This window comes from Solilutibacter pythonis, from assembly GCF_003697345.1.
GTDB classification, from domain to species: domain Bacteria; phylum Pseudomonadota; class Gammaproteobacteria; order Xanthomonadales; family Xanthomonadaceae; genus Solilutibacter; species Solilutibacter pythonis.
In genome coordinates this window covers 110932-168194 of the sequence record NZ_RFLY01000003.1, presented here as the reverse complement: position 1 = coordinate 168194, position 57263 = coordinate 110932, and the positions used below count along the sequence as shown (strand labels likewise).

At 67.0% G+C, this 57263-nt stretch carries 48 protein-coding genes and 2 riboswitches (2 of these 50 only partly in view); of the genes, 35 read left to right on the top strand and 13 right to left on the bottom strand.

The features are described from left to right. Positions 1-413, top strand: the 3' portion of a protein-coding gene (gene ftsZ, locus EBB59_RS03275; protein WP_122100757.1) for a cell division protein FtsZ. The gene continues 847 nt to the left of window position 1, outside the view; only the last 413 of its 1260 coding nucleotides appear in the window; its start codon lies off the left edge, out of view; its stop codon occupies positions 411-413. A gap of 370 nt (positions 414-783) precedes the next feature. Continuing rightward, on the top strand, positions 784-1701 hold the full coding sequence (gene lpxC / locus EBB59_RS03270) for a UDP-3-O-acyl-N-acetylglucosamine deacetylase (protein WP_122100716.1): 918 nt from the start codon (positions 784-786) through the stop codon (positions 1699-1701). Between the two features lie 199 nt (positions 1702-1900). Here lpxC and EBB59_RS03265 read toward each other — a convergent pair whose 3' ends face one another. Beyond that, positions 1901-2320 (bottom strand): DciA family protein, encoded by a 420-nt coding sequence (locus EBB59_RS03265; RefSeq protein ID WP_122100715.1) that lies wholly within the window; start codon positions 2318-2320, stop codon positions 1901-1903. Between EBB59_RS03265 and EBB59_RS03260 the strand changes: the two genes are divergently transcribed. From EBB59_RS03260 to EBB59_RS03250, 3 genes are all read left to right on the top strand, one after another. Then, positions 2319-3209 (top strand): M23 family metallopeptidase, encoded by an 891-nt coding sequence (locus EBB59_RS03260; RefSeq protein WP_122100714.1) that lies wholly within the window; start codon positions 2319-2321, stop codon positions 3207-3209. The genes EBB59_RS03265 and EBB59_RS03260 overlap by 2 nt on opposite strands. A gap of 140 nt (positions 3210-3349) precedes the next feature. After that, entirely contained in the window at positions 3350-6091 is a 2742-nt protein-coding gene (gene secA, locus EBB59_RS03255; RefSeq protein ID WP_122100756.1) for a preprotein translocase subunit SecA, read from the top strand. Positions 6092-6163: 72 nt separating this feature from the next. Next, positions 6164-7144, top strand: coding sequence for a Nudix family hydrolase (locus EBB59_RS03250; protein ID WP_281273208.1), 981 nt, complete (start codon positions 6164-6166; stop codon positions 7142-7144). A gap of 279 nt (positions 7145-7423) precedes the next feature. On the opposite strand, the gene EBB59_RS03245 is transcribed toward EBB59_RS03250, so the two are convergent. Genes EBB59_RS03245 through rluD form a run of 3 tightly spaced genes read right to left on the bottom strand, consistent with a single transcriptional unit; the run spans position 7424 to position 9695 of the window. Then, positions 7424-7960, bottom strand: a complete 537-nt coding sequence (locus EBB59_RS03245; protein WP_122100712.1) for a DUF4166 domain-containing protein — start codon at positions 7958-7960, stop codon at positions 7424-7426. Next, complete coding sequence (gene pgeF / locus EBB59_RS03240) at positions 7957-8715, bottom strand: peptidoglycan editing factor PgeF (protein WP_122100711.1); 759 nt, start codon at positions 8713-8715, stop codon at positions 7957-7959. Before pgeF ends, EBB59_RS03245 begins: the two co-directional genes overlap by 4 nt. Next, a complete protein-coding gene (gene rluD / locus EBB59_RS03235; protein WP_122100710.1) occupies positions 8712-9695 on the bottom strand; it encodes a 23S rRNA pseudouridine(1911/1915/1917) synthase RluD in 984 nt (327 codons plus the stop codon). The genes pgeF and rluD overlap by 4 nt, the downstream gene beginning before the upstream one ends. A gap of 113 nt (positions 9696-9808) precedes the next feature. Here rluD and EBB59_RS03230 point away from each other — a divergent pair, with 113 nt between their 5' ends. Next, positions 9809-10684, top strand: coding sequence for an outer membrane protein assembly factor BamD (locus tag EBB59_RS03230; protein ID WP_122100709.1), 876 nt, complete (start codon positions 9809-9811; stop codon positions 10682-10684). 87 nt (positions 10685-10771) lie between these two features. Here the strand turns inward: EBB59_RS03230 and EBB59_RS03225 are convergent, their stop codons facing one another. The 5 genes from EBB59_RS03225 to sucC form a co-directional block, all read right to left on the bottom strand. Next, entirely contained in the window at positions 10772-12436 is a 1665-nt protein-coding gene (locus tag EBB59_RS03225; RefSeq protein WP_122100708.1) for an NAD+ synthase, read from the bottom strand. Between the two features lies 1 nt (position 12437). Beyond that, complete coding sequence (locus EBB59_RS03220; RefSeq protein WP_122100707.1) at positions 12438-12755, bottom strand: CcdB family protein; 318 nt, start codon at positions 12753-12755, stop codon at positions 12438-12440. Then, positions 12755-13003: a type II toxin-antitoxin system CcdA family antitoxin gene (locus EBB59_RS03215; RefSeq protein ID WP_122100706.1), complete on the bottom strand. Its 249-nt coding sequence runs from the start codon at positions 13001-13003 to the stop codon at positions 12755-12757. The genes EBB59_RS03220 and EBB59_RS03215 overlap by 1 nt, the downstream gene beginning before the upstream one ends. 135 nt (positions 13004-13138) lie before the next feature. Then, a complete protein-coding gene (sucD, locus tag EBB59_RS03210) occupies positions 13139-14014 on the bottom strand; it encodes a succinate--CoA ligase subunit alpha (RefSeq protein ID WP_122100705.1) in 876 nt (291 codons plus the stop codon). 23 nt (positions 14015-14037) lie between these two features. Continuing rightward, positions 14038-15207: an ADP-forming succinate--CoA ligase subunit beta gene (gene sucC, locus EBB59_RS03205; RefSeq protein WP_122100704.1), complete on the bottom strand. Its 1170-nt coding sequence runs from the start codon at positions 15205-15207 to the stop codon at positions 14038-14040. Between the two features lie 134 nt (positions 15208-15341). On the opposite strand from sucC, the gene EBB59_RS03200 reads away from it, so the two are divergent. The 7 genes from EBB59_RS03200 to coaE all read left to right on the top strand — a co-directional run bounded on the left by EBB59_RS03200 (position 15342) and on the right by coaE (position 23660). Beyond that, positions 15342-16928, top strand: a complete 1587-nt coding sequence (locus EBB59_RS03200; protein ID WP_122100703.1) for a sensor histidine kinase — start codon at positions 15342-15344, stop codon at positions 16926-16928. An 11-nt stretch (positions 16929-16939) separates the two neighbouring features. Next, positions 16940-18376 (top strand): sigma-54-dependent transcriptional regulator, encoded by a 1437-nt coding sequence (locus EBB59_RS03195; RefSeq protein ID WP_122100702.1) that lies wholly within the window; start codon positions 16940-16942, stop codon positions 18374-18376. 254 nt (positions 18377-18630) lie between these two features. Beyond that, positions 18631-19056: a pilin gene (locus EBB59_RS03190; RefSeq protein WP_122100701.1), complete on the top strand. Its 426-nt coding sequence runs from the start codon at positions 18631-18633 to the stop codon at positions 19054-19056. A 90-nt stretch (positions 19057-19146) separates the two neighbouring features. After that, positions 19147-20874 (top strand): type IV-A pilus assembly ATPase PilB, encoded by a 1728-nt coding sequence (pilB, locus tag EBB59_RS03185; protein WP_122100700.1) that lies wholly within the window; start codon positions 19147-19149, stop codon positions 20872-20874. A gap of 3 nt (positions 20875-20877) precedes the next feature. Next, the gene (locus EBB59_RS03180) at positions 20878-22158 is read left to right on the top strand and encodes a type II secretion system F family protein (RefSeq protein ID WP_122100699.1); all 1281 of its coding nucleotides are present in this window, start codon (positions 20878-20880) and stop codon (positions 22156-22158) included. A 3-nt stretch (positions 22159-22161) separates the two neighbouring features. Beyond that, a complete protein-coding gene (locus EBB59_RS03175; RefSeq protein WP_122100698.1) occupies positions 22162-23034 on the top strand; it encodes a prepilin peptidase in 873 nt (290 codons plus the stop codon). A 17-nt stretch (positions 23035-23051) separates the two neighbouring features. Then, positions 23052-23660 carry a dephospho-CoA kinase gene (coaE, locus tag EBB59_RS03170; RefSeq protein WP_122100697.1) on the top strand — a complete coding sequence of 203 codons (609 nt, stop codon included), beginning with the start codon at positions 23052-23054 and terminating at the stop codon, positions 23658-23660. A 21-nt stretch (positions 23661-23681) separates the two neighbouring features. Here the strand turns inward: coaE and EBB59_RS03165 are convergent, their stop codons facing one another. After that, positions 23682-24011, bottom strand: coding sequence for a DMT family transporter (locus EBB59_RS03165; RefSeq protein WP_122100696.1), 330 nt, complete (start codon positions 24009-24011; stop codon positions 23682-23684). Between the two features lie 168 nt (positions 24012-24179). On the opposite strand from EBB59_RS03165, the gene clpB reads away from it, so the two are divergent. The 4 genes from clpB (at position 24180) to EBB59_RS03145 (ending at position 32539) form a co-directional block, all read left to right on the top strand. Beyond that, positions 24180-26762 carry an ATP-dependent chaperone ClpB gene (gene clpB / locus EBB59_RS03160; RefSeq protein ID WP_122100695.1) on the top strand — a complete coding sequence of 861 codons (2583 nt, stop codon included), beginning with the start codon at positions 24180-24182 and terminating at the stop codon, positions 26760-26762. A gap of 79 nt (positions 26763-26841) precedes the next feature. Next, positions 26842-27567, top strand: coding sequence for a polysaccharide deacetylase family protein (locus EBB59_RS03155; RefSeq protein ID WP_122100694.1), 726 nt, complete (start codon positions 26842-26844; stop codon positions 27565-27567). Then, entirely contained in the window at positions 27564-28637 is a 1074-nt protein-coding gene (locus EBB59_RS03150; protein ID WP_122100693.1) for a glycosyltransferase family 4 protein, read from the top strand. Before EBB59_RS03155 ends, EBB59_RS03150 begins: the two co-directional genes overlap by 4 nt. A gap of 752 nt (positions 28638-29389) precedes the next feature. Next, positions 29390-32539 (top strand): TonB-dependent receptor, encoded by a 3150-nt coding sequence (locus EBB59_RS03145; RefSeq protein ID WP_122100692.1) that lies wholly within the window; start codon positions 29390-29392, stop codon positions 32537-32539. Positions 32540-32683: 144 nt separating this feature from the next. Here the strand turns inward: EBB59_RS03145 and EBB59_RS03140 are convergent, their stop codons facing one another. After that, entirely contained in the window at positions 32684-35068 is a 2385-nt protein-coding gene (locus EBB59_RS03140) for a TonB-dependent receptor plug domain-containing protein (protein ID WP_122100691.1), read from the bottom strand. 106 nt (positions 35069-35174) lie between these two features. Further along, a riboswitch (cobalamin riboswitch) is annotated at positions 35175-35391 on the top strand. 116 nt (positions 35392-35507) lie between these two features. Between EBB59_RS03140 and btuB the strand changes: the two genes are divergently transcribed. The 14 genes from btuB (at position 35508) to EBB59_RS03070 (ending at position 49647) form a co-directional block, all read left to right on the top strand. Beyond that, complete coding sequence (gene btuB, locus EBB59_RS03135) at positions 35508-37367, top strand: TonB-dependent vitamin B12 receptor (protein ID WP_122100690.1); 1860 nt, start codon at positions 35508-35510, stop codon at positions 37365-37367. A 28-nt stretch (positions 37368-37395) separates the two neighbouring features. After that, complete coding sequence (locus tag EBB59_RS03130) at positions 37396-37983, top strand: hypothetical protein (protein ID WP_122100689.1); 588 nt, start codon at positions 37396-37398, stop codon at positions 37981-37983. Between the two features lie 6 nt (positions 37984-37989). After that, positions 37990-38607 carry a cob(I)yrinic acid a,c-diamide adenosyltransferase gene (cobO, locus tag EBB59_RS03125; protein WP_122100688.1) on the top strand — a complete coding sequence of 206 codons (618 nt, stop codon included), beginning with the start codon at positions 37990-37992 and terminating at the stop codon, positions 38605-38607. 5 nt (positions 38608-38612) lie between these two features. Further along, positions 38613-39578, top strand: a complete 966-nt coding sequence (gene cbiB, locus EBB59_RS03120) for an adenosylcobinamide-phosphate synthase CbiB (RefSeq protein ID WP_122100687.1) — start codon at positions 38613-38615, stop codon at positions 39576-39578. Beyond that, on the top strand, positions 39571-40554 hold the full coding sequence (gene cobD / locus EBB59_RS03115; RefSeq protein WP_122100686.1) for a threonine-phosphate decarboxylase CobD: 984 nt from the start codon (positions 39571-39573) through the stop codon (positions 40552-40554). Before cbiB ends, cobD begins: the two co-directional genes overlap by 8 nt. Further along, positions 40551-42020, top strand: a complete 1470-nt coding sequence (locus EBB59_RS03110; protein WP_122100685.1) for a cobyric acid synthase — start codon at positions 40551-40553, stop codon at positions 42018-42020. The genes cobD and EBB59_RS03110 overlap by 4 nt, the downstream gene beginning before the upstream one ends. Further along, a complete protein-coding gene (cobU, locus tag EBB59_RS03105; protein ID WP_122100684.1) occupies positions 42017-42544 on the top strand; it encodes a bifunctional adenosylcobinamide kinase/adenosylcobinamide-phosphate guanylyltransferase in 528 nt (175 codons plus the stop codon). Before EBB59_RS03110 ends, cobU begins: the two co-directional genes overlap by 4 nt. After that, positions 42534-43580: a nicotinate-nucleotide--dimethylbenzimidazole phosphoribosyltransferase gene (gene cobT / locus EBB59_RS03100; RefSeq protein WP_122100683.1), complete on the top strand. Its 1047-nt coding sequence runs from the start codon at positions 42534-42536 to the stop codon at positions 43578-43580. The genes cobU and cobT overlap by 11 nt, the downstream gene beginning before the upstream one ends. A 5-nt stretch (positions 43581-43585) precedes the next feature. Next, positions 43586-44158, top strand: a complete 573-nt coding sequence (locus tag EBB59_RS03095) for a histidine phosphatase family protein (RefSeq protein WP_425451788.1) — start codon at positions 43586-43588, stop codon at positions 44156-44158. Then, on the top strand, positions 44155-44889 hold the full coding sequence (locus EBB59_RS03090) for an adenosylcobinamide-GDP ribazoletransferase (protein ID WP_122100755.1): 735 nt from the start codon (positions 44155-44157) through the stop codon (positions 44887-44889). The genes EBB59_RS03095 and EBB59_RS03090 overlap by 4 nt, the downstream gene beginning before the upstream one ends. Before the next feature lie 17 nt (positions 44890-44906). After that, a complete protein-coding gene (locus tag EBB59_RS03085; RefSeq protein ID WP_122100681.1) occupies positions 44907-45344 on the top strand; it encodes a hypothetical protein in 438 nt (145 codons plus the stop codon). Between the two features lie 226 nt (positions 45345-45570). Continuing rightward, positions 45571-47436, top strand: coding sequence for an ABC-F family ATP-binding cassette domain-containing protein (locus EBB59_RS03080; RefSeq protein WP_122100680.1), 1866 nt, complete (start codon positions 45571-45573; stop codon positions 47434-47436). Between the two features lie 108 nt (positions 47437-47544). Continuing rightward, entirely contained in the window at positions 47545-48189 is a 645-nt protein-coding gene (locus tag EBB59_RS03075) for a hypothetical protein (protein WP_122100679.1), read from the top strand. A 174-nt stretch (positions 48190-48363) separates the two neighbouring features. After that, positions 48364-49647 carry an O-acetylhomoserine aminocarboxypropyltransferase/cysteine synthase family protein gene (locus tag EBB59_RS03070; protein WP_122100678.1) on the top strand — a complete coding sequence of 428 codons (1284 nt, stop codon included), beginning with the start codon at positions 48364-48366 and terminating at the stop codon, positions 49645-49647. 72 nt (positions 49648-49719) lie between these two features. Here the strand turns inward: EBB59_RS03070 and EBB59_RS03065 are convergent, their stop codons facing one another. Together EBB59_RS03065 and EBB59_RS03060 are read right to left on the bottom strand one after the other, a co-directional pair. Further along, positions 49720-50736 (bottom strand): ribonucleotide-diphosphate reductase subunit beta, encoded by a 1017-nt coding sequence (locus EBB59_RS03065; RefSeq protein ID WP_122100677.1) that lies wholly within the window; start codon positions 50734-50736, stop codon positions 49720-49722. Next, positions 50733-53126 carry a ribonucleoside-diphosphate reductase subunit alpha gene (locus tag EBB59_RS03060; RefSeq protein ID WP_122100676.1) on the bottom strand — a complete coding sequence of 798 codons (2394 nt, stop codon included), beginning with the start codon at positions 53124-53126 and terminating at the stop codon, positions 50733-50735. The genes EBB59_RS03065 and EBB59_RS03060 overlap by 4 nt, the downstream gene beginning before the upstream one ends. Positions 53127-53352: 226 nt before the next feature. Beyond that, positions 53353-53568: riboswitch (cobalamin riboswitch) on the bottom strand. Positions 53569-53698: 130 nt separating this feature from the next. Here EBB59_RS03060 and EBB59_RS03055 point away from each other — a divergent pair. The 4 genes from EBB59_RS03055 to EBB59_RS03040 all read left to right on the top strand — a co-directional run. Beyond that, entirely contained in the window at positions 53699-53986 is a 288-nt protein-coding gene (locus tag EBB59_RS03055; RefSeq protein WP_122100675.1) for an FmdB family zinc ribbon protein, read from the top strand. 74 nt (positions 53987-54060) lie between these two features. Further along, positions 54061-55845 (top strand): aspartate--tRNA ligase, encoded by a 1785-nt coding sequence (aspS, locus tag EBB59_RS03050; RefSeq protein WP_122100754.1) that lies wholly within the window; start codon positions 54061-54063, stop codon positions 55843-55845. A 112-nt stretch (positions 55846-55957) separates the two neighbouring features. Beyond that, complete coding sequence (proB, locus tag EBB59_RS03045; protein WP_122100753.1) at positions 55958-57088, top strand: glutamate 5-kinase; 1131 nt, start codon at positions 55958-55960, stop codon at positions 57086-57088. After that, a protein-coding gene (locus tag EBB59_RS03040) for a glutamate-5-semialdehyde dehydrogenase (RefSeq protein WP_122100674.1) crosses the window boundary here: on the top strand, positions 57088-57263 show its start. The gene runs 1093 nt beyond the window's last position; only the first 176 of its 1269 coding nucleotides appear in the window; its start codon is at positions 57088-57090; its stop codon lies beyond the right edge, outside the window. Before proB ends, EBB59_RS03040 begins: the two co-directional genes overlap by 1 nt.

Below are 57263 nucleotides of genomic sequence, written 5' to 3'. Positions count from 1 at the left end.
GCGTGGTCGGCGAGTTCGCCTCCGAGGACGCCACCGTGGTGATCGGCACCGCGCTCGACCCGGAGATGCAGGACGAGGTCAAAGTCACCGTGGTCGCCACCGGCCTCAACCGCAATACCGCCCGCCAGCCGGTCGCGCGCAATGATTTCGGCTACAAGCCGGTGCGCAAGCCGCGTCCGCAGATGGAAATCGTGCAGACGCCGGTCGTCGCCAAGCGCGATGGCACCACCGGTCTGCCGATCGACAATGTGCCGAGCGTGACCTTCAACCCGGCCCAGGGCCTGGCCTCGGGGCTGCGCCGCGGAACGGCGGCGGCACCTTCGGCCAGCGAAAGCGCCTCGCCGAAGGCGGCGGATTTCGGTGGCGCGGATTACCTGGACATCCCGGCATTCCTGCGCCGCCAGGCGGATTGATGCCGTTCGCGGCGTCGCTCCCCGGCCCCGGATAGTCCCGCGTGGCTGACCGGGGCCGGGTGGCCGCCGTGGTGGTCGCCGCCTCGTAAATGGCGGTGCCCGCCGCGCCGCTCGGGCAACCGACAACCGTTGACTCTCCCGTCCGGCGTGCCGGGCGGAAGCCGTTCCGCCGTGGCGTCCGGCGCGGGCGCGGCTTGCGTAACCGATGCACCGGACGCGCATCCAGGCGTTCGCCTGTCCCCTTGCGCCGGCGCGATACCGGGCCGGCGCCTTTTCCCGGCGGCCATCCGCGCCGGATGCTTATGGCGATGTTCAGCCGGCCGCGTGATAACCTGCGCAATCGCCTAAACCCCTGTTCAGCACCGCCAGAATGAGCCGACAGCGCACCCTCAAGAACCTGATCCGCGCGACCGGCGTTGGCCTGCACAGTGGCGAGAAGGTCTTCCTGACCATCCGCCCGGCCCCGGTCGATGCCGGCATCGTGTTCCGGCGGGTCGATCTCGATCCAGTGGCGGAAATCCCAGCCCGCGGCGATTTGGTCAGCGAGACCACGCTTTGCACCGGGCTGTCGTGCGGCCCCGCCAACGTGCAGACGGTCGAACACCTGCTCTCGGCGCTGGCCGGGCTCGGCATCGACAACGCCTGGATCGAGCTTTCCGCCGCCGAGGTGCCGATCATGGACGGCTCGGCCGGGCCTTTCGTGTTCCTGCTGCAATCGGCGGGGATCGTCGAGCAGGACGCGCCCAAGCGTTTCATCCGCATCAAGCGCGAGATCGAAGTGCGCGAGGGCGACAAGATCGCCCGGTTCCGTCCGCACGACGGTTTCCGCCTCGATTTCACCGTCGAATTCAACCACCCGGCGATTCCCGGCTCGCAGTCCTCCGCCACGGTCGATTTCAGTACCGAGAACTACATCCGCGAAGTCAGCCGCGCCCGCACCTTCGGCTTCATGCGCGATCTCGAATACATGCGCGAGCGCAACCTCGGCCTGGGCGGCTCGATGGACAACGCCATCGTGCTGGACGAGTTCCGGGTGCTGAACGAGGATGGCCTGCGCTACGCCGACGAATTCGTCCGTCACAAGATTCTCGATGCCATCGGCGATCTCTACCTGGCCGGGCATGCGGTGATCGGCGCCTACGAGGGCCACAAGTCCGGCCATGCGCTCAACAACAAACTGGTGCGCGCGCTGCTGGCCGAGCAGGATGCCTGGGAGCTGGTGAGCTTCGAGGACGAAGCCGCGCTGCCGGCGCCGATGTACGCGCCGGTCACACCCGTGGTGGCCTGAGCGGCAACGAAAAGCACTTGCGAACGCTGGGTTCTCCCGGCGTTTTTCGTGGCGGCGGACGGCGGCAGCCATGCGCCGGGGGGCGGCGGGCCCGCCCGCCCTGTTCCGTTTCGTGAAGCGGCTCGTTAACAAATTCGATGGATTGGGCGATTACCCTGCCAGCCCCGGTGGGCGTGCAGGGCTTGTGAAGACTGCCCGCTCATTCCTTCCGCAGCAGCGCCAGGACCTCTCCGACAGCCGTACGCGAGGCCGTGGTGGGACGCTTTTCGAGCGCGGGGACCGGCGGGCTGGCGTTATGCGCGACACGCACCTGGAGGTGCTTGGCTTCCAGCCCGATGGAACGGGCCGCCAGCAGGAGTTCGTCGGCGGCCAGCCGTGCGCGGCTGGCCCACAGCGGCGACTCCGCCAGCAAGGACATGCGACCGCCCGCCACGTTGCCCAGGCGCACATGGCCACGGAGATTGATCGGAACGAGCGAGCGCCACTGGCGGTCGAGCGCGTCCAGCCACATCGCGCGGCGCAAGGGATCGCCCGCGGCTTCGCCCAACACGGCGTCCAATGCCGGCTTCGGCTGGCCTTTTCGCGCTTGCGCGGGACGCCCGGATTCAGGATCAGACATGCGTTCAAAACTCCAACGGCTCGCACAGCATACGCGCGCGCGGGCCGAAACGGCGGCCAGGCGGCTCCGCGGCCTCATCCACCATCGTCCGCTGTTGGCGGGGGCGGTCTGCCTGGCGCTGGGCGTGTCCGGCGGCGTTGGGGCGATGCGGGTGCTGGCTGGCCCGGCCGGCAACCAGGCCACGGCGTTGAGCCGTGATGCCGCCCAGCGTGAACTCAACGCGATGGCCGCGCGCCTGGCCGAATTGCAGGCCGAGACCACCCGCCTCAATGCCCTGGGCCAACGCCTGGCGCGCGAGGCGGAGCTGCCCGAAAGCGAATTCGATTTCGGGCAGCCGGTCGGCATCGGCGGCGGCGGGACGGTGCACGACATCGCCCCGGCCACGCTGCTTGGCGGCATCGGTCAGCTCGATGCCGGGCTGCGCGCGTCGGGCAACCAGCTGACGGCACTGGAATCGCTGCTGTTCAACCGCCGCCGTGATCGCGCCGGGCTGCCCTCGGGCCAGCCCATCGCCGGTAGTTACGTCACCTCGGGCTTCGGCCTGCGCGCCGATCCGTTCGGCGGCGGCGGCCAGTTCCACAAGGGTATCGATTACAAGGGCAACCACGGCGACCCGGTGCTGGCGGTGGCCGAAGGCGTGGTGACTTTCGCCGGCGAGCGCAACGGCTACGGACATACCATCGAGGTGGATCACGGCAACGGCTACGTGACCCGTTACGCGCACAATTCGCGCCTCAGCCGCCAGGTTGGCGATCTGGTGCGGATGGGGGACGAAGTGGCCAAGGCCGGCTCCAGCGGACGATCGACCGGCGTGCACGTACATCTGGAAGTATGGCGGGACGGTCGTTATGTCGACCCCTCGCGCTTCCTTGGCCGGACGCATGACTGAGCGCATGCCCGGGCGCCCTTGATACGCGCCCGGGTCGCCTCCACTACAATGCAGTGTTGCCGAAGGGTGCCTGTGCGCCCTTCTTCTTTTTCCGCATCCGCGCCGCGTGCGCGATGCCAAAAACCAAACGGCCCGCCCGCATGTTCAACAGCCTGCTTACCCGCGTTTTCGGCAGTCGCAACGACCGCCTCCTGACCCAGCTCAACAAGATCGTCGTCAAGATCAACGCGCTGGAACCGCAGATGCAGGCGCTCTCCGATGCCGAGTTGCAGGCCAAGACCCCCGAGTTCCGGGAACGCGTCGCCCAGGGCGAATCGCTCGACAAACTCCTGCCGGAAGCCTTCGCGGTCTGCCGCGAGGCCAGCGTGCGCGTGCTGGGCATGCGCCATTACGATGTCCAGCTGATCGGCGGCATGGTGCTGCACATGGGCAAGATCGCCGAGATGCGCACCGGCGAGGGCAAGACCCTGGTCGGCACCCTGCCGGTTTATCTCAACGCGCTGGAAGGCAAGGGCGTGCACGTGGTCACGGTGAACGACTACCTGGCCCGCCGCGACGCCGCGCAGATGGGCAAGCTCTACCACTGGCTGGGGCTGTCGGTGGGCGTGGTCTGGCCCGGCATGCCGCATTCCGACAAGCACGAAGCCTATGGCGCCGACATCACTTACGGCACCAACAACGAATTCGGCTTCGACTACCTGCGCGACAACATGGCGCTGTCGAAGGACGACCGTTTCCAGCGCGGCCTGAACTACGCCATCGTCGACGAAGTGGACTCGATCCTGATCGACGAGGCGCGCACGCCGTTGATCATCTCCGGCCCCACCGACGACACCCCCGACCTCTACCTCAAGGTCGACCAGATCGTCCCGCGTCTGACCCGTCAGGCCGACGAGAAAGGCGAGGGCGATTTCTGGGTGGACGAGAAGGGCAAGCAAGTGCACCTCTCCGAAGCCGGCATGGAGCAGGTCGAGGCGCTGCTGCGCGAGATCGGTGTGCTGGAAGGCGACGAGGAGGGGCTTTATGCCGCCCAGAACATCCACATCGTCCACCACCTCAACGCGGCGATGCGCGCGCATGCGCTGTACCAGCGCGACGTCGATTACATCGTGCGCGATGGCGAGGTGGTGATCGTCGACGAGTTCACCGGCCGCACCCTGCCGGGCCGGCGCTGGTCGGACGGCCTGCACCAGGCGGTGGAGGCGAAGGAACGCGTGCCCGTGCAGCGCGAGAACCAGACGCTGGCCTCGGTGACGTTCCAGAACCTGTTCCGCATGTACAAGAAGCTGGCCGGCATGACCGGCACGGCCGATACCGAAGCCTACGAATTCCAGAGCATCTACGGGCTGGAAGTGGTGGTGATCCCCACCCATCGCCCGATGATCCGCAAGGACCACCCTGACTTGGTGTTCCTCAACCGCGCCGGCAAGTTCCGCGCCGTCGCCCGCGAGATCAAGGAAGCTCACGAGCGCGGCCAGCCGGCGTTGGTCGGCACCACTTCCATCGAGGTTTCGGAACTGCTGTCCGAATACCTGCGCAAGGATGGCATCCCGCACGAAGTGCTGAACGCCAAGCAGCACGAGCGCGAAGCGGTGATCGTGGCCCAGGCCGGCCGGCCGCGGGCGGTCACCATCGCCACCAACATGGCTGGCCGCGGTACCGACATCGTGCTCGGCGGTTCGCTGGAGGCGGAAATCGCCCAGCTCGAAGCCGAATCCGGCGCGCCGGTGGACGAGGCCACCCGCGCCCGTCTCAAGTCCGAATGGCAGCAACGCCACGATGCGGTCAAGAACGCCGGCGGGCTGCACATCATCGGTACCGAGCGCCACGAAAGCCGCCGCATCGACAACCAGTTGCGCGGCCGTTCGGGTCGCCAGGGCGACCCCGGCTCCTCGCGCTTCTATCTGTCGCTGGAAGACAACCTGATGCGCATCTTCGCCGCCGACTGGGTGAAGAACATGATGGAGCGCATGGGCTTGAAGGAAGACGACATCATCGAGAGTCCGCTGGTCACCAAGCAGATCGCCAACGCGCAGCGCAAGGTGGAGGCGCACAACTTCGACATCCGCAAGAACCTGCTGGATTTCGACGACGTCAACAACGACCAGCGCAAGGTGATCTACGCCCAGCGCGACGAACTGCTGGAGGCCGAGAGCGTCAAGGACAACATCGATGGCATCCGCGGCGACGTGATCGCCGAGCTGGTCGAGCGCTTCGTGCCGCCCAACTCGGTGGACGAGCAGTGGGACCTGGCGGGCCTCCAGGCCGAACTGTCCAGCCAGTACGGGCTGGCGCTGCCGCTGGTGGAAACGCACGCGACCCGCAGCGAGTGGGATGCCGAATCGGTCGCCGAGGAGGTGCAGCGGTCGGCCGACCAGTTGTTCGCGGAGAAGGAGCGGCAGATCGGCGAGGAGACCATGCGCATGCTGGAGAAGCACTTCATGCTTAACGTGCTCGACCAGAACTGGAAGGAGCATCTCGCGCGCATGGACTATCTGCGCCAGGGCATCCATCTGCGCGGTTACGCGCAGAAACAACCCAAGCAGGAATACAAGAAGGAAGCCTTCGAGCTATTCTCGGAGATGCTGGAAACGGTCAAGCGCGAAGTCACCACCCTGCTGGCGCGGGTGCGCATCCGCGACCAGGAGGAGGTCGACGCGATCGAAGCCGAAGAGCGCCGGCTGGCCGAGGCCGCGCAGCGGCGCATGCAGTTCCAGCACCCGAACATGGGCGGCTACGGCGCCGACGAAGAGGCCGCCGACCGTCTCGGCGCCACCGATTTCGCCGATGGGCAGGCCGCGCTGCCCAAGGTGGGGCGCAACGATCCCTGTCCTTGCGGCTCCGGCAAGAAGTACAAGCACTGCCACGGCCAGTTGGGATGAGCGCGCGCTGATCCGGCCCGCGCGCGGCGCCGCGCGGCCGCCGCGGGTGTTTTCGAACACCAGAGGGAAATCGTGACCCCCGTTTCGTCGAGCCCCCCGGAATCCGCGCCGCCGGTCCACGTCGTGGCGGGGGTCGTCACCGACGTGCGCGACCGCGTGTTGCTGGCGCGCCGTACCGAAGGCCGGGACCTTTCCGGGCTGTGGGAGTTTCCCGGCGGCAAGGTCGATCCCGGCGAGACGCCCGAGGACGCGCTGGTGCGCGAGTTGCGCGAGGAACTGGGTATCGAGGCGCGAGTGGGCGCAAGCCTGATCGCGGTGCCGCAGCGGATGCCGCACAAGCGCATCGTGCTGGACGTGCGTCACGTCGTCGCCTGGCGCGGCGCGGCGCGCGGGCGGGAGGGGCAGGCGCTGGCCTGGGTGCCGCGCGACAAGCTCTCGCGCTATGCCATGCCGCCGGCCGACCGCCCGGTGGTGGCGGCCCTGTTGCAACCCGACCGGCTGCTGGTCACGCCTTCGCCGCAAGATTTCAGCGACGACCGTTGGCTGGCCGGTCTCGATGCCGTGCTCGTCGCGGGGATCTCGCGCGTCCAGTTGCGCCCGGGCGATTGTGACCCCGGCCGCTGGCGCGCCCTGGTGGCCGAGGCGGTGGCGCGCTGCCAGGCCCGCCGCGCCGAAGTGTTGGTGAATGGCGATGAGGCGCTGGCCGAGCGTCATGGCGTCGGCCTGCACCTGCCGGCGGCGCGGTTGATGAAGCGGCGCAAACGTGACTTGCCGGCGGGGCGGTTGCTTTCGGCCGCCTGCCACAGTGAAGCCGAACTGCGGCAGGCGCAGGCGATCGATTGCGATTTCGCTATCGCCGGGTCGGTGCGCGAAACCGCCAGCCACCCGGGCCGGGCCGGTATCGGCTGGGACGGCTTCGCCGGCCTGCGCGAATTGGCCAGCCTGCCGATCTATGCCATCGGCGGGCTGGGGCCGGACGACGTCGCCGAAGCGCGCGCCCACGGCGCGCAGGGCATTGCCGCGATCCGCGCGCTGTGGCCGGAGGCGGACTGAGCTCGCATCGGAAAAAGCGGCAGACGTACCCGCCCGTCCCATGCCTGCCCAATGGCGGTCGCTTCAAGTTTCGAGGTGCCGGTGGCGGGGCGATGGCCCGGTTTGCGAGGCGGTCGCCAGCGTCATCTCAACAGTATTCGTCCGGCGGGAACCCGCTTTCATAGCGGATGGGGTGGCCGAGCGCGTCCCATGCCTGCCCAATGGCGGTCGCTTCAAGTTTCGAGGTGCCGGTGGCGGGGCGATGGCCCGGTTTGCGAGGCGGTCGCCAGGGTCATCTCATCAGTATTCGTCCGGCAGGAGCCAGCCTTCGTAGCGGATCAGGCGGCCGAGCAACGGCAGACGCGCGTCCACTTCGAAGCGGTAGCGGCCGTCCTCGCTGAATTCGCGGCAGCGCACGTCCTCGAACCATGACGCCGGCAGCGGTATCCATCCGAACAGGCGGCCGCCCTCGGTGCTCCAATGCAGTGCGTGGTCGATGCGGTAGAGCCGGAAGCGGAAGGTCATCGCTCCCAACTGTTCGCGCAGGTGGCCGGCGTCGTAGCGCAGGCGCGAGCGCATCGGTACGCCATCGAAGTGGCGATACCAGGTTTCGTGTGGGCCTTCGCGGACGATCTCGACGCTCAGTGGTGCTTCGGACATCGCGGGCGGCAGGCGGGCGAAGAAGCAGGCCAGGCGCGCGAGCGGATGCCCGCCGCGTTCGATCCGGCAGACGCCGCGCCAGCGGCCGTGGCCGGCGTGCGCGTGCAGCGCCTTCACTTCCGGCGCCAGGTGGTAGAACTCGGCGCCGAGCAGGCGCTGGAACAGTGTGGGACTCATTCGGTCATCCAGACCAGGGTGGCCAGACGGCCGCCACGGCCGTCGCGGCGGTGCGAGAAGAAGTGCTTCGGCTCGGAAATCGTGCAGCGGTCGCCGCCGTGGACGGCATCGGCGGCGAGGCCCAGCGCGGCCAGTCGTTGCCGCGCCAGCGCGTACAGGTCGGCTTTCCAGTGGCCGGGGCGGGTGGCGACGAAGGCGGTCGCGGCGGCGGCGTCATGGGCGAGGAAGGTATCGCGCACTTCCTCGCCGATCTCGTAGGCGGCGGGGCCGGCGGCGGGGCCGAGCCAGGCGATGAGCTCGCGCGGCGGTGTGGCCATCGCCCGCACGGTGGCCTCCAGCACGCCCGCGGCCAGCCCGCGCCAGCCGGCGTGGGCGGCGGCGATTTCCGCGCCGTCGCGCGCGGCGAACGCCACCGGCAGGCAATCGGCGGTGAGGATGGCGAGGACGGTGCCGGGCGTGGCGGTGACGGCGGCATCGGCCTCGGGTGGCGGCCCGCCCGGCGAAGCGGCGTCGACGTGCGCCACCGCCGTGCCGTGTACCTGCCTAAGCCAGCGTGGCGCGGCGGGCAGGGCGAGGCGTTCGGCGAGTTCGGCGCGGTTGAGGGCCACCGCTTCGGCGTCGTCGCCATTGCGCTCGCCGAGGTTGAAGCGGTCGAAGGGCGGCGTCGACACGCCCGCGCCGAAGCGCCGTGTGCTGAGTGCGCGCACGTCGGGCGGCGCGGGCCAGTCGGCCACGATCCATGGGGCCTGGTTCATCGGTGCCGGGTCTCGGCGAACGCGGCGGTATCCTCGCGCAGTGTCTTCATCAGGGCGCGCATGTCGGCGGGGATGGGCGCTTCGCAGCGCACCGGCCGGCCGCTGAGCGGGTGGGCGAATTCCAGCACTTCGGCATGCAGCGCCTGGCGTTTTAGGCCGCGCAATTGCGCGATGAGCGGGTCGCTCGCGCCCTTCGGCAATTTGAGTGGGCCGCCATAGAGCGGGTCGCCGACGATCGGGTGCTTGAGGTGCTGCATGTGGACGCGAATCTGGTGGGTGCGGCCGGTTTCCAGGCGGCATTCCAGCGCGGTATGGGCGCGGAAGCGTTCACGCAGGCGGTAGTGGGTGACGGCCTCGCGGCCATCCTCGCGCACGCTCATGCGCAGGCGGTCGCGCGGGTGGCGGTCGATCGGGAAATCGGCGGTGCCGCCGGCCACCATCGGCCCGGCGACGATGGCGAGGTATTGGCGATGGACGTCGCGCGCGGCCAGCATCTCGACCAGCCGGGTCTGTGCCGGCAGGGTGCGCGCCGCCACCATTACGCCGGAGGTGTCCTTGTCGAGACGGTGGACGATGCCCGCGCGCGCCAGTTGGTTCAGCGCGGGGTCGCGGTGGAGCAGGGCGTTGACCAGGGTGCCATCCGGGTTGCCGGCGCCCGGATGCACCACCAGCCCGGCCGGCTTGTCGATGACGAGGATCGATTCGTCCTCGTACAGCACATCCAGCGGAATGTCCTGCGCGATCGCCACGGTCTCGATGCCGAGCGCGGCATTCAGGCTGACCTGCTCGCCGCCGCGGACCGGATCACGCGGGCGCGCCGTCCCGCCGTCCAGCAGGGCGTCGCCGGACTTGATCCATTCGGCCAGCCGCGAGCGCGAGAATTCGGGAAACAACTCGGCCAGCACGGCATCGAAGCGGCGGCCGGCGGCGCTGGCGGGCACCACGGCCAGGCGGGGGGAGGTCGAAGCGGGATCGGTCATTGGAAAGGCTCTGCGGGGGCGGCGGGTCATTGCCCCGGGATTCATGCTGTACCGGTGTGGAGACATCCGGCTGGGCTATTATCACCGCTTCCGTTCGACACCCTGCGAGTCCCATGTCCCCACGCATCGACGCGCGTCGCCCGTTGGCACGCCCCCTGATCCTGCTGGTCGCCGCGCTTGCGCTCGCCGGCTGTTCCACTCTGGGCGGCGGCTCCAAGAAGAAGGACGAAAAGAACGAGGGGCTGCCGGTCGAGACCTTGTACGAAAAGGGCCACAAGTCGATGCGCGGCAATAATTACGGCAGCGCCGAGGAGACTTTCCGCCGCCTGATCGCCCAGTATCCCTATGGCCCGTATGCCGAGCAGGCATTGATGGAGACCGCTTACGCCCAGTACAAGAGCGGCAAGAACGACGATGCGGTTTCCACCATCGACCGCTTCCTGCGCACTTACCCGACCAATCGCCACGTCCCCTACATGTACTACCTGCGCGGCCTGGCCAACCAGGCGCGCAACACGGTGTTCATGCAGCGCGTCTTCAAGCTGGACATGGCCAGCCGCGACATCGCCGCGCCGATGCAGGCCTACAACGATTTCGGCATCGTCACCGAGCGCTTCGGCAACAGCCGCTACGCCGGTGACGCCCGCCAGCGCATGGTGTTTTTGCGCAACCAGTTCGCTCGTTACGAACTGAACACTTCCGTCTACTACCTGCGCCGCGGCGCCTGGGTGGCGGCCGCCGACCGCGCCAAATACCTGCTGGAAATCTATCCGCAGAGCGAATACCAGAACGATGCCGTGGCGGTCCTGGCCGAGACCTATACCCGTCTCGGCAACGAGACGCTGGCCGCCGACGCCAAGCGCGTGCTGGCGCAGAACGACCCGACCCATCCCTGGCTTTCGGGTGGCTGGCCGAAGAGTCCTTCGGTGTTCACCCGTCTCAATCCGTTCGCTCGCGAGCAGGTGCCGGGCGCGCGCCAGAAGGATTGAGCGCGATGCCGTCGCGGTTGACGAAAGCCGGGGAAATTCCCGGCTTTTTCGTTGTCTTTCCGCGGATGCGAGGCGGCCGCCTGCTCCTCAGCGTCGCCAGCCGCTGCTGATCGGATAACGCCTTTCACGCCCGAACGCACGCCGGCTGACTTTCGGCCCCGGCGCCGACTGGTGGCGCTTCCACTCGCTGATCCGCACCAGCCGCACGACCCGGTCGACGGTGGCGGCATCGAAGCCGGCATCGACGATCTCGTCGCGCGATTGCTCCTGGTCGACGTGGCGCAGCAGGATGGCGTCCAGCACGTCGTAGGGCGGCAGCGAATCCTCGTCCTTCTGGTTCTCGCGCAGCTCGGCGCTTGGCGGGCGGTCGATCACGGCGGGCGGAATCACCCCGTCGGCCGCCGCCGGCACGCCGCCCACGGTGTTGCGCCAGCGCGCTAGCTGGAATACCTCGGTCTTGTACAGGTCCTTGATCGGCGCATAGCCGCCGCACATGTCGCCATAGATGGTCGCGTAGCCCACCGCGTATTCGCTCTTGTTGCCGGTGGTGAGCAGAAGCCCGCCGAACTTGTTGGACAGCGCCATCAGCATCGCGCCGCGGATACGCGATTGCAGGTTTTCCTCGGTGACATCGGCCGGTGCGCTGGCAAAGGCGTCGGCCAGCGTGTCCAGATAGGCCTGGAAGGGCTTTTCGATGGGCAGGCTCATGAGTTTCACGCCCAGTGCGTCGCATTGCACCTGCGCCAAATCGTTGCTGAGGTTGGCGGTGTAGCGCGAGGGCAGGCGCACGGCGGTGACGTTGGCCGCGCCCAGCGCATCCACGGCGAGCGCCAGCACCAGTGCCGAGTCGATGCCGCCGGAAAGACCCAGCCAGACCTTGTCGAAACCGTTCTTGCCGCAGTAGTCGCGGATGCCGCGCACGATCGCGCGCCAAGCCAGCGCGCTCTTGGATTCGTCGCCGTCATCCATCCACCGCACCGGCGTGAAGCGGCGGGTCGTGGCGTCGTAGTCCACCAGCAGCCATTGGTCGAGGAAGGCTGCGGCGGCCGGGTGCACCGTGCCGTCGCCATCGGCCACCACCGAGGCGCCGTCGAACACCAGCGCATCCTGCCCACCGACCAGGTTCAGGTAGGCGATGCCAATACCGTTCTCGCGCGTACGCATGGAAAGCAAGGCGTCGCGCTGGGCGTGTTTCTCGTGCTCGAACGGCGAGGCGTTGGGTACCAGCAGGAGTTCGGCGCCGGCGTGCACGGTGGCGGCGATCGGCTCGGCAAACCACAGGTCTTCGCAGATGGCCAGCCCGACCCGCACGCCGGCCGCTTCGAACACGCAGTCCTCGCGGTCGGGATCGACATCGAAATAGCGGCGCTCGTCGAACACCGCGTAGTTCGGCAGTTCGCGCTTGCGGTAGGTGTGCTCGACGCGGCCCGCGCGCAGCACGCTGGCGGCGTTGTAGACCACGCTGCCGGCCGTCTCGGGCCAGCCGACCACGGCGACGATGCCTTCGACCGAGGCGGCCAGGGTTTCGATCGCCGCTTCGCAGGCGCGCAGGAACGCGGGCCGGTAGAGCAGGTCTTCCGGCGGGTAGCCGGACAGCGCCAATTCCGGAAACAGCACGATGTCGGCGCCGTATTCGTCGCGCGCCTCGGCGATCATCGCACCGATCCGTTCGAGATTGCCGGCGATGTCGCCGACCGGGAAATCGAATTGCGCCATCGCGATGCGCAGGCGGCGGGAGGAGGAGGCGTGCATGTCAAATCCCGGAAATCAGGAAATCCAGTGCCGCCATGATGGGCGTGCGCTGGTGGGAGAGGTCGGCTTCTTCGCGGCCCAGGTCGGTCAGCTCGACGGCGGCTAACAAAGGCAGTATCAATAGCTGCGACTCGCCTTTGATGTCGAGGATGGGCGTCAGTGAGGACATCGCGGCTTGCCGCGCGCGCGCCGCCGGTACCAATGGGATGACCACGCGCGTGCCGGTTTCTTCGATCAGATCGCTTTGGATGTTGAGCAGCAATGGGTACGCGTCGCGGGTATTCGCGTTGCGGTTCTTGTAGGCGTGAAATTGACGCATCAGCGTTTGCGGAACATCGGGCTGAGTACGCCATGTTCGGCCACGAAGGCGTTGTAGTGTCGAATCGCCTCGCGGTTTTCTTCCAGCCAGCGCTCGCGTTTCTTCGCCCGAACCTGTTCTTCGAGCGCACGCTCCAGAGTGGCGGAGAGATTGATGTCCAACGCCCTGGCATCGCGCAGCAAGCCTTCGTTGATGCTGACGTTGGTGGCTTTCTTGCCGTAATCGGCATAGGTTTCGCGTACGCGCATGGCGATGCCCTCTTGGGATGCGCATGGAATATGCGCATCCAGGGTCTGGTAAGTCAAGCCTTCTGCCGAATGCCGGCCGCAAACAGGACGGGCCGCCCGAAGGCGGCCCGTCTTGGGATACATATCCGGCGAAACTTACTTCGCCAAACGCTTGGCGATGGCCGCGCCCAGGTCGCCCGGCGACTTCACCGTGGTGACGCCTGCCTTCTCCATCGCGGCGAACTTGCCTTCGGCCGTGCCCGAGCCGCCGGAGGCGATCGCGCCGGCGTGGCCCATGCGCTTGCCCTTCGGCGCGCTGGCGCCGGCGATGAAGCCGACCACCGGCTTGGTGACGTGCTTGGCGATGTATTCGGCCGCTTCCTCCTCGGCCGAGCCGCCGATCTCGCCGACCATGATGATGCCCTCGGTCTGCGGGTCTTCCTGGAACAGCTTGAGCGCGTCGATGAAGTTGGTGCCGTTGATCGGATCGCCGCCGATGCCGATGCAGGTGGACTGGCCAAGCCCCGCGTCGGTGGTCTGCTTGACCGCTTCGTAGGTCAGCGTGCCCGAGCGCGAGACGATGCCGATCTTGCCCGGCATGTGGATGTGGCCCGGCATGATGCCGATCTTGCACTCGCCCGGGGTGATCACGCCGGGGCAGTTGGGGCCGACCAGAACCGTGCCCGGGTGTGATTTCAGCACGTTCTTGACGCGCATCATGTCGAGCACCGGGATGCCCTCGGTGATGCAGATGATGACCTTGATGCCGGCGTCGGCGGCTTCGAGAATCGCATCGGCCGCGAACGGCGGCGGGACGTAGATGACCGAGGCGTCGGCGCCGGTCTTCTCCACCGCCTGCTTCACGGTGTCGAACACCGGCAGGCCGAGGTGCTCGGCGCCGCCCTTGCCCGGGGTGACGCCGCCCACGACCTTCGTGCCGTAGTCGAGCATCTGTTGCGCGTGGAAGGTGCCCTGCGAGCCGGTGAAGCCCTGCACGATCACCTTCGTGTCCTTGTTGATCAAGACTGCCATTTGAGTATTCCTTCGAAGGTGGGTTAAGCGGCGTTCTTGACGGCTTCCACCGCCTTCTTCGCGCCATCGTTGATGTCGTCGGCCGGGATGATCGCCAGGCCGGAGTTGCGCAGCAGTTCCTTGCCGGCTTCCACGTTGGTGCCTTCCAGGCGCACGATCACCGGCACCTTGACGCCTACTTCCTTGACCGCGGCGATGATGCCCTCGGCGATCATGTCGCAGCGGACGATGCCGCCGAAGATATTGACGAACACCGCCTTCACCTTGTCGCTGGAAAGGATCAGCTTGAACGCCTCGGTCACTTTCTCCTTGTTGGCGCCGCCGCCGACGTCGAGGAAGTTGGCCGGCTCGCCGCCGTTCAACTTGATCACGTCCATCGTCGCCATCGCCAGGCCGGCGCCGTTGACCATGCAGCCGATGTCGCCGTCCATGGTCACGTAGTTGAGGTCGTACTTGGAGGCCAGCACTTCGGTTTCGTCCTCCTGGCGCACGTCGCGCATGGCGACCAGGTCGGGGTGGCGGAAGTTGGCGTTGTCGTCGCTGTTGATCTTGCCGTCGAGCACGGCCAGCGTGTTGTCGGTGAGGATCGCCAGCGGGTTCAGCTCGACCAGCGCCAGATCCTTCTCGTGGAACAGCTTGAACAGGCCCAGCATGATCTTGGTGAGCTGGCCGACCTGCTTGGCGTCCAGGCCCAGCGCGAAGCCGAGATCGCGGCACTGGTAGGCTTGCAGGCCCTGGACGTAATCGACGTGCAGGGTCTTGATCGCGTCCGGCTTCTCGGCGGCCACCTGCTCGATGTCCATGCCGCCCTCGGCCGAGGCGATGAAGGTCACGGTCTGGGTGGCGCGGTCCACCAGCACCGAGAGATACAACTCCTTGGCGATGTCGGTGGCCTGCGTCACCAGCACGCTGTCCACCGGCAGTTCGACCCCGGCGGTCTGGTAGGTCGCCATCTTCGTGCCGAGCATGGCCTTGGCGTATTCGCGCACCTCGTCGAGCGAGCGCGCCAGCTTGACGCCGCCGGCCTTGCCGCGGCCACCGGCATGGATCTGGGCCTTCACCACCCAGAAATCGCCGCCGATGGCCTTGGCGGCGGCGACTGCTTCGTCGGGGGAGTGGGCAACCTGCCCGGCGGGAACGCTGACGCCGTAATCGGCAAACAGCTGTTTGGCCTGATATTCGTGAAAGTTCATTGAGTCACCAAGATGTGGGAAGACACGACGCCGGCCCGGCAGCGGGCGGGAGTGCGTCCGGCATTGTCGCCGATGCGGCGTGCCGGGGCAAAACCGCCCTTATACTCGCCTGACCGCCACTTATCACCCAGCGGATGACTGGTCGCAAGCTGAAAGCCTTCCACGATCGCAGCTTCCGTTCGGAGATTCGCGCCCATGCCCTGTTCCGGGCATTGCTGGCGTTGCTGATCCTGTCGGTCGTGTCGATGCCCTCGTCGCTGGACGCCGCCGACCCCGGTGATGCCATATCGGCGCTGGGGGTTGCCGGTGGTTATCTGCTGCTGGCTTTCGGGCTCTTGTCCCTGGCCTATTTGCATGGCGGCGGCCCGCGCCTCTTGGCCTTCGGCACGTTGCTGGATTTCGTTTTCACCGGCAGCGTGCTGCATGCCGCGCCCGGCCTGACCGATGTCGTCGCGTTGGCCTGGATGCTCAACGTCGCGGCCGTTTCGTTGATGGTCTCGATGCGCGTGGGCATGCTGCTCGCGGTGCTGTCGGGCCTGGGCCTGTTGCAGCCGTCGATGTTGGATGGGGGCGTCCAGAACATCGAGCGCTGGCTGCCTTACCTGCTGGCCTACCTGATAATCGCCCTCGGCAGCAGCCGGCTGGGACGCCTGCTGCATGACAGCGGGAAGGTGGCGGAACGGCAGAGCGCCCAGATCCTCGAACTCTCGGCGATGAACGAGCAGATCCTCGAACGCCTGCCGGTGGGCGTGCTGGTGATCGATGGCGAGGGCGTGATCCGCCGCGCCAACAAAGTGGCCAACGAACTGCTGAAACTGTCCTCGGCCGAGGGCGCGCGGGTGGAAGTGAGTTCGCCGGCGCTCGCGCAACGGCTGAGTGACTGGCGCCGGCAAGTCGCCAGCGACAGCCGCGTGTTCGCGCTGGGCGGCCCCGGCTCCTCGATCGAACCGCAGTTCCTGCGCCTGCACCCGGCGGTCGAGGACACCCTGATCTTTCTCGAAGACACCACCCAGGCATCGCGCAGGGCCGAGACCATGACCCTGGCCACGCTCGGCCGCTTCTCCGCCAGCCTCGCCCACGAGATTCGCAACCCGCTCTCGGCGATCAATTACGCCGCGCAACTGCTGGGGGAGTCGGCGAATCTCGATGTGATGGATCGCAAGATGCTGGAGATCATCGCCCAGCAGGTACAGCGCACCAATGGCATCATCCAGGGCGTGTTGGGCCTGGCCCGGCGCGAGAAGGCCAGCCCGCAGGCATTCGATCTGGCGCGGATGATCCGCGAGTTCGCGGAGGAATACCGCGCCGGCTTCCCGCTCGATGCCGACACGCTGGCGCTGCGCGTGCCGGATTCGCCACTGATGGCCGAGGCGGACCCGCGCCACGTCCACCAGATCGTGATGGTGCTGGTCAGCAACGCCCGCTACTACGGCCGCATGCCGGAGCAACCGGCGCACATGACGCTGCGGGTCGGCACGGAAGGCACCGCCGTGGTGGTGGACGTCATCGACCGCGGCCCCGGCATCCCGGCGGCCAGCGTGGACAACTTGTTCCGGCCGTTCTACACCACCTCCAGCCACGGCACCGGGCTGGGGCTGTACATCGCCCGGGAACTGGCGATGGCCTGCCGGGGCGATCTCGAATACCTGCGCCGCCCCAGCGGGGCCTGTTTCCGGCTGCGCCTGCTCGCGGCTTCGCCGTCCGCGACCAGCGCCGGCTAGAATTTTAACGAATGACTCAGGATGGAGACACTTACGTGCAAGCCCAGTCAGCCTTGGTGGTGGACGACGAACGCGACATCCGCGAACTGCTCGTGGTGACTTTGACCCGCATGGGGTTGCGGGTGGAAACCGCGGCCACCGTGGCCGCCGCGCGCCAGCAACTGGCCAGCCAGCCGTTCGATTTCTGCCTCACCGACATGCGTCTGCCCGATGGCAGCGGCATGGAGATCCTCGCCCACATCAGCGAATACCACCCGATGACCCCGGCGGCGATGATCACCGCCTTCGGCAACGTCGAGGCCGCGGTGGAGGCGTTGAAGGCCGGCGCTTTCGATTTCGTCAGCAAGCCGGTGGACTTGAATGTACTGCGCGACCTGGTGCGTCATGCGCTCAAGCTGCGGGCCGAACGCGGCCATGCGCCGGTTGCGGTGGTGAGCGAGTCCACCGCCGCCGCGCCCGGGCAGGCCGCCCCCACGCTGCGCCTGCGCGGCGACTCCGCGGCGATGAAACAGTTGCGCCAGACCATCGGCAAAGTGGCGCGCTCGCAGGCCCCGGTCTACATCTGGGGCGAGTCCGGCACGGGCAAGGAACTGGCCGCGCGCAGCATTCACGCGGAAAGCCCGCGCGCCGGCGGCCCGTTCGTGCCGGTCAATTGCGGGGCGATCCCCGCCGAACTCATGGAAAGCGAATTCTTCGGCCATAAGAAAGGCAGCTTCACCGGCGCCCACGCCGACAAGGAAGGCCTGTTCCAGGCCGCCAGCGGCGGCACCTTGTTTCTGGACGAAGTGGCCGAATTGCCATTACCGATGCAAGTCAAGCTGCTGCGCGCAATCCAGGAAAAACGCGTGCGCCCGGTGGGCGCCGCCGCCGAACTGGACGTGGATGTGCGCATCCTTTCCGCCACCCACAAGGACTTGGCGCAGTTGGTGGAGGAGGGCAAGTTCCGCCACGATCTCTACTACCGCATCAACGTGATCGAACTGCGCGTGCCGGCCCTGCGCGACCGCCGCGAAGACCTGCCCGGCCTGGCGGAGGGCATCCTGGCCCGCCTGTCCGTCGAACACGGCCTGCCCTCGCTGCACCTGGGCGCCTCCGCGCTGGCGGCGCTGTCCGCCTATGTGTTTCCCGGCAACGTGCGCGAGCTGGAAAACCTGCTGGAGCGCGCCATGACCCTGGCCGAAGGGGATCGTATCGAGGCCAGCGATCTGCGGCTGCCCATGCTTGGCGCGGTGCCCGCCTCGATGGTCGAGACAAGCATTGCCAGCCCGTTCGACGCGCTCGATTCCAGTGGCGGGCTGGCATTGCCCGACGCGGTGGAGCAGATCGAGCGCGCGGCCATCGAGCAGGCGCTGGTGGTCAACCGCTACAACAAGACCAAGACCGCCGCCCAGTTGGGCATCACCTTCCGCGCCCTGCGTTACAAGCTCAAGAAGCTGGGCATTGAATAGAAATTTGGGTTCAATGTTGGCATGAATTGGCTCTCTCGGCCTGCATTGTCGTAAAAGTGACGCTCCGTGTCAGCTTTTGATGCACCCAAAGGCGTGCGAGCACACCCAAGCCGTGATCCAGTGCCGCCACCGGGCTGGCATGCGTCCTGCATTGCCCAAGGTGCGCAGGCTTTTGCGCACGCTGCCACGGCGCGGGAACGTTGCCGGAACAGTTGCATACTCAACCAAGACTCTTTTTAGGGGAGTACTCATTTATGAAAAAACAACAAGGCTTCACCCTGATCGAACTGATGATCGTCGTGGCGATCATCGCCATCCTCGCGGCGATCGCGCTGCCTCAATATCAGAACTACGTCGCGAAGTCGCAGTTTACTGCGGGTATGAGTGAGGCTGCTGCTGGTAAAACCGCTTATGAAGACAAGGTCAATGAGGGTGTTACTACAGCAGCTGAATATACTACTGTAGCGAATCTGGGTTTGAAGACCAGTGATCGCTGCACGATGAGTGCAACTGCACCTGCTGCTGGCGTTGGTACTATTGTCTGCACGCTTAAGGGTACCCCCAAGGTTGCAGGTAAGAAAGTCACTTGGGCGCGTGATGCTAATGGGAATTGGAGTTGTAGTTCCGATTTGGCTGCTGGTGATAAAACGAAGTATGCTCCGGTTACTTGTCAGAAGTAACAAGTATAGTTTAGTAGCTGTAATGCGAACCCCGGAATTCCGGGGTTCGTTGTTTTCATGATTAGTGACTAATAAAAGCCTCTGTTCGTAATGACTCCATTAGCCCAACCCAACCTCGCCGGCATCACCGGCATCACCCGCCGCCTGGTCATGGATGGCGCGCTTGGCGCCGATGCCGCTCGCAAGGCCCAGGAAGAGGCTGGTAGGCAGCGTTTGCCGATTACCCAGTTCCTGCTGGAAAAGAAGCTGGTCACGCAGGCCCGGCTGGCCGCGGCCAATGCGGTGGAGTTCGGCTTGCCGCTGTTCGATCCGGGGACGATGACGCTCCAGCCCGAGGCGTTGAAGCTGGTCTCCGAAGCGCTGTTGCAGAAGCACCAGGTGCTGCCGCTGTTCAAACGCGGCAATCGCCTCTATCTGGGCACGTCCGATCCGACGAACCTGGCCGGCATGGACGAGATCAAGTTCCAGTCCGGTTTCAATATCGAGCCGGTGTTGGTGGATGGCGATACGCTGCGGCGGGTACGGGAGATATGGCAGGCGTCCAACGCGTCCTTCGACGACCTGCTCTCGGGTGACGACGATATCGACCAGTTGTCCGTCGCCGATGGCAAGGAAGACGCGCCCGAGGCGAATGCCGACGGTAAGACCGACGACGACACGCCCGTCGTCAAGTTCGTCAACAAAGTGCTGGTGGATGCGATCCGCCTGGGCGCCTCGGACATCCACTTCGAGCCCTACGAGGACAGCTACCGGGTGCGCCTGCGCATCGATGGCGTGTTGCGCACGGTTTCACGGATGGGCAACAAACTGCACGCGCGCATCGCCGCCCGCCTCAAGGTGATGGCGCAGTTGGACATCGCCGAGAAGCGGATACCGCAGGACGGACGCATCAAGCTCAACCTGAGCAAGACCCGTCAGGTGGACTTCCGCGTCAGCACGCTGCCGACCCTGTTCGGCGAAAAGATCGTGCTGCGTATCCTGGACGGCAGCGCGGCCAAGCTGGGCATCGACAAGCTGGGTTACGAGGAGGCGCAGCAGCAACTGTTCCTCGATGCCATTCACAATCCCTACGGCATGGTGCTGGTCACTGGCCCGACCGGCTCGGGCAAGACGGTCTCGCTCTACACCGCGCTCGGTATCCTCAATGACGACGGCCGCAACATTTCCACCGTGGAGGACCCGGTGGAAATCCGCCTCCCGGGCGTCAACCAGGTGCAGCAGAACAGCAGGACGGGGATGACCTTTGCCGCCGCGCTGCGCAGCTTCCTGCGCCAGGACCCGGACGTGATCATGGTGGGCGAGATCCGCGACCTGGAGACCGCCGAGATCGCCATCAAGGCGGCGCAGACCGGCCACATGGTGCTTTCCACCCTGCATACCAACGATGCGCCGCAGACCATCGCGCGCTTGATGAACATGGGCATCGCGCCCTACAACATCACCAGTTCGGTGACATTGGTGATTGCCCAGCGCTTGGCCAGGCGTCTGTGCAACAATTGCAAGAAGGAAGCCAAGTTGCCCGAGCACGCACTCTTGGCCGAGGGATTCAGTCAGGAGGAGGTCGCCGCCGGCTTCAAGATTTTCGAAGCGGTCGGTTGCGACGAGTGCACGGAAGGGTATAAAGGGCGGACGGGCATCTACCAGGTCATGCCAATGACCGAGGAGATCCAGGCCATCGTGCTGGAGGGGGGCAATGCGTTGCAGATTTCCGAGGCATCGCGGCGTTCCGGCGTGAATGACTTGCGTCAGTCGGCCTTGCAGAAGGTCAGGCAGGGGCTTACCAGCCTGGCCGAAATCAACCGTGTCACCAAGGATTAAGTCATGTCGGTCACTCGTTCCGCGATCCCCCGCCCCGTTGCCGGCGCGCGCTCCGGCGCGCGTGGCGCGCAGCAGGCGCCCACGCCCATCTTCGTCTGGAAGGGTACCGACAAGCGCGGGATAGTGATGAAGGGCGAGCAGTCGGCCAAGAGCGAGGCGCTGGTGCGCGCCGAGCTGCGCCGCCAGGGCATCACCCCGACCCAGATCAAGCCCAAGCCCAAGCCGTTGTTCGGCGCCACGGGGCGAAAGATCAGCGCCAAGGAGATCGCCGTCTTCAGCCGGCAGTTGGCGACAATGATGAAATCGGGCGTGCCGATCGTGCAGGCGCTGGAGATCATCGGCAGCGGGCAGAAGAATCCGCGCATGGGCAAGATGGTCAACGATCTTCGCACCGACATCGCCGGCGGCGCGTCGATCTACGAGGCGCTCAACAAGTACCCGGTGCAGTTCGACGAGCTATACCGCAACCTGGTGCGCGCGGGCGAATCCGCCGGTGTGCTGGAAACCGTGCTGGAGACCATCGCCACCTACAAGGAAAACCTGGAAACACTGAAGGGCAAGATCAAGAAGGCGTTGTTTTACCCGATCATGGTGATCGCGGTGGCGCTTATCGTCAGCGCCATCCTGTTGATCTACGTGGTGCCGCAGTTCGAGGACGTGTTCAAGGGCTTCGGCGCCGAACTGCCGGCCTTCACCCAGATGATCGTCAGCCTGAGCCGCATCATGGTGGCGTGGTGGTGGGCGTTCCTGCTGGTGATGATCGTGGCGATCGGTGGTTTCCTCTTCGCCTACAAGCGCTCGCCGGCCTTCCAGCATTTCCTGGATCGGACGGTGCTCAAGGTGCCGGTGATCGGCCAGATCATGAACAACTCCTCGGTGGCGCGTTTCGCCCGCACCCTGGCGGTGACTTTCTCGGCCGGCGTGCCGCTGGTGGAGGCGCTGGGCACGGTGGCCGGGGCCACCGGCAACAGCGTGTACGAGAAGGCGGTGTACCGGATTCGTGACGACGTGTCGGTAGGCCACCAGGTCAATCTGGCGATGAAGCAGGCCCAACTGTTTCCGCACATGGTGGTGCAGATGACCGCCATCGGCGAGGAGGCCGGCGCGCTCGACGCCATGCTGTTCAAGGTGGCCGAGTTCTACGAGCAGGAGGTCAACAACGCGGTGGACGCGCTGTCCAGCCTGATCGAACCGTTCGTGATGGTCATCATCGGCGTATTGGTGGGCAGCATGGTCATCGGCATGTACTTGCCGATCTTCAAGCTGGCTTCGGTCGTCGGTTGAGGCATGGCGTTCCTGGACCAGAATCCGGCGCTGGGATATCCGGCGGCGGCGGCGCTCGGGCTTGTCGTCGGTAGTTTCCTCAACGTGGTGATCCTGCGCCTGCCCAGGCGGATGGAGTGGCAGTGGAAGTGTGACGCGCGGGAGATCCTCGGCGAGCCGGAAATCTACGATCCGCCGCCGCCGGGCATCGCCATCGAGCCTTCGCACTGCCCGCAATGCAAGGCGCGGCTGCGCTGGTACGAGAACATTCCGCTACTGAGCTGGTTGATCCAGGGCGGCAAGTGCCGCCATTGCGGCGTTGGGATTTCCCCGCAATATCCCCTGGTCGAACTGCTGACCATGCTGCTGTCGCTGGCCGCGGTCTGGCAATTCGGATTCGGTTGGCAGGGCTTCGGCGCGCTGCTGTTCACCTGGTATCTGATCGCCGCCTCGGGCATCGATTTCCGCACCACGCTGTTGCCGGATTCGCTGACGCTGCCATTGCTGTGGCTGGGCCTCGTCGCCGCCCACGAGGGCTTGTTCATCGGGACCAGGCCGGCCATCGCCGGGGCGGTGGTGGGTTATCTCAGCCTGTGGCTGGTGTGGTGGGTGTTCAAGCAGCTCACCGGAAAAGAGGGCATGGGGCATGGCGACTTCAAGTTGCTGGCGGCCATCGGGACCTGGTGCGGGGTGCAGGGCATCCTGCCGACGGTGCTGATCTCCTCGCTGGTCGGGGCGCTGATCGGTTCGGTCTGGCTGGCGGCCAAGGGGCGCGACAAGGCCACGCCGTTGCCGTTCGGGCCGTATCTCGCCATCGCCGGCTGGATCGTTTTCATGTGGGGCGATGAGATCATCGGCACCTATCTGCGCATGAGCGGGCTGGCCGATGCGCCTTGAGCGGCGGGAGGCTTGAGGTGGCGCGGTTCGTGGTTGGGCTGAGCGGCGGGGTTGCGTCCGGCAAGAGCGCGGCCGATGCCGCTTTCGCCGGGCTTGGCGTGCCGGTGCTGGATGCCGACCGTATCGCCCGTGAGCTGGTGGCGCCGGGGCAGCCGGCGCTGGCGGAGATCGTCCGGCTTTTCGGTGGCGAGGTGCTGGATGGCGAGGGCCGTCTCGACCGCCGGCGTCTGCGCGAACGCATCTTCGCCGACGAGGCCGCGCGCCGGGCGCTGGAGGCCATCCTGCATCCGCGGATCCGTGGCTTGCTGGCCGAACGCGCGGCGGCGGCCGATGCCGTTTATGTCATCGCTTCGATTCCGCTGTTGGCCGAAGGCGGCGGGCGCGAGGCTTATCCGTGGCTGGCGCGGATTCTCGTCATCGATGTGTCCGAGGCGACCCAGCACGAGCGTCTATGCCGGCGCGACGGTATCGACGAGGCGTTGGCCGCGCGGATGATCGCCGCCCAGGCCGGCCGGGCGGCGCGTTTGGCGATGGCCGACGACATCCTGAATAACGAAGGCACACTGGCCGCGTTGGCTGGACACGTGGCGGCGTTGGACCGGCTGTATCGCGCATTGGCGGCTTGATGCGGCTGGAACCGGCTTCGCTCAATGCGAAACGGTCTTCGAGAACAGGTTGATCACCAGCACCCCGCCCAGAATCAGGGTGATTCCGATGCCGGCGGCGAGGTCGAGCTTCTGGCCGAGGAAGAAGAAGCCGACCGCCGTGATCAGCACGATGCCGGCCCCGACCCAGACCGCGTAGGCGATGCCGACCGGCACGGTCTTGAGCGTGAGCGAAAGGAAGTAGAAGGCCACTGCGTATCCGGCCACGCTGGTCAGGGTGGGGGCGAGCCGGGTGAAGCCTTGCGAGCTTTTAAGAAACGAGGTGGCGATGACTTCCGCCACGATGGCGATGGCCAGATAAGTCCAGTGCATGGCGGATTCCGTTTGGGCGGGCGAGGAGCGGCCATTGTCTGTGTCGGGTGGGCTTGACTTCAATCGAACGACCGTGTGCGGGAGGCGCGCCTGTACATTGATTTAACCCGCATCCGACACCATTTCTGGGACATCGCGGACATGCCGCCTTTCCTTCGGAGATGTGCCATGCGTATGGATAAGCTCACCTCGCGTTTCCAACAGGCGATCGCCGATGCGCAATCGCTGGCGGTGGGGCGCGATAACTCGATCATCGAACCCGCTCATCTGCTGTCGGCCCTGCTTGAGCAGCCCGGCGGCGGCACGCGCCCGTTGCTGGCGCAGGCCGGCGTCGACGTGCCGCTGCTGCGGGAGACGCTGGCCGAATCACTGGGCCGGCTGCCGAAAGTCAGCGGGCAGGCCGGCAACGTCAGCGTCAGCAACGATCTTTCGCGCCTGCTGAATGTCACCGACAAGCTGGCCCAGGCGCGGGGCGATGCCTTCATCGCCAGCGAACTGTTCCTGCTGGCCGCGCTGGAGGACCCGGGTGAGGCCGGGCGCGCGCTGAAAGCCGCGGGGGCGGACAAGACGCGGCTCGAAGCCGCCATCGAAAAAATGCGAGGAGGGGAAAAAGTGCAGAGCGAGAATGCCGAGGACCAGCGCCAGGCGCTGGAAAAATACACCATCGACCTCACCGCGCGTCACGAGAAAGGCAAGCTCGACCCGGTGATTGGCCGCGACGAGGAGATCCGCCGCTGCATCCAGGTGCTGCAACGGCGCACCAAGAACAACCCGGTGCTGATCGGCGAGCCGGGCGTGGGCAAGACCGCCATCGTCGAAGGGTTGGCGCAGCGCATCGTCAACAACGAGGTGCCGGAAGGGTTGCGCGGCAAGCGCGTGCTCTCGCTGGACATGGGCGCGCTGATCGCCGGGGCGAAATTTCGCGGCGAGTTCGAGGAGCGGCTGAAGGCGGTGCTGAACGACCTGGCCAAGAGCGAGGGCCAGATCGTCCTGTTCATCGACGAGCTGCATACGATGGTCGGCGCCGGCAAGGCCGATGGCGCGATGGATGCCGGCAACATGCTGAAGCCGGCGCTGGCGCGTGGTGAGCTGCACTGCATCGGCGCCACCACGCTGGACGAATACCGCAAGTACATCGAAAAGGACGCCGCGCTGGAGCGTCGTTTCCAGAAGGTGTTCGTGGGCGAGCCGACGGTGGAGGACACCATCGCCATCCTGCGCGGCCTGAAGGAAAAGTACGCCGTGCACCACGGTGTGGAGATCACCGACCCGGCGATCGTCGCCGCCGCCACGCTCTCCAACCGCTACATCAGCGACCGCCAGTTGCCGGACAAGGCCATCGATCTGATGGACGAGGCGGCCAGTCGCATCCGCATGGAAATCGATTCCAAGCCGGAGGAACTGGACCGCAAGGAGCGCCGTCTCATCCAGCTCAAGATTCAGCGCGAAGCGCTCAAGAAGGAGAAGGACGACGCATCCAAACAGCGCCTGGCCGACCTGGAAGCCGAGATCGGCGCGCTGGAGCGTGAATACAACGATCTGGAGGAAATCTGGAAATCCGAGAAGGCCACCTTGCAGGGCGCGACCAGGATCAAGGAGCGGATCGAGGCCGAGAAGCTGCAACTTGAGGCCGCCCAGCGCTCGCAGGACTTCGCCCGCATGAGCGAGATCCAGTACGGCAAGCTGCCCGAACTGGAAAAGCAGCTCAAGGCCGCGCAGGAAGTCGAGACCAGCGGCTTCAAGCTGTTGCAGGACAAGGTGACGGCCGAGGAAATCGCCCAGGTGGTATCGCGCTGGACCGGCATTCCGGTCAGCAAGATGCTGGAGGGCGAGCGCGAGAAGCTACTGAAGATGGAGGCGCAACTGCATACCCGCGTGGTGGGGCAGGAGGAGGCGATCGCGGTGGTGAGCGATGCGGTGCGGCGCTCGCGCGCCGGCCTGTCCGACCCCGACCGCCCAAGCGGTTCGTTCCTGTTTCTCGGCCCGACCGGCGTGGGCAAGACCGAGCTGACCAAGGCGCTGGCGGAATTCCTGTTCGACTCCAGCGACGCGATGGTGCGCATCGACATGAGCGAATTCATGGAGAAGCACAGCGTGGCGCGGCTGATCGGCGCGCCGCCGGGTTACGTGGGCTACGAGGAGGGCGGCTACCTTACCGAGGCGGTGCGTCGCCGCCCCTACAGCGTGATTCTGCTGGATGAGGTCGAGAAAGCGCATCCCGATGTCTTCAACATCCTCTTGCAGGTGCTCGACGATGGCCGCCTCACCGACGGCCAGGGCCGCACGGTGGACTTCCGCAACACGGTGATCGTAATGACGTCCAACCTCGGCTCGCACCAGATCCAGGAATTGGCCGGCGATGATTCGCCGGAAGCCTACGTGCAGATGAAGGCGGCGGTGATGGGCGTGGTGCAGGCGCACTTCCGCCCGGAGTTCGTCAACCGGCTGGACGATATCGTGGTGTTTCATCCGCTGGACAAGGCGCAGATCCGCGAGATCGCGCGAATCCAGCTGCGCGGGTTGGAGAAGCGGCTGGCCGAGCGCGGCATTGGGCTGGAGCTTTCCGACAAGGCGTACGAACTGCTTGGCAATGTCGGCTTCGATCCGGTCTATGGCGCCAGGCCGCTCAAGCGCGCCATCCAGCAGCAGATCGAGAACCCGCTGGCCTCGGCGATCCTGGCCGGGCGCTTTGGTAATGGCGCGGTGGTGAAGGTGGACGCGGAGGCGGGGAAGTTGTCGTTCGACAGCTAAACGCGGGGTGAAACCAGCCGTCCGGCCATTGTCCCGTGTCCCGGACGGCATAAAATACGCACTGAATCAGGGAGCGATCATGAGTGGTTCGCGTCTGCGTATTTTTACCTATCACAATCTGGCCGTGCCGCCGACCGATACCACCATGCCCAAGCTCTACGTGGAGCCGGATGCGTTCGAGCGGCAATGCCGGTTGCTGAAGCGTTGGGGCATCCGCGGGGTCTCCATGTCGGAAGGGTTGAGCGCCTGGCGGGCCGGCGATGCCCATCGGATGATCGTGCTGACCTTCGACGACGGCTATCTGGACAACCTGGAAAATGCCGTGCCGATCATGCGTCGCTACGGCTTTTCCGCCACCTGCTACGTGGTGTCCGGCGCGTTGGCCGGATACAACGCCTGGGATGCCGGCAAGCTCGGCGTGGCCAAGCCGGTGATGGACGAGACGGCGGTGCGGGCTTGGTTGAGCGCCGGCTTCGAAATCGGCTCGCATACCGTCAATCATCCCCATCTCGATCAGCTCGGCGATGAAGCGGCGCTCGCCGAGCTGGTGGAGAGCCGGACCGCCCTCGGCCGCTTGGCGGGACACGAAATTGCTCACTTCTGCTATCCCTACGGCGACCACACCGAACGCACGGTGGAACTGGTGCGGCGCGCCGGCTACGAAAGCGCCGTGACCACCCGGCGCGGCGTGGCCCGGGCCGGAGGCGATCCGCTGCGGTTGCCGCGTATCTCGATCAATGGCGGGCGGGGGCTGTTCAAATACTGGCTGCATGCGGCCACTCCCTACTCGCTCTGGCGGCGATGAACTTCCTGTTCGTTGATGCCAGCCGCAAGCTCTGGGGAACCGAGCAGGCGCTGCTGGAACTGGCCTCCGGCTGCGCGCGCGCCGGTCATCGCGTGGTGGCGGTGGTGCGCGCGGATAGCGAGATGGCGCAGGCGATGCGCGTGGTTCCGGGCATCGAACTGCACGAAACGCCGTTTCGCGGCGGCGAGGACCCGCGTGCGCTCTGGCGGGTGTTACGGCTGGGCCGCGCGACCCGCACCGACTGGCTGGTGACTGCGCACAGCAAGCATCATTGGCCGCTGCTGCTGGGCGCGCGCTGGCTGGGCTGCCGGTTGGCGGCGTTCCGGCACATGGCCTACATCCGCAGTCGTTTCACCCGGTACTGGATGCCGCGTCTGGCGGACCGTTATTTCGTCGTCTCGGAATTCGCCCGCCAGCGGCTGATCTCGCAGGGCGTGCCGGGGCGCTGCCTGCACATCTCGCACAACCCCATCGACACGCGGCGCTTTCGTCCCGACGCCGAGGCGCGCCGCCGCCTGCGCCAGCGGCTTGGCATGGACGAAGACACGCCGCTGGCCGGGTTCATCGGCCGGCATACCTGGTGCAAGGGCGTGAGCGTGCTGCGGCAGGCGGTGATCGAAACGATGCACGAGCGCCCGACGATGCACATGCTGTGGCTTGGCGAGGGGGCCGAACTGGCGGCGACCAAGGCGGTGGTGGATGCCGTCGGGCAGGCAGAGCGCCACCATTTCATTGCCTGGCAGGTGGATGTCGAAAAGGTCTATTCGGCGCTGGACGTGCTGCTCTGCCCCTCGGAGATCGAGGAAACCTTCGGTCGGGTGGTGGCCGAGGCCCAGGCTTGCGGCGTGCCGGTGATCGCCCGTGATCGCGGTGGGCTGTCCGAGGCGATGGCGGATGGACGAACGGGTTTGCTATGGCGGCAGAATGATGCGGGCAGCCTGGCTTCGCTGCTTGGCGGCCTGCTGGATGACCCGGATCGGCGGCAGGCGATGTCGGCGGCCGGGGTCGCCTGGGTCACGCGCTTCTGTACCTCCAGTGTGGTCGAGGCGTTCGTCGCGCAGTTGCATTGACCGGCCAGGAGGCCGCGGCGCCAAGGTGAGCCGGGCCTGATGCCCCCCGTGTTGCGGCGGCGGAGCGCGTTCGCCGGCGGCGGTCGCTACCTTGCTCAACGCATCGGACAGCCCGCCATGCGGGGGCGTTGCCGCCTTCCGGGGATGCGCCGGTAAAGGCTGGCCGCGCCATGGGTATTGAAGGTCTTACCGTGTCGGCGTAATCGGATGAATGGGACTCATGCCGGCATATCGCCCGGTCGCTGTTCGGTGACGGTGACTTTGGAGAGGGTTTTTGACCCGCTTGCATAATCAAGGGTGCGGCGCATCAAGGTCGAAGCGTCTTTCGTTGGCTATTGGCCCGGTATGGCGGCCATGCCCACATCGGTCGGAGTGCCATCATCGCGCGCCACTTTGGCGTTGCCACGGGGCGCGGCTGGGCCAGCCACGGCGGTGGGTATTGTCGTCACCTCGGCGGCCTGTTTTTTCAGCACGGAACCGTGCATCGCGCGCGCAGTCGGAGATATTGCCGGCCATGTGCCGAAAATGGGTATTAGCTGATCGTCTAATGATGCCCCAAGTATGCCCGGCCGTCGCCGCGGGATGGCTGGGGTGATTCTTAATAATGAATACGGGGGGGGTGCGTATTCATTAATTGTGGCGGGCGTATGACCGTCTTGTTAAGCGTTCGTGGATGGCGCATATTCCGGCTGTCGGCCCCTGCCGGCAATTGGATAACAAACGACAAAAGCTCATCAAGGGACACTCATCATATGTCTTTCACGTTTAGGAAAAATCTCAAACGCAGCGCATTGACGGTCGCGCTCGGCCTGTGTTTCGCGGGCACCGTCCAGGCACAGAGCACCACCGGCAATATCTACGGCAACGTCCCGGCGGGCGCGGATACGACGGTCGTCGTCCGTAACGCCAGCGGCCTGACGCGGAGCGTCACCGCCGATGCCAAGGGGCGCTACAGCATCGGTACGTTGCCGGTCGGCCGCTACACGGTGACGGTCGAGCGCGGCGGACAGGTCATCGGCACGCGCGAAGTGACGGTGCTGGCGGGCGCGGGTTCCGATGTGTCGTTCGTCAAGTCGGGAGGGGCCGAGACGCTGGATGTGGTGACCGTCACCGGCACCGCCTTGCCCGCCATCGATACCACCGCCGTGGATACCCGCAGCGTGGTGACTGCCGAGCAGCTCGAACGCCTGCCGCTGGCGCGTTCCGCCGAGGCGGTGGCCTTGCTGGCGCCGGGCGCGGTGTCGGGGGCGTCGGGTTATTTCGGCGATCTGGTGTCGTTCGGCGGCGCCGGCGTGTCCGAGAACGCGTATTACGTCAACGGTTATTTCACCGGCGAGCCGCTGTCCAACCTGGGCGGTTTCACCTTGCCGTATGGGGCCATCGAGCAGCAGGAAACCTTCATCGGCGGCTACAGCGCCATGTACGGCCGTTCCGCCGGCGGCGTGATCAGCCAGATCGGCAAGCGCGGCACCAACGAGTGGCATTTCGGCGGGCAGGTGACGTATACCCCCAAGGCGTTGCGCGGCAAGAAGGAAGACCTTTACTTCCCGAACGTCGATCTGAGCGGGCCCAATGCCAATCCCAACTTGCCGTCCACCTGCGAGGATGCGAACAAAAACCCGATACTGTGCCAATGGTCTTACGCCGATGCCACCCGGCCGGGTACGCTCTATCACCGTGGCAAGGATGAGACCTCGTGGGGGAACTCCTACAGCCTGTATGCCGGCGGCCCGATCGTTCGCGACCGCCTGTTCTTCTTCGCCTCGGGCGAATGGGAGCAAAGCAAGTCCAACATCACGCCGACGGCGCTGGAAAAACCGCAGAGCCGTGAGCGGACCACCCGGTTGCCCAAGTTCTACGGCAAGTTGGATTGGAACATCACCGACGATCACCTGCTCGAATTTTCCTACCTGAGCGAAAAGACCGACCGCAGCGGCGTGTTCTATTCCCACGACTTCTCCACCGGCGCCAAGGGCGATAGGTTGCTCACGCCGGATGCCTTCGTGCAGAAGAACCAGTTCGCCATCGCCAAGTACACCGGTTATCTGACCGACAACCTCACCCTCAGTGCCACCTATGGCCGTGGCAAGCTGACCAAGCAGGAGAATTCGGTCATCCCCGGTCTGGCGCGGGTCGATTCGCACACGCTCCAGAACCCGGCGATCGTCGGCAATAATCCGATTTCCAACAGTCAGGCCAATTCCACCGTCACCAATGCCGAGAACCGCACCGAGGGGCTGCGCGCCGACCTGAAATGGGTGCTGGGCGATCATACGCTGACCTTCGGTATCGACAACATCAAGTTCGAAGCCACCAACGAAGGCGAGAAGCCCGTCGTCGACCGCTGGATCTATGGCCGCGCCGGTGGCAACCTCTCCACGACGCTGGGCGTGGGCAGCCCCGTCGGCCCCGGCAACCCGAATGGGTATTTCGTCCGCAAATTGGTGTTTTCCAGCCAGGCCAGCATGAGCCTCGACCAAAAAGCCTGGTACATCGAGGATCGCTGGCAGGCTACCGACCGCCTGCTGTTGTCGCTGGGCCTGCGCAACGACAAGTTCACCAACCGCAACGACGCCGGCGCGATTTATCTGGACGCCAAGAACCAATGGGCGCCGAGGCTCGGTTTTGCCTGGGACGTGAAGGGCGACGCCAGTATGAAGGTGTTCGGCAACGCCGGCCGCTACTTCCTGGCGATGCCGAACAACGTGGCGATTCGCGGCGCTTCCGCCTCGACCTACACCAACGAGTACTTCACCTATACCGGTGTCGATTCCAACGGCGTGCCGACCGGCCTGACGCCGATTCCCCGGCTCGATGGCGGCACGCCGCGCCCGGTTTCCTCCAATGGCGAATATGGCACGCCGGTGGACGTGCTGGCGTTCGCGCCTTCCGATCTGAAGAACATGTATCAGGACGAGTTCATCCTCGGCTTCGAGAACATGCTCACCGACAAGCTGATGCTGGGCGTCAAGTTGACCCGGCGCGATTTGAAATCGGCGGTGGACGACGTCTGCGACCCGTACACGTTCATGGATCGCCACGGCTTGAAGCCGATCAAGCAGGTCAACGGCAAATACATCGCCCAGGGCACCAGCGGCGGTCCGGTCGAGGTGGCCTATTGCTACATGTTCAATCCCGGCGGCACCAATACCTTCAGCCTGGCGAATACCGATGCGGACGGCAATCCCACCGGCGGCCGCACCCAATACACCATGTCCTCGCAGGATTGGGGCTTCCAGGACAGGATGAAGCGCAGGTACAACGCGCTCGACATCTATATGGAGCGCCCGTTCGACGGCAAATGGGGCGGGCGGATCGATTACACCTTCAGCAAGAGCCGGGGCAACACGGAAGGCCAGGTGAAATCGGAGTTCGGCCAGAGCAACATCTCCAAGACCCAGGATTGGGATGCCGCGCAGATCATGGCCTACACCTATGGCTATCTGGCCAATGACCGTCGCCACCAGTTGAAGGCGTATGGCAGCTACCAGTTGACCGACGAACTTCTGCTGAGCGGAACGATGCGGATACTGTCGGGCGGGCCGATCGGCTGTCTCGGCTATTTCAACCCGGATGGCAGCATTAACGAAAACAGCAGCGAAGCCGACCCGGTGGGTTATGACGCCGCTTATCGCACCTGTTTTGGCCAGATCGTCAGTCCGGGCGCCAAGCGCACGCCGTGGAGCCGGACGCTCGATCTCGGCCTGACCTACCGCCCTCACTTCTTCGACAAGAAGCTGGCCTTGGGCGTGCAGGTGCGCAATGTGCTCAATGCGCAGGAAACCTTGCAGGTGAACGTGACGTCGGAAAGCAAGCCTTACGTCGTTTCCAACACCTACATGGTGCCGATTGGCCGGCAGGCGCCGCGGACCGTGGTGTTCACCGCCGCGTACAACTGGTAATCCCAGCGGGCCCGGCGGCATGGCCGCCGGGTCTGGCGGCAAGAGAGAACCCGGCCATGCGAGTGGCCGGGTTTCTTTTTCCTTTATCGTCCTCGCTCATTGACGGCGCGGGGGAGGTGCGCCGTTGCGGGGCGGGTCAGGCGATCACCACTTGAACGCCACCTTCCCGTACACGTAGGCGCCATTGAAACCGAACGGCGAGAGGTTGCTGTAGGGAAACTGGCCGTTGGTGGAGTTGCCGAAGTTGTTTTCGTCGGGGTAGACGTCGAACACGTTGTCGGCGCCCAGGGTGAATTTCCAGCCGCCGAGCTTGTAGCTGGCGGCGAGGTCGGTCAGCCACTTTGCGCCGTGGGTCTGGTCGAGCGCGGGGTTGTTCGGCGTCACCCCGACGCTGCCGTAGCGGGTGGCGGAGAGCGACAGATCCCAGCGCGCGTTGCTCCATAGCCCGGAGAGCAGCAGCTTGTCGCGCGGGAAGCCTTTTTCGATGCGGCCGATCTCCACCCGGTCGATGCGCTCCAGGTTGAGGCCGTTCTGCCGCAGCGCCTCCGGGTTGGGGGCGATGCGGGTGATCTCGGTTCTGCCGAGGTTGTAGCCGAGCGTGAAGTCCAGCGCGCTGGCGGCCATTTGCCAGCGATAGGTGCCGACCACGTCCACGCCACGGCTGCGGGTGCCGATGGCGTTGGTGAAGTAGCGGCCGCCGTTGATGCCGTATATGCCCTTGGATTCCAGCAGCGTGCGCACCGCCTCGCCGGTCAGGTTGGAGGACAGCACGATGCGGTCATCGACGTCGATCTGGTAGGCGTCGATGGTCACGTACAGCCCGCTGGCCGGTTGCAGCACCAAGCCCAGGCTTGCCGAGCGCGAGGTCTCCGGCTTGAGCGGCTCCGCGCCGAACGCCCGCGCGATGGCGCTGGCGGCCGGGAAGGTGCGGATCTCGAACGGCGTGGCGATGCCCGGCAGATAGGTCGTGCTGACGGTCTGGAAATACTGCTGCGGCAGCGAGGGCGCGCGGAAGCCGGTGGACAGCGTGCCGCGCAGCGCCACCGCGGGGGTGAAGGCGTAGCGTGCCGAGACCTTGCCCGAGGTCTTGCCGCCGAAATCGCTGAAGCGCTCGTGACGCACCGCGCCGCCAAGGTTGAATTTGTCGGTGAGGTCGGCTTCCACGTCCAGGTAGGCCGCCTGGCTCTTGCGGTCGTAGTGGCCGGACACGGCCGGGGCGAAACCGGCAAAGCCCTGCGCGCCGCCGGGCTTTGCCGGGTTGGGCTGGGCGTACGCGCCGTATTCGCCCGGCGACTGGTTCCATTTGTCGTAGCGGTATTCCGCGCCGAACGCCACGTTGAGCGGCGCGGCCAGGCCGATGTCGAAACCCTTGCGGATGTCGAGATTCACCACGTTCTGGGTGGTTTCCAACATGCCGGCGTAGAACGCGCGCGGCGAGGTGGGGCCGAGGCTGGCGTTCAAGGTGTTGCGGGTGTGGAACAGAAGCTGGTTCTGGCCGTAGTTGTAGCCGAGGTCCCAGTCCCAGTCCCCGCCGATCACCCCGCGCAGCCCGATTACCGCCGAGCGGTCTTTCGAAATATTGTTGATTTGCGGCAGATACCCGTCCGGGTAGATCGAGAGGATGTTCTGGCGGGCGTTGCCCGGCGCGCGGAAGAACGCATAGGAGGTGATGTCGCGGTGGCTGGCGGCGCCCCAGCCGTAGAGGGTGAGGTTGTCGCCGAGCTTGTAGCCGGTGTTGACCGAGAGCGCGCCGAAGCTGGCGGCGGGATCGCCGATGACGAAAGCCTTCTGGCCCACCGCGGGCTGATTCGCGCCGGGTGCGCCGGCATACGGGCGGGCGCGGTCGGTGCGCTCCTGCGTGCCGAGTTGGGCCGAGACGTGCGCGAAGCCGCGCCCCTCGCCGCCGAGGGCGAGCCCGGCATTGCCGGAGAGCTGGAACCGTTCGCCGTCGCCGGCGGTCGTCCTGCCGTTGCCGAAGGCGATGCCGCCGCCGTGATCGGCGTTTTTCAAGATCACGTTGACCACCCCCGCGATGGCATCCGAACCGTATTGCGCCGAGGCGCCGTCGCGCAGCACTTCCACCCGCTCGATGGCCGATATCGGGATGGTGTTGAGGTCCACCGGCGCCGACCCGCGGCCGATGGTGCCGTTCAAGTTCAGCAGCGACGAGGTGTGCCGACGCTTGCCGTTGACCAGCACCAGCACCTGGTCGGGCGAAAGTCCGCGCAACTGCGCCGGACGGATCGCGCTGGTGCCGTCGGTCAACGCCGGGCGCGGGAAGTTCAGCGAGGGCAACGCCCGCGACAGCGCGGTGGCCAGTTCGGTGGTGCCGGTGGATTCGAGCGTTTCTGGGGTGAGCACGTCGATCGGCGCGGTCGATTCGGCCACCGTGCGGTGGGAGGCGCGCGTGCCGGTGACGATCACCTGGTCGAGGGTGTGCTTGCCGGTCTCGGTGGGCGTGTTCTGCTGGGTGAAGGCGCCGGGGGCGAGCGCGGCGAGGATGGCGGAGGCGAGCAGGCGAGGTGTCATCGAAATTCCGTGAGGTGGAGGTGTCGTTTCGATTTAACACATGTTTCGCATTTGGTTGATGCGATTTTGGTATAGGCGGATGCCATTGCCGCATGCGGCTTCTGTTAGAATCCCGCCCGCCTCAGGTGGCCGAGGCGCGCAAGCGCCTGGCTGAAACGGGAATCCGGTGAGCGCGTCAGCGTGAATCCGGGGCTGCCCCCGCAACGGTGAGCGAGTGAAGGAACGACCATGGCCACTGTGCGTCGCGCATGGGAAGGCGTCGTTTCCGCAAGTCCTCGACTTGGCTCGCAAGCCCGGAGACCGGCCTGTGGGTTCACCGGACATGCGGTGGGCATGCGGACGGTTGCCGGCTTTCGCCGAGTGCCCCCGCCTGCCCCTGACCACGTGTTCCTCTTTGGCCTTGTCCGCGCGGTTGGGCGCGGCAGCAGGAGCAGTTCCCATGACGTTTTCCCGAATTCCCGCCCGTCCGGCCATGCTTGCCGTGGCGCTGGCCGCCGTATTGCCCGCGCATGCCTCCGCCGACGACGCCGTCGATCCGCAATCGCTCGACACCGTGGTGGTGACGGGCAGCCGTGGCGAGAAGACGCTGCGCGAAACCCTGGCCTCGACCACCGTGATCGACCGCGAGACCATCGAGCGCCTGCAACCGGCCTCATTGCAGGATCTGTTGAAGGGGCGTGCCGGCATCTCCATCGCCAACAACGGCGGGATGGGCAAGAACACTTCGTTGTTCCTGCGCGGAACCGAATCCGACCACACCCTGGTGCTGGTCGATGGGGTGCGGGTGGGGTCGGCCACTTCCGGCGGCGTGGCCTGGCAGGATCTGCCGGTGGAGCAGATCGAGCGCATCGAGATCGTGCGCGGCCCGTATTCCAGCCTGTACGGCTCGGACGCCATCGGTGGCGTGATCCAGATTTTCACCCGTCGCCCGCGGCAGGCGTTCGCGCCGAGCCTCAGCGTGTCGGCGGGCAACCTGGGCACCCGCAAGGCCGGCGTCGGCGTTTCCGGCCGGGGCGGGGCGGGTTGGTATTCGCTCAATTTCGCCCACCAGCAGACCGATGGCATCAACGCCTGCCGTGGCCGGCCGGCGCCCGGCGCGGCCGGCTGCCGTGTATGGGAGCCGGACCTGGATGGCTACCGCAACAATTCGCTGAGCGCGCAAGGCGGCCTGGAGCTGGGCGAACGGTGGGATATCGAGGCGAACGCGCTGAGCGCCCGTGGCCGCAGCCGCTACGACGGTTCTTTCGTCAACGAGGCCAACGTGCGCCAGCAGGTGCTGGGCGCGCGGGCCAATTACCGGGCCAGCGACGCCTTCAAGCTGGGCTTCAACGTCGGCCGCGCCGACGACCATAGCCAGAACTACCACGATGGCCAATGGCGCAGCACGTTCGAGAGCGATCGCACCGTGGCCGGTGTGCAGGCCGATTTCGCGCTGGGGGCGGCCGAATTCGTCACCGGCTTCGACTGGTATCGCGATGAGGTTGCGAGCGACACCCGCTACAGCGTGAGCCGCCGCGACAACCGCGCGCTGTTCGGGCAGTGGCGGCAGGCATTCGGCCAGCACTCGCTGCAACTGGCCCTGCGCCATGACGACAGCAGCCAGTTCGGCGGCAAGGCGACCGGCGGCTTGCAGTGGGGCTGGCAGCTCACCGACGCGCTGCGCCTCGCGGCGAGCTACGGCACGGCTTTCAAGGCGCCGACCTTCAACGAGCTTTACTACCCCGGCTACGGCAACCCGGCGCTGGTGCCGGAAAGCGCCCGCAGCTTCGAACTGGGCCTGCGCGGCGATCATGGCTGGGGCCATTGGAATTTGCAGGGCTACGAGACCCGCATCGCCGAGCTGATCGCCTACGATGCGTCGATCTTCGCCCCCGGCAACGTCGATCGCGCGCGGATTCGCGGCGTGGAACTGTCCGCTGGCGTGGAACTGGCGGGCTGGGGCGTGAATGCGGCGCTTGGTTGGCTCGATCCGGTCAATCTCAGCGCCGCCAACGATGGCAAGGTATTGCCGCGCCGCGCCCGCCAGAGCGCGCGCGTGGACGTGGATCGCGGTTTCGGCGCTTTCGAACTGGGCGCGGGCGTGGTGGCCACCGGCCGGCGTTATGATGACCTCGCCAACCGTCGGCCGCTGGGTGGTTATGCCACGACCGATCTGCGTTTCGGCTGGAAGTTCGCCCCGGCATGGAAGCTGCAACTGGCGCTGGAGAACTTGTTCGACAAACGCTACGAAACCGCCGAGTTCTACAACCAGCCCGGCCGCACCTGGCTGATGACCCTGCGTTACAACGGCGCGAAATAGGCCCGCACCATCCCGAGGAGACACCACGATGCAGAATGACCCCCCCCGCCGGACGCTGGTCGTCAGCGTGGCGCTGACCCTGGCGATGACCTTGACCCGGTTTCAGCACATCGGCGCGCTGCTGCATCTCTACGATGCCTCGATGGCGGTGTTCTTCCTCGGCGGCCTGCTGTTGCGCCGGCATGCGTGGTTCCTGGCCTATCTGGTGCTGGCGGTGGGGATCGACTTCACCGCCATCACTTTGCGCGGCGAAAATTTCCTCCAGTCGCACTGCGTGACGCCGGGTTACGGCTTCCTGCTGCTCTCGTATGCCGCGCTCTGGTATTCGGGCCGGTTGTACGCCCCGCGCCTGGGCCGCTCGGCGGGCGCGCTGGCGGGGGCGCTGGCCTGCGGTTTCGCCGCCGCGGTCGTGGCCTTCTTGATCTCCAATGGCGCTTTCTACTGGCTGGGCGGGCGCTACCCCGATCCACACTGGGCGCAATACGTCGCCCGGGTTTGGCAATGGGGGCCGTCGTACGTTCGCGTGGCCACGTTGTACGTCGGCGTGGGGCTGGCCGCCTGGGCGGTGGCCAGCGCGCTCGCCGGACGTGGCGGCGCGCGTATCGCCCGCGCCTGAACCGCGATGGGCAAGGAGCCGTTGAGCCTGGAGGCGTACCACCGCGAGCGCGCACAGCGGAAGAAGGCGCTGGTCGATCGCCGCATCGCCCGCGCCACCATCGACCGGGGCGTGGTGGTGGTCAACACCGGCAACGGCAAGGGCAAGAGCTCGTCCGGCTTCGGCATGCTGGCGCGCTCGCTCGGCCACGGGTTCCGCTGTGGCGTGGTGCAGTTCATCAAGGGCAGTTTCTCCACGGGGGAGGAAGCCTTTTTCCGGCGCTTCCCCGAGCACGAACTGGCCTACCACGTGATGGGCGAGGGCTTCACCTGGGAAACCCAGGATCGCGAACGCGACGTCGCCGCCGCGCAGGCGGCCTGGGGGATGGCCCGGGCGATGCTGGCCGATGCCTCCTTCGATTTCGTCCTGCTGGACGAGCTGAACATCGCGCTGGTCAAGACCTATGTCGAGGTCGATGAGGTGCTTGCCGCATTGGCCGCGCGTCCCATGCGCCAGCACGTGGTGATCACCGGACGCGGGGCGCCCGACGCGCTGGTCGAGGCGGCCGACACGGTGACCGAGATGCGCCTGGTCAAGCACGCCTTCAAGGCCGGGATCAAGGCGCAGAAAGGCGTCGAGCTGTAGTCGGCATGGCCTGGCCCGCGATCCTTGCCGCCATCGTTCTCGACGCACTGCTCGGCGAGCCGCGCAGTGCGCATCCGCTGGTGGCGTTCGGGCGCTGGGCGGGCGGTATCGAACGGCGTCGGCACCGTGACTCGCGGGCTGCCGGCGTGCTGGCGTGGGTGCTGGCGGTCTCGCCCTGGGTGGCGCTGTGCGCGCTGGCGGCGCATGGGCTGGATGCGATATCGGGTTGGCTTTACTGGCCGTTCGCGGTGGCGGTGCTGTACCTGGCCATTGGCCTGAAAAGCCTGGGCCAGCACGCCCGGCCGGTGATCGACGCGCTGCTGCGCGAAGACCTCGCCGCCGCGCGCGCGGCCGTTGGCCGCGTGGTCAGCCGTGATGTCGATGCGCTCTCGGCCGAGCAGGTGGCGGGCGCGGCCACCGAATCGGTGTTGGAAAACGGCGCCGATGCGGTATTCGGCGCGATCTTCTGGTTCGCCGTCCTCGGCCCCGCCGGCGCGCTGCTCTACCGCCTGGCCAACACGCTGGACGCGATGTGGGGCTACCGCAACGACCGATACCGCCACTTCGGCTGGGCGGCGGCGCGCATCGACGACGTGCTCAATTTCATCCCGGCGCGGCTGACCGCCCTGGCTTACGCGCTTTGCGGCCGGACCCGGCGCGCGCTGCGCTGCTGGCGCGGGCAAGGCGTGCGCTGGAAAAGCCCGAATGCCGGCCCGGTGATGGCCGCCGGCGCGGGCGCGATCGGCGTGCGGCTGGGCGGTGCCGCGCCCTATCACGGGGTGATGAGCGAGCGGCCGCCGCTGGGCGCGGGCCGCGCGCCGGATGCGCGGGCGATATGCGATGCGCTGGCGCTGGTGCGTCGCAGTGTCTGGCCGTGGCTGATCGGCATCGCGTTGGTCGAGCTGTCGTTCGATTCGTTTTTCGCCGGCGTGGCGCGATCGGCGTTGCTGGCGCGGAGCGGTCATGCTTGAACATGGCGGGCGTTTGCTGCGCGCGGCCCATCGGTATGGCATCGCGCCGGCGCGTTGGCTGGATATTTCCACCGGCATCAGCCCGCGCGCGTATCCGGTGCCGCCGGTGCCGCCGCGCCTCTGGCAGCGGCTGCCCGAGGACGAGGATGGCCTGATCGACGCCGCCCGCCGTTTCTACGGCGCGCCCGTATTGCTGCCGGTCGCCGGTTCGCAGGCGGCGATCCAGGCTTTGCCGCGGCTGCGCGGGCCTTCGCGGGTGGGCGTGATCGCGCCGGGCTACGCCGAGCATGCGCACGCCTGGCGGCAGGCCGGGCACGCGGTGGAAACGCTGCCGGCGGCGCGGCTCCTGGCCGAGGCGGTGCGCTTCGACGTCGTCGTACTGATCCATCCCAACAATCCGGGGGGCGATACTTTCACCAGCGCCGGATTGCTCGATCTGCACGCCGGGCTTGCCGCGCGCGGCGGCTGGCTGGTGGTCGACGAAGCCTTCATGGACGCCACGCCAGGGCACAGCCTGTGCGGCGAAACCGGGCGCGGCGGTCTGGTCGTGCTGCGCTCGGTCGGCAAGTTCTTCGGCATGGCTGGCGCGCGGGCGGGGTTCGTCTGCGCGTCCCCGGCGATTCTCGACAAGCTCGGCGAAAAACTCGGGCCGTGGGCGCTGGCCGGGCCTTCGCGCTGGGCGGTGGCGCAGGCGCTTCGCGATGTCGAATGGCAGGCATCGCAGCGCGCATGGTTGCGGGCGCGCAGCGCGGAACTAGGCGAGGTGCTGCGTCGCCATCGCCTGACGCCCACCGCGTCCAGTGCGTATTTTCATTGGCGGTGCGATACGCGCGCCGCCGGGCTGCACGATGCGCTGTGCCGCCGGGGCATTCTCACCCGCTTGTTCGAGACGCCGGCCAGCCTGCGCTTCGGCCTGTGCGCCGACGACGGCGAGCTTGCGCGTCTGGACGCGGCGTTGGCGGAGCTTGGCCGGTGAGCGCGCGCGTGCTGATGGTGCAGGGTTGCACGTCGGATGCGGGCAAGAGCGCGCTGGTCACGGCGCTTTGCCGCTGGGCCGCGCGGCGCGGCGTCAAGGTGGCGCCGTTCAAGCCGCAGAACATGGCGCTCAACTCCGCCGTGACCGTGGATGGCGGGGAAATCGGCCGCGCCCAGGCGGTGCAGGCCGAGGCCGCGCGCATCGCGCCGCGCTTTGATTTCAACCCGGTGCTGCTCAAGCCCAATACCGATACCGGCGCGCAGGTCATCGTGCATGGGCGCGCGGTCGGCAACATGGATGCGGTGGGCTACCACCAATACAAGCGCGTGGCGTTCGAGGCGGTGATGGCTTCGCACGCGCGCCTGGTCGAGCGCTGCGAGCTGCTGTTGGTCGAAGGGGCGGGCAGCCCGGCGGAGATCAACCTGCGCGCGCACGACATCGCCAACATGGGCTATGCCGAAGCGGTGGATTGCCCGGTGATCCTGATCGCCGACATCGATCGCGGCGGAGTGTTCGCCCATCTGGTGGGCACGCTGGCGCTGTTGTCGGAGCGCGAACGCGCGCGGGTGGCGGGTTTCGTCATCAACCGTTTCCGCGGCGACGTCGCGCTCCTGCGACCCGGCCTGGATTGGCTGACGCGGGAAACCGGCAAGCCGGTCATCGGCGTGTTGCCGTATCTGCACGGGCTCCATCTGGATGCCGAGGATGCACTGCCGCGCCTGCCGGCGGATAAGCCGGCGGCGGCGTTGCGCGTGGTGGTGCCGGCCTTGCCGCGCATCAGCAATCACACCGATTTCGATGCCCTGCGCGCGCACCCCGACGTCGAGCTGTGTTTTGTCGGTGCTGGCGAAATTGCGCCGCCTTGCGACCTGATCGTCCTGCCGGGCTCGAAATCCACCCGCGCCGATCTGGCCTGGCTGCGCGCCAATGGCTGGGTGGCCGTGCTGCAAAAACACCTGCGTTATGGCGGCAAGCTGATCGGCATCTGCGGCGGCTTGCAGATGCTGGGGCGAGCGATCCACGACCCGTTGGGCCTCGAAGGCGAACCGGGCGGCAGCGACGGGCTGGGCTGGCTGGATTTCGAGACCGTGCTGGAGGCCCGCAAACAGTTATGCAACACGCAAGGCACGCTGCGGCTGGCGGGGCACGAGGCCGCCGTGCGCGGCTACGAAATCCATTGCGGCGTCAGCCGTGGCGCCGGGCTGGCCGCCGCGCCGGTCATGCTCGAGGATGGGCGCGCCGATGGCGCGTTGTCGGCGGACGGCCAGATCTTCGCCACCTATCTGCATGGCGTGTTCGATACGCCGGAGGCGTTGGCCGCGATCCTGGCCTGGGCGGGGTGCGCCGGGGCCGGGCCGCTCGACTTGCGCGCCCTGCGCGAAGCCGGCATCGAACGGTTGGCCGACGCGGTGGAAGCGCATCTGGATGTCGCCCTGCTGGAACGGCTGGCCGGAGTGCGCGCATGAAATCCCTGATTCTCGGTGGCGCGCGTTCGGGAAAGAGCGCACTGGCCGAAGCCTGGGCGCTGGAGAGCGGCCGCGAGGTCGTCTACGTCGCCACTTCCGAGCCGCTCGATGGCGAAATGCGCGCGCGCATCGCGCATCATCGCGCGCGGCGTCCGGCCGGGTGGGGGCTGGTCGAAGAGCCGCTCGCGCTGGCCCGCGCGCTGTGCGCGAACGCCGCGGATGACCGCCTGCTGCTGGTCGATTGCCTGACGCTGTGGCTGTCCAACCTGCTGGGCCTGGAGGATGAAGCCCGGCATGCGTGCGAGTACGATGCGCTGCTCGCGGCCCTCCCGGCCTTGCCGGGGGTGGTCGTTTTCGTCAGCAACGAAGTGGGGCTGGGAATCGTGCCGATGGGGGCGCTGTCGCGCCGCTTCGTCGACGAGGCCGGGCGCCTGCACCAGCAAATCGCCGCGCGCTGCGAGCGCGTGGTGTTCGTCGCGGCGGGATTGCCGCTTTACCTGAAAGGAAAGCCCGATGTTGCCTGATTGGCTGGATGCGCCCTGCGCATCGCCCGATGAATTCATCCACGAGGCCGCGCGCATGCGGCAGACCCGCCTGACCAAGCCGCCGGGTTCGCTGGGCATGCTGGAAACCGCCGCCATCCGGCTGGCCGCCTTGCAGCACACGGAGCGGCCGGCCATCGATCGGGTCTGGATCAGCGTGTTCGTCGCCGACCATGGCGTGGCGGAAGAAGGCGTATCCGCTTTCCCGCAGGCGGTCACCGGCGAGATGGTGCGCAACTTCACCAGGGGCGGGGCGGCGATCAGCGTGTTGGCCCGGCAACTGGGCGCGCGGCTGGAGGTGGTCAACCTGGGCACGGTCAACGACCCCGGCGAAATCGAGGGCGTCCGCCGCGCGGTCATCGCGCCGAGTTCATCCAATTTCTGTAAACAGGCGGCGATGAGCGATGCGCAATTCGCCGTCGCGCTGGTGGCGGGCCGGGACAGCGTGCGCGAGGCCAGGTTGGCGAAGGCGCAGATGTTCATCGGCGGCGAAATGGGTATCGCCAACACCACCGCCGCCACCGCCCTGGCGTGCGCCCTGCTTGGATTGGCGCCGGGGGCGCTGGCGGGCGCGGGCACCGGCCTGGACGCCGCCGGCATCCAGCGCAAGGCCGAAGTCGTCGCCCGCGCGCTGGCCTTGCACGGCGATGCCGGAAGCGCGCGGGAAATGCTGCGCCGGCTCGGCGGCTTCGAGATCGCCGCGCTCGCCGGCGCCTACATCGCCGCCGCGCAGGAAGGGCTGCCGGTGCTGGTGGATGGGTTCATCGCCACCGCCGCCGCGCTCGCCGCCGTGCGCATCCAGCCGCAAGTGGCGGATTGGCTGCTGTACGCGCACCGTTCGCAGGAGCGCGGGCACGGTCGCCTGCTGGATGCGTTGCGGGCGCGTGCGCTGCTCGATCTGGACATGCGCCTCGGCGAGGCCAGCGGCGCGGCGGTGGCGGTGCCTTTGCTGCGGCTGGCCTGCGCGCTGCACAAGGGCATGGCGACGTTCGCCGAGGCCGGCGTCTCCGAAGCATGAGCGCCATCGCGCCCGGCTTCGACCTGTTGCGGCATGGCGATACCGGCCAGAAAAGCTATCGCGGCCAACTCGACGACGCGCTCACCGAGCAGGGCTGGGCACAGTTGCGCGCGGCCGTGGCCGGGCATGCGTGGGACCGCATCGTCTCTTCGTCGTTGCGCCGCTGTGCCGGGTTCGCCCGCGAACTGGCCGCCCGGCGCGGGCTTGCCCTGAGCATCGATGCGCGGCTGGCCGAATACCATTTCGGCGATTGGCAGGGCGTGCCGATCGAGACCCTGGCGGAAGAACAGGGCGAAGCGCTGGCCGCGTTCTGGCGCGACCCGGTGGCGAACCCGCCGCCCGGCGGCGAAACCTTCCACCAGTTCGGCGAGCGCCTGTGCGCCGCGTTGGACGCGGCCATGCCGCAAGCCGGCGAACGCGTCCTGGTCGTGACCCATGGCGGGGCCATCCGCCTGCTGCGCTGTCTGGCGGAAGGCCGCGATTACGGTGACATGGCGGGGATCGACGTGCCGCATGCGGGCCTGCACCGCCTGCCGTGGAGCGTTCGCGCACCGCGCCGCCTGCCACGGGCGCCATGATGCGGGCGTTCCTCCACGCGCTCGGCTTTCTTACTCGCATCCCGGTGCCGGCGCGGGTATTCGGGGATGCCGGCGCGCGCCGCGGGTCGCTGCCGTTTTATCCGCCGGTGGGCGCGTTGATCGGCGCGGTTCTGCTTGGCATCGGCGGATCGCTCGGCGCCGCGCCGCCGTTACTGGCCGCCGCCATCGTGCTCGCCGCCTGGGTGATGCTGACCGGCGCGCTGCATCTGGATGGACTGGCCGACAGTGCCGACGCCTGGGTCGGCGGCCTGGGCAACCGGGAGAAGACCCTCGCCATCATGAAGGACCCGGCCAGCGGCCCGGTGGGCGTGGCCGCCGTGGTGCTGGTGCTGCTGCTCAAGTTCGCCGCGCTGGCCAGCCTGCCGCCCGCCGCGTGGCCGGCCGTGCTCATCGCCCCGATGCTTGCGCGCACGTGGCTGGTGCTGGCCTTCCTCACCACGCCCTACGTCCGCGGCGGCGGCATGGGAGCGGCTCTGGCGGACGCGCCGCGCATCGCCTGCTGGCTGGCCTGCGCGTTCGCCATGCTGGTCGCCGCCGTGGCGGGCCGGCCCGGTGTCGTCGCGCTGTTGGCCGGGCTGTCGCTGTTCGCGCTGTGGCGGCGCGCGGTGATGAAGCGGCTGGGCGGCTTCACCGGCGATACCGCCGGCGCGCTGGCCGAGCTGGCCGAAGCCGTCATGCTGGTGGCGATGGCCCTTACACTCGCCCGTTGACCCAAAGGAGAACATCGATGGCCCGTTACCGCCCGAGAAGCCCCCTGCGCTGGCCGTTGGACTATAGCTGGGGCTATCGCCACTGGCGTTGGAACGTATGGAGCGACGTCCTGCTGGAAGCGCAGCCGTGGACCACGCGCCCGGCCGAGGTGCGCGCGGCGCTCGCCGTCTGGTTGGCCGGCAAAACGCAGAGCGTCGCCCGCGTGGATGGCGAGGAAATCGCCATCGCCTACGAAGGCGGCATCCGGATGCATGCGGAAGATCGGCAAGGTGGCCAGCCGGCGATGTCGGTATACCTGCACTCCAGCGGCGAGGATGCCTTCGATTCCATCAAGTGGTATGCCGATCAACTGGTCGACGCGCTCCTGGCCGTCGACCCGGAAGTGAAGGTGCGTTGGGTCAAGCACCCGCACAAGCGCCACTACCTGAGGGAAACCCGCGATACGGGCCGCTGACACCGGACCGGCGCGCAACCGGCCCCGGGAAAGCCTGGACAACGCCTACCTGGCGTTGCCGGCCCCGCCAGTGCCCGAGTGTCCGAATCTGGCCCGCGTGAATCCGCCGCCTGGGTAACGAGTTCGCGCGTGGCCATTCGCGGGCGCGCGGAGTCTTCGGATGGGTAGCGGTTTCTCAAACGGGCGCGTCATGTACGGGTACGCGGGCAGGCCCTAGAATTCGCGCATGATTTCCTTCCGTAATTTCGCCCTCAGGCGTGGCGAACGCCTGCTGCTGTCCGACGTCGATCTGGCGCTCCATGCCGGCCATCGCGTTGGCGTGGTCGGCCGCAACGGTGCCGGCAAGTCTTCGTTGTTCGCCGCGCTCCTGGGCGAGGTGGAGCCGGATCGAGGCGACCTGGACCTGCCCGGCAAGGCGCGCATCGCCAGCGTCTCGCAGGAAACCCCGCACCTGCCCGAGCCGGCGCTGGATTTCGTGATGTCCGGCGACGACCAACTGCATGCCGCCGTGCGCGCCGAACGCGAGGCGATGGCGAACGAGGATTGGGAGGCGGTGGCCGAAGCGCACCACCGGCTTGCCGAATTGAACGGCTACGACGCCGATGCCCGCGCCGGACGCCTGCTGCACGGCCTGGGTTTTCCGGCCGGGACGCACGAAAAGCCGGTCGCCGATTTTTCCGGTGGCTGGCGCGTGCGCCTCAACGTGGCGCGCGCGCTGATGATGCCGAGCGACCTGCTGCTGCTCGACGAACCCACCAACCACCTCGACCTCGACGCCGTGGTCTGGCTGGAAGACTGGCTGCGCCGCTACGACGGCACCCTGCTCGTCATCAGCCACGACCGCGAGTTCCTCGACAACGTCACCACCCACATCCTGCACCTGCATGAAGGCCGGGCCAAACTCTACGCCGGCAACTACACCGCCTTCGAGCGCCAGCGCGCCGAGCACCTGCGCCAGCAGCAGATCGCCTTCGAGAAGGAACAGGCCGAACGCGCCCACCTGCAAAAGTTCATCGACCGCTTCAAAGCCAAGGCCAGCAAGGCGCGGCAGGCGCAAAGCCGCATGAAGCGGCTGGAAAAGCTCGCCGGTACCGAGGCCGTGCGCGCCGAACGCGCGCTGCACATCGATTTCCCCGAGCCGGCGAGGATGCCCAATTCGCTGCTTGGCCTTCGCCATGTCGATGCCGGTTACGGCGCACGCGCGCGCATCCTCGCCGATGTCGGCTTCGCGCTGGAGGCGGGCGACCGGGTGGGCCTGCTGGGGCCGAACGGCGCCGGCAAATCGACCTTGGTGAAGACCCTGGTGGGCGAACTCGCGCCGATGGCCGGCGAACGCGTGGCGCATCCCGACCTGGTGATCGGCTACTTTGCCCAGCACACGGTGGAATCGCTGGTGGAAGGCGCTTCGCCCATCGACCATCTGAAGGACATTTCGCCGGAGACCTCCACCCAGGACTTCCGCAACTTCCTTGGCCGCTGGCAGTTCCCGGGCGACCGCGCCTTCGAGGCCATCGACAATTTCTCCGGTGGCGAGAAAGCGCGCCTCGCGCTGGCCCTGATCGCCTGGCGCAAGCCCAACGTGCTGCTCCTCGACGAGCCGACCAACCATCTCGACCTGGAAATGCGCGAAGCACTGGCCGAAGCGCTCAGCGATTTCGATGGCGCCATCGTCATGGTCAGCCACGACCGCCATCTGATCGGCCTGGTGTGCGATGCGTTCTGGCGCGTTCACGACGGCGTGGTCGAACCGTTCAACGGCGATCTCGACGATTACGCCGCCTGGCTGCGCGCGCGTCCGGCCGCGGGCGAGGCGAAGGCCGACGCGAAGCCCCCCGTGCCCGTACCGGCGCCGGCGCCCCCCGCGGCGGGAACGCCAGCGAAAAAACCGGCCAGGATCAACCCGCACAAGCTGAAGGAAGCCGAGGCGCGGGTGGAGCGGCTCACCGGCGAACTGGCCGAATGCGAGGCCGCGCTGGCCGACCCCGCGGTGTATTCCGATACCGGCAAGGTGGCCGATCTGGGCCGCGCGCAGATGCAATTGCGCGCCGAACTGGAGGCGGCCGAGGAAGCGCTGCTGGCGCTCTACGGCTGATGCGGAAACCGTAGCGCGATGAACCCCGCGTCCGTGACGCCGGCGTTTCCACCAGCGCCTCGCGCGTGCCGGTTTGCCCCGGCCGGATCGGCGGGTTAGGGTGCGGCAATGAACACGAAAACCCTTCTCGCCGCCTCCCCGCTCGCGTTGGCGCTGGCCGCCTGCGCGCCCTCCCGCTCCATGCCCGTGGCCGATGCCGCCGCCGTGCCGGCCACCGCCACCGGACAAGCCCCGGCCGATACCTTCATGGCCCATGTCGCCGCCCACTGCGGCAAGGCGTACGAAGGCAGGATCGTCGCCAACACGCCGAAATCCGCCACCCCCGATGCCTTCGAAGGCAAACGCCTGGTGATGCATGTGCGCGGCTGCGACGACCCCGGGCAACGCCTCGAAGTGCCCTTCCACGTCGGCGACGACCATTCGCGGACGTGGATACTGACCCGGCTCGACCACGGCCTGCGCCTCAAACACGACCATCGGCACGCGGATGGCAGCCCCGACGCGATGACCATGTACGGCGGCGACAGCCGGCATGCCGGCAGCGCCACGCGCCAGGCATTTCCGGTGGATGCCGAATCCATCGCCCTGTTCGAAAAAGAGGGCCTGAACGCCTCGGTGGAGAACACCTGGGCGATGGAAATCCATCCCCGCACTTTCGTCTACGAACTGTCGCGCCCCAACGGTCGCCTGTTCAAGGTGGAATTCGACCTGACCCGCCCGGTCGATCCGCCGCCGACGCCCTGGGGTTGGTAGTCCAAACCGCTTCGGCAAACGAACCGAAACCAGCAGGCGCTCCCCGGGGCGCCTGTTTCGTTCGCGCCCATGTGGGCGGGGCGTCGAGGGATGCGATGTAAATATATCGCTTCATTCGTATGGAGAGATTTATTGTGCTAGGGTGGCCTTCCCACGTCGCAGCGAAGTCGCCCCATGAGCCAACGTTTCGAAACCCTCGCCCTGCATGCCGGCTACAGTCCGGACCCGACCACCAAGGCGGTGGCGGTGCCGATCTACCAGACCGCCGCCTATGCCTTCGACAGCGCCCAGCATGGCGCCGACCTGTTCGACCTGAAGGTGCCGGGCAATATCTATACCCGCATCACCAACCCGACCAATGCGGTGCTGGAGGAACGCCTCGCCGCGCTGGAAGGCGGCATCGCCGGGCTGGCGTTGGCCTCGGGGCAGGCGGCGATCACCTATGCGATCCAGACCATTGCCGGGCAGGGCGACAACATCGTCAGCGCGGCTTCGCTCTACGGCGGCACCTGGACGCTGTTCGCCCACCATCTGCCGGCCTTCGGCATCGAGGCGCGTTTTGCCGATGACAACGACCTGGCCGCCTTCGAGGCGCTGATCGATGCGCGCACCAAGGCGATCTACGTCGAAAGTATCGGCAACCCGTCCGGCAAGCTCGCCGATATCCCGGCACTGGCGGAACTGGCGCATCGCCATGGCATTCCGCTGATCGTCGACAACACGGTGGCCTCGCCGTATCTGCTGCGCCCGATCGAGCACGGCGCCGACATCGTGGTGCATTCGCTGACCAAATACATCGGCGGCCACGGCACCTCGATTGGCGGGCTGATCGTCGATGGCGGCAAATTCCCGTGGGCCGCGCATGCCGAGCGTTTCCCGCAGCTCAACGCGCCCGACCCCAGCTACCACGGCGTGGTGTTCACCGAGGCGCTGGGGCCGGCCGCCTTCATCGGCCGGGCGCGGGTGGTGCCGTTGCGCAACACCGGCGCGGCGCTCTCGCCGTTCAACGCCTTCCAGATTTTGCAGGGGCTGGAAACGCTGGCGTTGCGGCTGGAGCGCATCTGCGAGAACACCTTGAAGGTGGCGGAATACCTGAAGGCGCATCCCAAGGTGGCCTGGGTGCGTTATGCCGGTTTGCCCGACCACCCCGATCATGCGCTGGCGCGGAGGCTCCACGGCGGCCGCGCATCGGGCCTCCTGACCTTCGGCATTGCCGGCGATGACGGGCGCAAGGGGGGCGAGCGTTTCCTCGACGCGCTGCGGCTGTTCACCCGCCTGGTGAACATCGGCGACAACAAATCGCTGGCTACCCATCCGGCCAGCACCACCCATCGCCAGTTGACGCCGGAGGAATTGGCGAAAGCCGGTGTCGGCGAGGAAGCGGTGCGGCTGTGCGTCGGCATCGAACACATCGATGACCTGATCGCCGACCTGAAGCAGGCATTGGCGGCGGTCTGAACGGGCCGGCCTCGCGAACGAAGACGCCGCCCGGGGGCGGCGTCTTGTGTTGCGGCATCGGCGATGGCCCGGTCAGAACGCGTGGTCGAAGCCGACTTCGCCCTGCACACCGACCTGGTAGGCGCTGACCCGGCGTTCGAAGAAATTGGTCAGCTCCTGCACGTCCTGCAATTCCATGAAGGGCAGCGGGTTGCGCACGTGGTAGACCTTCTCCATGCCGAGCTTGGCGAAATGCTGGTCGGCGCAATGCTGGAGGTACTGGCGCATGTCGCGCTCGGAAATACCGGCCACGCCGCCGGAGAGCACGTCCTCGGCGAACTGCATTTCACATTCGATGGCTTCGGCCAGCATGTCGTAGACCTGCTGTTTCATGGTCTCGTCGAACAGGTCCGGCTCCTCCTCGCGCACGGTGCGCACCGATTCGAAGGCGAATTCCATGTGGCAGGACTCGTCGCGGAACACCCAGTTGGTGCCCGAGGCCAGACCCGGCAGCAGCCCGCGCGAGCGGAAGTAGTAGACGTAGGCGAAGGCGGCGAAGAAGAACAGGCCCTCGATGCAGGCGGCGAAGCAGATCTGGTTGAGCAGGAACTGGCGGCGATGCTCGCGCGTCTCGATGCGCTTGAGGTCCTGTATCGAATCGATCCACTTGAAGCAGAAATCGGCCTTCTTCTTGATCGAGGGGATGTTCTCCACCGCCGCGAACGCGAGCGCGCGCTCGGCCGGGTCGGGCAGGTAGTTGTCCAGCAGGGTGAGGTAGAACTGCACGTGCAGGGCTTCCTCGTACAACTGCCGCGACAGGTACATGCGCGCTTCCGGCGCGTTCAAGTGGGTATAGAGGTTCAGCACCAGGTTGTTGGAGACGATGGAATCGCCCGTGGCGAAGAACGCCACCAGCCGGTGGATCAGATGCTGGTCGGCCGGCGACATCTTGGCGTGCAGGTCGGAGATGTCGATCTGGAAATTGATCTCCTCCACCGTCCAGGTGTTCTTGATCGCGTTGCGGTACATCTCGTAGAACTGCGGGTAGCGCATCGGGCGCAGGGTCAGTTCGAAACCGGGGTCGAGCAGATGGGGTTGGCGCGCGTTCATTGGCAAGCCTCGCAGCTTTCGGGATTTTCAAGGGAGCAGGCCACCGCCTGCGTCGGGGTGTAGGCCGACACCGTGGTCTTGGCGATCTTGGTGGCCGGGCGCGAGCGCAGGTAATAGGTGGTCTTGATGCCGCGCTTCCAGGCGTACATGTACATCGACGACAGCGCGCCGATGTTCGGGCTTTCCATGAAGAGATTGAGCGAGGCGGACTGGTCGATGAAAGCGCCGCGCTCGGCGGCCATGTCGATCAGCGAGCGCATCGGAATTTCCCAGGCGGTGCGGTACACCGTGCGCAGGGATTCGGGGATGTCGGCGATGCCCTGGATCGAGCCTTCGGCCAGCTTGATCGCGTCGCGCATTTCCGCCGTCCACAGGCCGAGCTTCTTCAGCTCGTCGATCAGGTAACGGTTGACCTGAAGGAAGTCGCCGGAGAGCGTCTCGCGCTTGAACAGGTTGCTGATCTGCGGCTCCACGCATTCGTAGCAGCCGACGATGGAAGCGATGGTCGCGGTCGGCGCGATGGCGATTAGGAGCGAGTTGCGCAGCCCGTGCTGCTGGATGCGCGCGCGCAGGCCGTCCCAGCGTTCGGCGTTCTCGGGCGTCACGCCCCAGGCATCGAATTGCAGCTCGCCGGTGGAAGCGCGGGTGTCGCCGAAGCTCGGGTGCGCGCCCTTTTCTCGCGCCAGCTCGCAGCTCGCCTCCAGTGCGTGGAAATAGATGGTCTCGGCAATCCGCCTCGACAGCGCGCGCGCCTCCTCGCTGTCGAAGGCCAGCCGCTTCTTGAAGAAGGCGTCTTGCAGACCCATGCAGCCCAGGCCCACCGGCCGCCAGCGCAGATTGCCGCGCCGCGCGGTTTCGATCGGGTAGAAGTTGAGATCGATCACGCGGTCGAGCTGGGTGACCGCCTGACGCACGGTTTCGCCCAGCTTGTCGAAATCGAAATCGCCGTACTCGTCGAAATGACGGGCCAGGTTGATCGAACCGAGATTGCAGACCGCCGTTTCCTCGGCGGAGGTGACTTCGAGGATTTCGGTGCAGAGGTTGGACAGGTGGATGACGTTCTGCGCGCGCAGGGTCTGGTTGCCGGCGCGGTTGCACTTGTCCTTGAAGGTCATCCAGCCGTTGCCGGTCTCGGCGAGCGTGCGCATCATCCGCGCGTAGAGCTTGCGCGCGGGGATGCTCTTCGCCGCCAGGCCGCGCTTTTCGGCCTGCAGGTAGGCGGCATCGAAAGCCTCGCTGTGCAGGTCGACCAGCTCCGGCACCACGGCCGGGTCGAACAACGACCATGCCTGGTCGGCCTCGACGCGCTTCATGAACAGATCCGGCACCCAATTGGCTAGGTTGAGGTTGTGGGTGCGGCGCGCCTCGTCGCCGGTGTTGTCGCGCAGCTCCAGGAAATCCTCGATGTCGGCATGCCAGGTTTCCAGGTACACGCAGGCCGCGCCCTTGCGCTTGCCGCCCTGGTTGACCGCCGCGACCGAGGAGTCCAGCGTCTTCAGCCACGGCACGATGCCGTTGGAGTGGCCGTTGGTCGAGCGGATCAGCGAACCGCGCGCGCGCACCCGGCTGTAGCCGACGCCGATCCCGCCACTGAATTTGGAGAGCTGGGCGATGTCGCCGTATTTCGCGTAGATCGATTCCAGCGTGTCCAGCGGTGAATCGAGCAGGAAGCAGGAGGAGAGCTGTTCGTGGCGGGTGCCGGCGTTGAACAGCGTCGGCGAGCTGGGCATGTATTCGAGCGCGCTCATCGTCCGGTAGAGGGCGATGGCCTCGTTGACCTCCTCGCTCAAGGCGCTGGCGATGCGCAGGAAGAACTGCTGCGGCGTCTCGATCACCTTGCGGGTGTGTGGGTGGCGCAGCAGGTAACGGTCGTAGAGCGTGCGCAGGCCGAAGTAGTCGAAGTGGCGGTCCTGCGCCGGGTCGATGGCGTCGTTGAGCTTGCGCGCATGGGTCTGGGCGAAGCCGATCAGGCGGTCGTTGATCAAGCCGACCTCGTGCCCGCGCGCGACCGATTGCGAGAAGGCGTGGATTTCCTGCCCGGCCACTTCCTTGGCGATCACGTTGGCGAGCAGGCGCGCGGCCAGGCGGCCGTATTCCGGCTCCTCGCCGATCAGAAGCGCGGCGGTGCGGATCGAGAGCTCGTCCAGCTCGCGCGTGGTCGCGCCGTCGTACAGGCCGGAAATGGTGCGGGTGGCGACCCGCATCGGATCGACCGCGTGCAAGCCCTCGCAGCAGCGCTGCACGGCGAACACGATCTTGTTGAGATCGACCGCCTGGCGCGCGCCGTTGCGCTTGGTCACGGTCATGGCGTGGGCGGCGGCGGGTGGGGTCAGGGCGAAGTTTTCGCCCGTGGCGACGGGCGTCACGGCGGGAAGATCGGTCTGGCTCATGGCGTCTCTCGTGAATGGGCGCACGGGCGCGGGCTTTCCCTCGAAGCCACGCGTGAGCGGAAGACGACGCGATCGCGGACGTGGCAACGTCCGTGTCGCGGCATCGCCCTCTCGGGCAGCGGGTTCCGGGGCGCGTGGGCGCGGGCGAACCGCGCGTGGGCGGTGGCCCGAGCGCGATCCGCCGGCCGTCTCCCCCCGGAGACACCTGTGCCGGCACCGCGCGTCGTGCTTCGCGCGGCCGTCGGCAGGTCTTCGGACTCGCGGGTACGGACGCATCGCGTCCACCTGGCCCGCCGCTTCCCGGATCTCTCCAGTGCCGACGGCGGGTGGGTTCCCGATTACCGCTGCGGGGCAGTGCCGGAATCGATCTCCCGATCCCACCGGACTTCCCGTTTTAATCCCGGCGCTTGCGACGCCCGGAACCGACGGGCTCCAATATATCCGGTTTTTTCATCAGGTCAACACAAGATGTTGTGGTTTTGCCTGAATGCGCTGGATTGGCGGGAAATCTTGATGTTGCGCTGTCGCGCCCCCACACTGGCGGCGTGTTTTTCGTGATTGCAAGCCGACATATGCCGATCTATGCCTTTGCCTGCGACGCCTGCGGGCACCGTTTCGACAAGCTGCAAAAGCTTTCCGACCCCGATCCCATCGCCTGCCCGGATTGCGGGGCCGAGGGCCGGGTGCATCGGCAAGTGACCGCGCCCTCGTTCCGCCTGGCCGGCGGCGGCTGGTACGAGACCGATTTCAAGAAACAGGGCGACAAGCGGCGCAACCTGGCGGGCGAAGGCGGCGAGGGGGCGAAGTCCGCGCCGGCCCCGGCCAGCGCCGGGTCGACGCCGGCGGCCAAGGCGGACTAAGCCGCGGCGCGGGCCGGAGCGACTAGACTATCGGGCTTGCTTCGCCCTCGATATCAGCGGAATTCCCCATGTCCATGCGTACCCATTTCTGCGGCCTGATCGACGAATCGTTGATCGGCCGGACCGTCACCCTCTGCGGCTGGGCCGACGTCGCCCGCGACATGGGCGGCCTCGTCTTCGTCGATCTGCGCGATCACGAAGGCATCGTGCAGGTGGTGGCCGAGCCGTCGGAGGCCCCCGGCAATGCCGAGGTGCTGGCGAACGCCGCCGAAGTGGGCTACGAGGATGCGTTGCGCATCACCGGCACCGTCCGCGCGCGCCACAGCGTCAACGACAAGATCAGGACCGGCCGGGTGGAAGTGCTGGCCGAGAAGATCGAGGTATTGAACAAGGCCGCGCCGCTGCCGTTCCACCACCACGAGAATCCGGGCGAGGACACCCGCCTCAAGTACCGATATCTCGACCTGCGCGCGCCGGAGATGCAGCGCAAGATGCGCACCCGCACCAAGCTGGTCAGCGCCTTGCGCGCCTGGCTGGATGCGCGCGGTTTCCAGGATATCGAGACGCCCATCCTCACCAAGGCCACGCCCGAGGGCGCGCGCGATTTTCTCGTCCCCGCGCGCATGCACCCGGGCGAGTTCTACGCGCTGCCGCAGTCGCCGCAGCTCTTCAAGCAGATACTGATGATGGCGGGCTTCGACCGCTACTACCAGATGGCCCGCTGCTTCCGCGACGAGGCGCTCAGGGCCGACCGCCAGCTTGAATTCACCCAGCTTGACATGGAGTTCGCCTGGGTGGAGGAGCGTGACGTGCAGGACACGGTGGAGGCGATGATCCGCGAGGTGTTTCGCGAGGTGATCGGCGTCGAGCTGGCCGACCCCTTCCCGCGCATGAGCTGGGCCGAGGCCATGCGCCGCTACGGCTCGGACAAGCCCGACCTGCGCATCGCGATGGAATTCACCGACGTCGCCGAGTGGGTGAAGGGCTGCGAATTCAAAGTGTTCGCCGACGTGGCCAACGCCGCCGATGGCCGGGTGATCGCGCTGCGCGCGCCGGGCGCGGCGAAGCTGAGCCGCAAGCAGATCGACGAACTCGCCGCCCACGCCGCCAAATTCGGCGCCAAGGGGCTGGCGTGGGTGAAGGTGGAGGACAAGGCCAAGGGCCGCGAGGGCGTCAATTCGCCGATCGCCAAGTTCCTCGACGACGTCACGCTCGCCGCGATCCTCGAAGCCACCGGCGCCGGGGACGGCGATGCGATCTTCTTCGGCGCGGCCGAGTACAAGACCGCCAGCGATTTCATGGGCGCGCTGCGGCTGAAGCTGGGCAAGGATCTGGGGCTGGTCGAAGCGGGCTGGAAGCCGCTCTGGATCACCGATTTCCCGATGTTCGAGTGGGACGAGGAAGAAGGTCGCCACGTCGCCCTGCATCACCCGTTCACCGCGCCCGCCGTGGACAGCATCGACGCGCTACGCGCCAACGCGGCCACGGCGGTCAGCCGCGGCTACGACATGGTGCTCAACGGCAACGAGATCGGCGGCGGCTCGATCCGTATCCATCGCCCGGAGATGCAGCGCGCGGTGTTCGAGCTGCTCGGCATCGGCGCGGAAGAGGCCGAGGCGAAGTTCGGCTTCCTGCTCGATGCGCTTAAATACGGCGCGCCGCCGCACGGCGGCATCGCCTTCGGCATCGACCGCATCGCCGCGCTGATGGCCGGCACCGAGTCGATCCGCGATGTCATCGCCTTCCCCAAGACCACCGGCGCGCAATGCCTGATGACCGGCGCGCCCTCGCCGGTGCCGGACAGGCAACTGGCCGAGGTGCACGTCGGCGTGCGCGAGGCCGAGGCCGAGGCCCGCTGAGGCTTGCCATGTCGTGGCGCATGCGCACATCCTGTGGCATGCGCCGGATCGCCCGCCCGCCGAGAATGCCGATGCCGGCCCGCCCGGCCGCGGGCGTTGGCGCGGAGGCGGCATGAGCGCCGGCTTCGCCGCCCAGCCTTTGCCGCCCTGGCGCCGCGCGGTGCTGAAGGTCGGCAGCGGCCTGCTGGCCGATCCGGCCGGCGGCTTGGCGCCGGAACACGCCATGGCGCTGGCCGCCTTCATCGGCGATGCGCTGGCCCGGGGCCGCGAGGTCGTGCTGGTGTCCTCGGGGGCGGTGGCGGCCGGCCGCGCCCGCGCGCGCGGCGCCGGCGATGGCCTGTCGCAGCGGCAGGCGCTGGCGGCGCTCGGGCAGGCGGCATTGATCGGCTTCTGGCAATCGCTTCTGCCCCTGCCGGTGGCGCAGGTGCTGCTGACCCACGACGACCTGCGCGACCGCCGCCGCTGGCTCAACGCCCGCGGCACGCTGCGCGAACTGCTGCGGCTGGGCGCGCTACCGGTGGTCAACGAGAACGACACCGTGGCGGTGGACGAACTCAAGCTGGGCGACAACGACAATCTGGCCGCCGCGGTCGCCTCACTGGTGGATGCCGAACTGTTGCTGATCGCCACCGATATCGGCGGCCTCTACGACGGCCATCCACGGCACGACCCGGCCGCGCGGCCGGTCATGCGGGTGGAGGCCGTCACCCCGGCATTGCTGGCGCTCGCCGGCGGCGCGGGCAGCGTGCTCGGCACCGGCGGCATGCGCACCAAGTTGCAGGCGGCGGCCAAGGCGGCCGATGCCGGCATCGCCACCGCGCTGTTCAGCGGCCGCGCGGCGGAAACCGTCGCCGCGCTCGCGCACGACCGCCTGCATGGCACGCTGGTCGAACCGGCCGGCGAGCGCCTCGGCGCACGCAAGCAGTGGCTGCGGCACGCGCCACTCGCCGGGGGGCTGGAGGTCGATGCAGGCGCCGCCGAAGCGTTGGCGAGCCGGGGCGCTTCGCTGTTGCCCGGCGGCGTGCGCAAGGTCGAGGGCGGCTTTCGCCGGGGCGATGTGGTCGAAGTGCGCGGGCCGGATGGCGCGCCGCTCGCGCACGGGCTGGCGCAGTACGCGGCCGCCGACCTGTGCCGGATCGCCGGCCGCCACAGCCGCGAGATCGAAAGCTTGCTTGGTTTCCGCTACGGTGAGGCGGTGATCCACCGCGACGACCTGGTGCGGATTCGCAAGGAGAAGACATGATGGCCGAAGGCTATGTGCGCGGGCTGGCCGAGGCGGCTCGCGAGGCCGCGCGGACGATGGCGATGACCGATGGCGAGCGCCGCCAGCGCCTGATCGAACGCATGGCGGCGGAATTGCGCGCCGGAGAGGAGGCGATCCTGGCCGCCAACGCCCAGGACATGGCGCGCGCCGCCAC

Excerpts from the sequence above, each read along its gene's own strand:
- lpxC (WP_122100716.1), top strand. The coding sequence starts at position 784 with ATGAGCCGACAGCGCACCCTCAAGAACCTGATCCGCGCGACCGGCGTT.
- EBB59_RS03260 (WP_122100714.1), top strand. The coding sequence starts at position 2,319 with ATGCGTTCAAAACTCCAACGGCTCGCACAGCATACGCGCGCGCGGGCC.
- EBB59_RS03265 (WP_122100715.1), bottom strand. The coding sequence starts at position 2,320 with ATGTCTGATCCTGAATCCGGGCGTCCCGCGCAAGCGCGAAAAGGCCAG.
- secA (WP_122100756.1), top strand. The coding sequence starts at position 3,350 with ATGTTCAACAGCCTGCTTACCCGCGTTTTCGGCAGTCGCAACGACCGC.
- EBB59_RS03245 (WP_122100712.1), bottom strand. The coding sequence starts at position 7,960 with ATGAGTCCCACACTGTTCCAGCGCCTGCTCGGCGCCGAGTTCTACCAC.
- pgeF (WP_122100711.1), bottom strand. The coding sequence starts at position 8,715 with ATGAACCAGGCCCCATGGATCGTGGCCGACTGGCCCGCGCCGCCCGAC.
- rluD (WP_122100710.1), bottom strand. The coding sequence starts at position 9,695 with ATGACCGATCCCGCTTCGACCTCCCCCCGCCTGGCCGTGGTGCCCGCC.
- EBB59_RS03230 (WP_122100709.1), top strand. The coding sequence starts at position 9,809 with ATGTCCCCACGCATCGACGCGCGTCGCCCGTTGGCACGCCCCCTGATC.
- EBB59_RS03225 (WP_122100708.1), bottom strand. The coding sequence starts at position 12,436 with ATGCACGCCTCCTCCTCCCGCCGCCTGCGCATCGCGATGGCGCAATTC.
- EBB59_RS03220 (WP_122100707.1), bottom strand. The coding sequence starts at position 12,755 with ATGCGTCAATTTCACGCCTACAAGAACCGCAACGCGAATACCCGCGAC.
- EBB59_RS03215 (WP_122100706.1), bottom strand. The coding sequence starts at position 13,003 with ATGCGCGTACGCGAAACCTATGCCGATTACGGCAAGAAAGCCACCAAC.
- sucD (WP_122100705.1), bottom strand. The coding sequence starts at position 14,014 with ATGGCAGTCTTGATCAACAAGGACACGAAGGTGATCGTGCAGGGCTTC.
- sucC (WP_122100704.1), bottom strand. The coding sequence starts at position 15,207 with ATGAACTTTCACGAATATCAGGCCAAACAGCTGTTTGCCGATTACGGC.
- EBB59_RS03200 (WP_122100703.1), top strand. The coding sequence starts at position 15,342 with ATGACTGGTCGCAAGCTGAAAGCCTTCCACGATCGCAGCTTCCGTTCG.
- EBB59_RS03195 (WP_122100702.1), top strand. The coding sequence starts at position 16,940 with ATGACTCAGGATGGAGACACTTACGTGCAAGCCCAGTCAGCCTTGGTG.
- EBB59_RS03190 (WP_122100701.1), top strand. The coding sequence starts at position 18,631 with ATGAAAAAACAACAAGGCTTCACCCTGATCGAACTGATGATCGTCGTG.
- pilB (WP_122100700.1), top strand. The coding sequence starts at position 19,147 with ATGACTCCATTAGCCCAACCCAACCTCGCCGGCATCACCGGCATCACC.
- EBB59_RS03180 (WP_122100699.1), top strand. The coding sequence starts at position 20,878 with ATGTCGGTCACTCGTTCCGCGATCCCCCGCCCCGTTGCCGGCGCGCGC.
- EBB59_RS03175 (WP_122100698.1), top strand. The coding sequence starts at position 22,162 with ATGGCGTTCCTGGACCAGAATCCGGCGCTGGGATATCCGGCGGCGGCG.
- EBB59_RS03165 (WP_122100696.1), bottom strand. The coding sequence starts at position 24,011 with ATGCACTGGACTTATCTGGCCATCGCCATCGTGGCGGAAGTCATCGCC.
- clpB (WP_122100695.1), top strand. The coding sequence starts at position 24,180 with ATGCGTATGGATAAGCTCACCTCGCGTTTCCAACAGGCGATCGCCGAT.
- EBB59_RS03155 (WP_122100694.1), top strand. The coding sequence starts at position 26,842 with ATGAGTGGTTCGCGTCTGCGTATTTTTACCTATCACAATCTGGCCGTG.
- EBB59_RS03150 (WP_122100693.1), top strand. The coding sequence starts at position 27,564 with ATGAACTTCCTGTTCGTTGATGCCAGCCGCAAGCTCTGGGGAACCGAG.
- EBB59_RS03145 (WP_122100692.1), top strand. The coding sequence starts at position 29,390 with ATGTCTTTCACGTTTAGGAAAAATCTCAAACGCAGCGCATTGACGGTC.
- EBB59_RS03140 (WP_122100691.1), bottom strand. The coding sequence starts at position 35,068 with ATGACACCTCGCCTGCTCGCCTCCGCCATCCTCGCCGCGCTCGCCCCC.
- btuB (WP_122100690.1), top strand. The coding sequence starts at position 35,508 with ATGACGTTTTCCCGAATTCCCGCCCGTCCGGCCATGCTTGCCGTGGCG.
- EBB59_RS03130 (WP_122100689.1), top strand. The coding sequence starts at position 37,396 with ATGCAGAATGACCCCCCCCGCCGGACGCTGGTCGTCAGCGTGGCGCTG.
- cobO (WP_122100688.1), top strand. The coding sequence starts at position 37,990 with ATGGGCAAGGAGCCGTTGAGCCTGGAGGCGTACCACCGCGAGCGCGCA.
- cbiB (WP_122100687.1), top strand. The coding sequence starts at position 38,613 with ATGGCCTGGCCCGCGATCCTTGCCGCCATCGTTCTCGACGCACTGCTC.
- cobD (WP_122100686.1), top strand. The coding sequence starts at position 39,571 with ATGCTTGAACATGGCGGGCGTTTGCTGCGCGCGGCCCATCGGTATGGC.
- cobU (WP_122100684.1), top strand. The coding sequence starts at position 42,017 with ATGAAATCCCTGATTCTCGGTGGCGCGCGTTCGGGAAAGAGCGCACTG.
- cobT (WP_122100683.1), top strand. The coding sequence starts at position 42,534 with ATGTTGCCTGATTGGCTGGATGCGCCCTGCGCATCGCCCGATGAATTC.
- EBB59_RS03090 (WP_122100755.1), top strand. The coding sequence starts at position 44,155 with ATGATGCGGGCGTTCCTCCACGCGCTCGGCTTTCTTACTCGCATCCCG.
- EBB59_RS03085 (WP_122100681.1), top strand. The coding sequence starts at position 44,907 with ATGGCCCGTTACCGCCCGAGAAGCCCCCTGCGCTGGCCGTTGGACTAT.
- EBB59_RS03080 (WP_122100680.1), top strand. The coding sequence starts at position 45,571 with ATGATTTCCTTCCGTAATTTCGCCCTCAGGCGTGGCGAACGCCTGCTG.
- EBB59_RS03075 (WP_122100679.1), top strand. The coding sequence starts at position 47,545 with ATGAACACGAAAACCCTTCTCGCCGCCTCCCCGCTCGCGTTGGCGCTG.
- EBB59_RS03070 (WP_122100678.1), top strand. The coding sequence starts at position 48,364 with ATGAGCCAACGTTTCGAAACCCTCGCCCTGCATGCCGGCTACAGTCCG.
- EBB59_RS03065 (WP_122100677.1), bottom strand. The coding sequence starts at position 50,736 with ATGAACGCGCGCCAACCCCATCTGCTCGACCCCGGTTTCGAACTGACC.
- EBB59_RS03060 (WP_122100676.1), bottom strand. The coding sequence starts at position 53,126 with ATGAGCCAGACCGATCTTCCCGCCGTGACGCCCGTCGCCACGGGCGAA.
- EBB59_RS03055 (WP_122100675.1), top strand. The coding sequence starts at position 53,699 with ATGCCGATCTATGCCTTTGCCTGCGACGCCTGCGGGCACCGTTTCGAC.
- aspS (WP_122100754.1), top strand. The coding sequence starts at position 54,061 with ATGCGTACCCATTTCTGCGGCCTGATCGACGAATCGTTGATCGGCCGG.
- proB (WP_122100753.1), top strand. The coding sequence starts at position 55,958 with ATGAGCGCCGGCTTCGCCGCCCAGCCTTTGCCGCCCTGGCGCCGCGCG.